This is a genomic window from Mucilaginibacter sp. P1_A3, from assembly GCF_056406855.1.
The window spans coordinates 1-57,671 of the sequence record NZ_JBFTZJ010000011.1 but is presented as its reverse complement, the minus strand read 5'-3'; the positions used below and the strand labels follow the sequence as shown (position 1 = coordinate 57,671).

Here is a 57,671-nt window from a genome sequence, read left to right as displayed (position 1 = left end):
TATTTACTATTGGGCATAGCCATATTTGTCATCGTTATCGCCTGGATCAATTATATCAACCTGGCAACGGCCCGCGGCATTGGCAGGGCCAAAGAGGTGGGTGTACGTAAAACTTTAGGTTCGGCAAAGGCGCAATTGGTGATGCAATTTATGCTGGAGGCTATGCTGCTCAACGGGCTGGCTATAGTTGCCGCCATTTTGCTTATTGTTATCTGCCTTCCGGTTTTTGCCAATATATCGGGCTTGCAAATGGGTTTTGTTTTGTTTAACGAGCCTGCTTTTTGGGTGGCGGTTTTGAGCATATTCCTCCTCGGTTCGTTCTTCTCCGGCTTCTATCCGGCTATTGTGTTATCTGGTTTCAGGCCGGTAGAGGTGATGAAAGGGAAAATATCGGCATCTCCCAAAGGTATTATTTTGCGTAAAAGCATGGTAGTATTCCAGTTTGCCGCATCCATATTTTTGTTGATCGGCTCGCTCACCGTTTTCAAACAGTTGCAATTTATGCAGAGCCAGAAGCTGGGCTTAAAGATTGACCAGACATTGGTCATTAAAGCGCCATTGGTTAAAGTAGATTCCTTTTACCGCAGCATGAGCGCCTTTAAGCAGGAGGGCCTGGCACAATCAACGGTTAAAAATATAACCGTCTCTACATCTATCCCCGGCGAACCCGTATTTTGGAACGCGGGCGGTATTAAACTGGTAGGGGCCGATCAAACCAAGGGTAAGCAATACCGCATCATCGGCACCGATTATGATTATCTTAACGGCTATGATATTAAATTGCTGGCCGGCAGAAAGTTCTCTAAAGATTATGGTGATGAGCCGCATAGCGTGGTCCTCAATAAAAAGGCTACCGAACAAATGGGTTTTAATAAGCCAGATGAAGCCATAGGTAAACGCATTGATTTTTGGGGACAGGTTTACACCATAGTTGGCGTGGCCGATAACTTTCACCAGCAATCTTTGAGGGATACCTATGATGCGCTGATATTCAGATGTATCCCGGATGTAAGGGGATACGTATCGGTAAAAATAAGTTCCAGTAATATTACCCAAACCGTTGCCGGGCTAAAGCAAACCTGGTCGGCTTTTTTTCCCGGCGATCAGTTCGATTACTTCTTTTTAGATCAGTATTTTAACGAGCAATACAAGGCCGACCAGCGCTTTGGGCAGGTGTTTGGTGTATTTACCGGCATCGCCATTTTTGTGGCCTGCCTTGGCTTATTTGGGCTGGTATCCTATACCATAGTGCAGCGCACCAAGGAGATTGGTATCCGCAAGGTATTGGGAGCTACGGTAAACAATATATTAACCCTGCTTTATAGAGATTTTGCCTTACTGGTTATAGTATCATTTGTAGTATCAGCGCCACTTGCCTGGTATGCCATATCCAAATGGTTACAAACGTATGCCTTCCGGGTTGATATTAATCCCTTGCTGTTTGGCATTCCGTTTTTGGTAGTGATGGTTATTGCCTTTGCCACAGTTTCATTTCTAAGCATAAAGGCCGCGCTGATGAACCCGGTGAAAAGTTTAAAGACAGAGTAAATTAGTCAAAGGGGTTTTCTGCGGATGGGTATGTCGGCTGTATGTCTTGTTTTTGGTGTTATATCTCCATTGCCTATTTATTTTGTTATTTTGTGGCATGCCAGTTTTAACAGCTCCTGATAAATCCGTTTTGCGAACCTATCCATTGCTGCAAAGTGATGGTGAGTCGGCATCAATGATTGAGGTGCGGGCGGCCGAAACCGGTTGTGGCGAGTTTAAACTCGATCCGGCATTTTTAATCCCTCACCGTAAAGATTATTACCTGTTTGTGCTGGTAAAGAAAGGCAATAATCGTCATTGGGTCGATTTTATGCCCTACACCATAAAGCCCGATACTTTTTACTTTACAGTACCGCAGCAGGTGCATCTTAAAGAACACTCGGGCCCCATGGAAGGCCTTTTTGCCAGCTTTACCGAGGAGTTTTTGCAACTGGAGGAGAACCGCATGCTAAAACAGCTGCCCATTATCCAGAACCCTGCCGGTGCGCATGAGCTTTTACTCAGCCAGCAGGACATGGTCTTTGTTGAAGATGTAATGACAAAAATGCTGGCTGAATTTAATACCGATGGCAGCTGGCGCAACCACATGCTTACATCGTGGTTGCGGGTATTGGTAATATACCTCAGCAGGTTGTATGCCGAGCAGTTTAGTGAAACCTGCTTTACCCTAAACTATTGCCTGCTTAAAAACTTCCAGACGCTTATTGGCGAACATTATGCCACCCAGCATGATGTTACAGCCTACGCCGAAAAACTCAACATAACACCCGGTCACCTTACCGAAGTTATTAAACAGCAAAGCGGCAAAACCGCCATTACCCATATTCATGAGCGCCTTATTGTGGAGGCCAAACGCAGGCTATTGCATACCGATCTGTCGGTTAAGCAAATTGCAGATGAACTTGGTTTTGAGGATGCCGCGTACTTTAACCGCTTTTTTAAACGCCTTACAGATACCACGCCGATAAACTACAGGCAGCAAATCCGGGAAATGTACAGTTAATGCCCTGCTATGTGCAGTGGTATTAAAATGGCGCCGCCGTAGCTTTGCTTTATGAATAAACAAACAGTTTTAATAACCGGTGCCAATAAAGGCATTGGCTTCGAGACCGCCCGCCAGCTGGCCAGGGCAGGTTACCATATATTTCTAGGCGCACGCGATAAAACCAATGGAGATAAAGCCGTTGAACAGCTAAAAGCAGAAGGGTTTGCAGATGTGGAATTGTTGCTGATTGATGTTGCAGACGAACAATCGGTTCAGCAAGCGCATACCAACCTTGCCAAACGAATTGACCATTTAGATGTGCTGATCAATAATGCAGGCATCCCCGGCGCTTTTCCGCAGCCGGCAACAACCGTGAGCGACGATACCATGAAACAGGTTTTTGAAGTAAATTTCTTTGGCGTGATACGCACCGTAAGGAATTTTATCGACCTGCTTAAAAAAGCCGAAAACCCAAGGATAGTAAATGTAACCTCAGATTTGGGTTCGCTCACTTACCATAACGATCCGGACTGGGAGTATTATCACTTTAAATCGGCAGCTTATGGTCCGTCAAAAACGGCTTTAAATGCCTACACCGTTGCACTGGCATTTGAATTGAAAGACCAGGTGAAAGTGAACATGGTTAACCCCGGCTACACCAATACCGAATTTAACGGTAACCAGGGCCCAAAACCGGTAGAAGATGGCGCAGCACCAATTGTGGAATATGCTATGATTGATAAGGATGGCCCAACAGGCAAATATATCAGTGATAACGGCGAAACGCCCTGGTAGGTTTTTGGGAGCAAGGAGCAAGGACTTTTGGACAAAAGACTAGAAGATAAAAGAGTAAGGACTTTTGGACAAAAGATTAAAAGCTGTGTTATTGTGGGGTTTGAAATAAGGGGCTTTAAAGGTGAAATGACGTTGGAAAAGTTTGTCAATCCTGAGGAACGAAGGATCTATTTGCAGACTGTGCAGGGCAAAGAAGCATGGCGAATAATAGATCCTTCACTCCATTGATGACAAGAAGTTTTTTGCGAACATGTCATGGGTAGGTAGGTTCGACGCAATCTCCAAACTACGCGGGTGGAGAGGCATGGCGCATACTCAGCATGGGGACCACAAAGGGTGGACGCTTGCGGTAGCGGGGCGTGGTATTTCTACAAACAGGTAACACCTAAAGGTGCAGGTATTTATTTTTTTTTGCCTCTGGCAGGTGTTTTCACTGCACAAGCCTGAGGTCTGGATATCGCATCTAATAACCGATTACAACTGTAACAATTTTACAGGATAAGAACAGCTGTTATGGCCTTTTGGAAAACGAAATCATCAACCAATGGTGAAAATATCAATCACAAATTGAGTGAATAATATTTTAGATTAATTTTTTTTCTTTTTGAGAGAATAAATTATATAGTTTTGCGCGCGTTCTTCGGGCCGAATAGGCCTGCAGGGCAACACTATCTATTCGTACAAAAATCTCAACTATGAAAAAAACACTTCCATTTTTATCCTTACTTGCGGTTATGGCTATTGCAGGCTGTAGTAAAAAAAACAGCGTAACGCCGGTAACCAGCCACCAGGTTACCTTCAGTACAAATGCAAGCGGCTACAAAACCGTGATAAGCCTTCAGGCAAAAGGAACTGCTGCCGAGGATGCTAAAGTATTAACATCGGCAACCAATACCGGTACCAGTTTTGCTTATAACACCACCATCACCACCGGCGATCATTTGCTTATCAGCATCACCCCCGATGGCGCTAAAGATGTGTATCATTATCAAATTGACGATAATGCTGCAAAAGCCGATGGCGGCGACGTAAGCGTGGCAGCAGGCACATCATTAGTGCTACATTACCCTAAAAACTAATTTACTGTATTTTACCGCCCTTCAATAAAAAAGGGAGGTAATAAAATAAGTTAACAAGGCCGCCTTTGGGTGGCCTTGTTTGTTTTTGGGATAGCCTATCATCACAACTTTATTGCGAAGAACAAGGCAATCGCAGGCTTTACAAGTCGGCTTTTCACCGTTCGCGATTGCCGCGCTGTGCTCGCAATAGCATAGTGGAGAAGCAGTATTTTGCAACTAAAAAGCCCCGGCTAATGCCAGGGCTTTTTGGTATAAATTAAGATTGATGATCTGGGATTAGATTTTGCCTAATTCCTGAACAAGGTCGATCAGTTTGTTTGAATAACCCCATTCGTTATCGTACCATGATACTACTTTTACAAAGTGATCATTCAGGCCGATACCTGCTTTTGCATCAAAAATTGATGTGCGTGCGTCGCCTTTAAAGTCTTCAGATACTACGTCATCTTCAGTGTAGCCAAGAATGCCTTTTAGTTCACCTTCAGAAGCTGCTTTCATAGCTGCTTTGATGGCATCATATGAAGCACCTTTTTTCAAACGTACAGTTAAATCAACAACAGATACGTCGGCAACAGGAACACGTAAAGACATACCAGTTAATTTACCTTTTAACTGAGGTAAAACTAAACCAACTGCTTTAGCAGCACCTGTTGATGAAGGGATGATGTTTTGGTAAGCGCCACGGCCACCTCTCCAGTCTTTTGCAGACGGGCTATCAACAGTTTTTTGAGTAGCTGTAACAGCGTGTACAGTAGTCATTAAACCTTCTTCGATACCAAAGTTGTCATCCAATACCTTAGCGATAGGGGCTAAACAGTTGGTAGTACATGAAGCGTTTGAAACGATAGTTTGATCTGCTTTTAATTCTTTATGGTTAACGCCCATTACAAAAGTAGGGGTATCATCTTTAGCTGGCGCGCTCATTACTACTTTTTTAGCACCGGCATCAATATGTTTTTGAGCAGATTCCTGAGTTAAGAATAAGCCAGTTGATTCGATGATCACTTCGGCACCTACTTCGCCCCATTTAAGGTTAGCAGGGTCCTTTTCAGCAGTAACACGGATGGTTTTACCGTTTACAACCAAATGTCCGCCTTCAACAGCAATAGTGCCTTTGAATGCTCCGTGAGTTGAATCATATTTCAACATGTAAGCCATGTAATCTGGCTCAACCAGGTCATTAATACCAACAACTTCAATATCGGATCTTTCAATTGCGGCCCTGAATGCCAGACGGCCAATACGGCCGAAACCGTTAATTCCTATTTTCATGATTTTTTTAATTTTTATTAGAATAGTAGGTTAATAAATTATTTATGGGTTCTTTTATAATGTTTGCAATTTGAAGGTTAGCCTCGGCAGCGCTCTCATATAAAAGTTCCTGAAAATTGGCAGCAACCGTGCCCACAAAATGGATGGAGGCTTCTGGATGTTGCTTACTCAAAGGTACTAAATATGTGGAAATTAGCGTGCTAAATCCTTTTTTTATGACACCCTGTAGATGGTTGTCCAATTTGTTCTCGATGTAAAATTCGGTAAATGAGCTGAGGAATAATGCCGGTTGTTTTTGACGATAAACCTTCTCTAAAAGCGTTTTTCTATCGGCATCATATTTATGGATGAATTTTTTGCGGATGTTTGGCGGTAGGGTTTGGTTCATGAAACCTTTAATAAGCTGCCGGCCCAGCCAGTTACCGCTTCCTTCATCGGCCAGTATATAACCAAGGCCATAATTATTCGGTGCAACTTTTTTACCATCGTACCAGCCGGCGTTTGAGCCGCTGCCGCAAATGCTCACAATGCCCGGCGAGTTTTTGCAACAGGCGATGGCCGCGGCGGTAATATCATGCTCAACAGTTACCTTACCAAACTTGAAAAATGCTGACAGGGCGTTATGGATCACCTGCTTGCGTTCATTAGATGAGGCACCAGCGCCAAAAAAATAGATGCGTTTTATTTGTTCGGCGTGGTGTATAAGGTTGATGTTTTTGTTGAGGAGCTGCAGTATGTGCTTTTCGTCGTTAAAATAGGGATTGATGCCATTGGTTTTAAAGGAAGCAATAGTTCTTCCTTTATCGGCCAGGCGCCAATGTGCAAAATACGATCCGCTATATACTACTGCAATCATTAATTATATCGATAATATATCTGCCATAAGTAAAAGATCTGGTTCCAGTTTAAACTCATGATGGTTAAGTGCTTCCTCTAAAGTGGTGAGCACAATGTTATTGGCTTGCAAACCTACCATTTTTTGTGATTCTCCCGCTATCAAAGCGTTAACTGCTGCAAAACCTAAACGGCTACCCAAAATACGGTCAAAACTGGATGGGCTGCCGCCTCTTTGCAAGTGGCCTAATATAGTTACTTTAATGTCGTAGTTTTTAACTTCTTTTTGCACCGCTTTGGCTACGTCATAAACGCCGCCGTTTTTATCACCTTCGGCCACAATAACAATGCTTGATGATTTTTTATTCATATGCCCTTCCTTCAGGTTTTGAATAAGATCTTCAATGGCGGTTTGTTTTTCGGGCAGTAAAATGGCTTCGGCACCGCATGAAATTCCGGCACGCAGGGCAATAGCACCCGAGTCGCGACCCATCACTTCAATAAAAAACAGGCGGTCATGCGCATCGGCTGTATCGCGTATTTTGTCAATAGCTTGTATAACCGTATTGGTAGCGGTATCAAAACCCAGGGTATAAGTTGAGCCGCAAAGGTCGTTATCAATAGTGCCGGGAACGCCCATTACCGCTATATCGGGATATTTTCTTGAAAAACGCAGGGCACCGGTAAAGGTACCATCGCCACCAATTACCACCAGGGCATCAATGCCGTGCTCTTTTAAATGCTTGTAAGCAGTGGCCATACCTTCATCTTCTTTAAAAGGCAAACAGCGGGCTGTTTTTAAAATAGTACCTCCTAAATTCAATATATTACTTACCGAGCGTTTGTTCATGTCGTACATGTCGTTCTCAATAAGTCCTTTATAACCTTGTCTTACACCTACAACCTCAAGGCCGTTGTATATAGCTGTTCTAACCACCGCACGGATACATGGGTTCATTCCAGGGGCATCACCACCAGAAGTTAAAACAGCGATTTTTGAAATTTTATGCATTTTTACACCACTAAATTTGTGCTACGAAGATACAGTGTGTAAATTACACCATTAAATTTATTTGTTTTTTTTTAGATTAGAAATTAAGGACCTATATTTAAACCATTAACTTAAATCTCAACAACTATTTTGGAAGTAATGCTACCTAAGTTTGATTCCGTATTCTCTATAGATTGCGTAATTTTTGGTTTTGAAGCCGGCGAACTTAAGATTTTATTGATAGAGCGAAACGAAGAACCATATAAAGACTGGTTTGCGCTACCTGGCTATATAGTTGAGCAGGATGAGAGTATAGATGACGCGGCAGAACGTATCTTATATGAACTTACCGGCCTGCGCGATTTGCACATGCAGCAGTTTCATACTTTTGGCGAAGTGAACAGGCACCCGCAGGGACGCGTGATTACGGTGGCTTATTATGCGCTTATCCGTATTAACGGGCAAAAAGAGCTGCGCCCGGTAACCCAATTTGCAAAGAAAGCTATCTGGCACCCGGTTAATGATTTGCCCAAGCTGGCCTTTGATCACAGCGAGATTTTCAATACTGGTTTTAACAAGATCCGCAGGAGATTGCACTATCAGCCGATTGCCTTTGAATTGCTGCCAGAAAAATTTACGCTAACCCAACTGCAATCGCTTTACGAGGCCGTGCTTAATAAAAAACTGGATAAAAGAAATTTCCGCAAAAAGATGCTCAGCTACGGCTTTTTAAAAGAGTTGGACGAAAAGCAAAAAGGTGTATCATACCGCGCTGCTAAACTATACAAGTTTGATAAACGCAAATACGGAAAAATTTTCCAGGGCGAAATGAATTTGGGATAGGAGGAGAGTTAAGAATCAAGAATCAAGATAGCTGCACTTTGCAGGGTTAATATAAAACGGGCTGGAATTATTTCCGGCCCGCTTCTTTTTCTTTGCTTTTGGCGTCTTGTTTAATATAAAAGGGTTGGAAGTTTTACCTCCAACCCTTTTTCTTGACTCTTGATTCTTGACTCTCGCAGCTACAAAGAGCTTGGCGATAACTCTAAATGGTATTTTACCAGGTTATCTATAGGCGAGCGGATGATGTTACCTACAACCATTCCGTTTTCGGTAACTACTTCTTCCAGTACGTTACGGAAATTGTAACCAACCGAGCCTATGCAGTTAAAGGTATATTTCTGATAGTCAGGGTAATGTGTAACCAGGTTGCGGAAGAAATCCTCAAACGAGGTGCGTACCAGGTTGCGTGAGTATTCTATATGCACGTTGTTATCATAAACAAACTTGCTGAAACTGGCGCAAAAGCGGTTTGCACGTGGCTGGGTATAAACCTGCTCGTTGATATCATCGGGCGTAAGTTTAAAGGTTTCCCAAAACAGGTTACGTACTGGCTCGGGCATATAACCGCGTAAATAATCAACCAGTAATTTTTTGCCGATGTAGCAGCCGCTGCCTTCATCGCCAAGGATGTAAGCACCCGAATCGATGTTTTGAACAACATCCTTACCATCGTAGAGACAGGTATTTGTACCGGTGCCCAATATAGCTGCAAAGCCTTCGGTGTTACCCAAAAGGGCACGTGCCGCCGCCAACAGGTCATGGCCAATATACACCTTTGATTTGGTGAAAACCGCTTCCATAGCTTCTTTCACAATGTTACGCATATCGGGCGTTGAACAACCCGCGCCATAGTAATTAACTTCGGTTATTTCATCTTTTTCAAGATCGGTAGGCAAACTTTCGTTTAACGATTGTATGATGTACGCGGTGCTCGAAAAATAGGGATTGTAGCCCTCAGTGTTAAAATACACTTTTTTACCCTCTTCAGTAACCAGACACCAGTTTGTTTTAGTTGAGCCACCGTCAGCAATTATGATCATAAATTAAGTTTTTAAAAAAAAATTCGGTTAAAAGTAGGATTAACTTATTGTAAAAAAAACACTTTGTAATCTAAAAGATAAAAATTGCCATTTTCACCTCAAGAACAGTTTCTTTTTACACAAAATCTAACTTTAATGGCATAACGTATCATTATTAATAACGCTTTATTATAAAATTAGGGTATTATAATAAATGTAAAACTAACATATAATTAAGGATCAGGCCATTGAAGCAAGCTTTTCTGCAATTGTACGTAATGTTAAATAATTTAACAACACCTATTAACAATACTTGAATATAATTATGCTAAACCAATTTAGTTTACATAAAGGAAAGCGAATTTTTTGGCGAAATATGAACTGATTTAATAGCCGGAAAATTACTCTTCAACCAGCTCACCATAAATTCCGAGCCGGGTTCTTCACTGGCGATGTGCCCCAACACAATCAGCGATAAATTATCCCCCTTCGCACGGGCATCGCGCACATATTCTGCAGTTTCCCATTCCTGTATTTCTCCCACTATTAATACATCAGGCTTTATCTTACTGGCCTCGCCTATCTGCCTTTTACCACCTGCCGCTCCGGGTAAAAATAATACCTTTTGGCAGCTTTGCGCCGGATCGCCGATGTATCTTAACATACCAATAGATAGTTTTGTTTTAAGGTACGCAATCAATGAACTTAAGGTAGTAGCAGGCAGTACAAGTACGTTGCCCAACTCGGGTTTAAGATAAGCACCCCAGTTTAACTGCTTCAGCACTCCTGCTCCAACACCATCAGGCTTTAGGCTGTGGATATAATCGTGGTTTCGCCATACGGCTATGTTATGTTCTTTAAGTAGTTGAGTTTTGTATTGGTATACATCGTCATTAGCCAGCCATTGAGTTTCATCGGCATGGTTATAAAAAGTAGGCTCATGGGCAATAATGAAATTGGCGTTTAAAGCTATGGCCTGTTTAATAACCTCAATGGTGGCAAACATGGTTGTAATGATCCCGGTAACTTTAATGTCCCTGCTGCCGCTTTTAAGTGTATCAACAGTTGAGGGGAAAGGTGCGCCTGCAATTTGACCAATAAATTTATCGATGATCTGCCCTACAGTAACATCATCATTTACCTCAAAGAAACTGGCAGCGTTCCCTGCAAAGGGCATGGTTAAAAAAGCGGTAGCTGCCGTCACTTTGCTTAGGTTGAAAATAAATTTGCGCCTGTTATGGTTCTCAGTTAAGGGAAAAAGATCTTTTGTAGGGTTCATAATGGTTGATTGGGTGGATCAAATATAAAGAATAGGGGGGAATTGGTTTCTGATCACAGAAGATTGTTTAAAATTCATAGTTTAGGGTTGCAAGCACTTTAAACATTACCTTAAATAAAACAGATGCCACTCACCTTTGCTCATCCCGCTATAATTTTGCCTTTAAGATATCTTCCGAAACGATGGGTTTCGTTAACGGGCCTCGTCATAGGCAGCATGGTGCCCGATTTTGAATACTTTATGCGAATGAGGGTGAAAAGCATTTACAGTCATACCTTGTTCGGATTATTTTGGTTCGATCTCCCCTTGGGGCTTATCTCAGTGCTTATTTACCGGTTAATTATTAAAGATAAACTTATAGATCATCTCCCCGAAACATTTAACAGACGATTTTCGGCTTATAGGGGCGGCGCTGCTTCAGAACTATCATTTGCTGTTATCGCGATCGTGTGTTTATCGGTCATCATCGGTGCTGCGTCGCACTTAATTTGGGATGGCTTTACCCATCCCCATGGATATTTTGTAGTCGCTATGCCGGCACTGTCAGCCATCGTTCATTTGGGTAGTCAGCAGGTGTATGTTTATAAATTGATGCAGCATAGCAGCACCCTCATTGGGTTGGCTGTTATTGTTGCAGGGATATTACTTATGCCTGAAAGAAGTAGCACAAAAACTGCTCACATAACAAAATATTGGTTAACTATTGTCTTGGTAAGCATATTAACCACTGTAGCCAGGTTGATAACGGGACTTACCTTTCATGACTATGGAAGCTTAATAGTTAGCGCAATTGCAGGGGGAGTAATAGGTTTGGTTATCGCTTCTTTTACTATTGTAAACTATAAAACAATGAATTAACTTGAATGATATATTTATAATGACTGTGTCCTTTTTACACATAGGGGTTGCAGTATTTAGTAAAGTGCCCTATATTTGCCCCCTCATAAGGTAAGTGGTTCACACTTATTAATTGTGATAAGGTTTAGGTTTAAAGCCCCAAGCAGCGAGTGCGAGGGGCTTTTATTTTGAACCTGATTTTTTGATTGGCGGGCTGGCATGGCGGTTTTTTTATTGACTTTTTATTGTAGCCGGGTAATTGAAATAAAAAACTTATTCACTACCTGGAGAAATTCATAACCATTTGTCAATAATTTCGTATTAGTTACAAATCACAAATTGATATGAATTTTATAATTGCGTTTGGGGCAATTTTGCTCTCGCTTGGTATTTTTTTGATAGTAGCAATACTATTCTTCAGTCTCTTAAAATACATTAAAAAGAAGTATTACCCTAACTGGAAATTTCCCGACTATATAAGTGTTGGATATGCCGAATATCTGTACAAAAAGTATATAAAAAGGGAGCGTCTGTAATCATTAAAAAAAAATTGATTGATATTTAACCATAATTTTGCATCTTTGCACCGCGAAAAATACGATGGTTTCCTTCATAGTGCTATTGTTTAAAACGCAGATGGTCCCATAGCTCAGCTGGATAGAGCAACAGATTTCTAATCTGTAGGTCTTAGGTTCGAATCCTAATGGGATCACAAGCATTACCAAAAACAGCCTTTACGATACCGTGGAGGCTGTTTTTTGTTTCACAAATTGCTTCACATGCTGCCTTTTGGCCGGTTTCAGGGCCTTTGTTTCAAATCTTTATCACAACCTTTCACAAGCTTTATCAATACTAATGATTTTTACCAGGGCGTTACTTATAAGGTATAGCCTCAGGCGGCTTCTATTGCCTATGTAACTACCGGAGGTATAACTTATCCGTTTATAAAAAAACACTTAAATCCACGTAGTTTATTTAACAATACCAACAATGACTGGTATATTTATCGATATTCGGAAGTTTACTTTTGTTAACAGAGGCTTTAAACGAGGAGGGTAAGACGGGCGAAGTATTACCCTATATTACACAGGTCTGCACCCGTGCATTTGGCGGAAGTTCAGCCCCTGCTATTGCCGCGGATCACTCCGGGTTGAGAAGCGCTGTTATGTACGAAAGGCGGGTAGAGCTCGTTTTTGAAAATAAGAGGTGGACCGATCTGGTTAGTACCGGGTAGGCAAAGCAAGTGCTGAATGCCCAGGGTGTAAAAATTAAAGCAGATCAACAAGCTTATTATTATCCGTCACCAACTTCTGTTATGGCTGGCTTTCTTGCGTCTTTTTATAACGTTATGGATACCAGGTTTTTGTTTCTTGTTCCGCAGTCAGAAATTGTGGTCAATCCTGCGGTTAGGCAAAAACTGGTTATTAAAAAATATTATTTTACTATTTTAAAAAGCGATCCTATCTTCATGCAATTATTACCATCTGTGCAAAGATCAGGGCTGCTTTGGAAAAGGTACGGTCTGCAAAATATCAGATCGGCAATGCCGGCTGATATTTGATCTGAATACATACTTATTATACACCTAATGATGATAAAAAAAATCGCTTGTATGCCTAAAACGGCTGTTCTGTTTTTGTTGCTTCTGTTTTTATTTGCTCATGACGTTTTGTTAGCTGCCGATAAGGGCGCTTCAATAGTCGGCTTGGAAGTTGAGTATACCAGCACACCGATTGGTATTGACGTTAAAACGCCCCGGTTTAGCTGGCAAATGTTGGCGCCTGAGGGATCCCGGGAGTATAGTCAAACGGCCTACCAGGTAACGGTCAAAGATGCCACGGGCAAGTTAGTTTGGAACAGCAATAAAGTAAAAAGCGGCATAGCTTTAGGAATTGTTTACACAGGAAGCCCGCTTAAAGGTACCACGAGGTATACATGGACAGTAAGAGCCTGGGACCAGACAGGCAGGGTATCTTCAGGTACTTCATGGTTCGAAACCGGGCTCATGGATACTGGCATGTCTGGCTGGAATGGTGCTCAATGGATAGGAGGAGGGGATGGTGATTTGGTGCTTTATGCGCATTACCTGCCTTTATTTGACCTCAAATATAAGCTGAGCATCAATCCTGGCAGCAAGAGAGCGAGTGTGATTTTCGCTGCTAACGATCCCCGCCTGATGGATAGCAATAAAAATATCTTTCAGATAGCGAACAAGAAAAATGAAGCTTACTTTAAAGTAGAATTGGATATTTCTGCACTTGAAAATGGTGGCAATGCACAAATCAATATTTACCGGGCTGGCTATTCCAATGGGGATATCGCTGGTAAGGTAATTAAAAGTTTTCCTGTCAAGCCTGATGTGATCGGCAAGGGCAATCAAAACAAGGCGCATCAATTTCTGGTTCATAATGAATATGGTACCCTAACGTTGTCTGTAGACAACGATAAATCATTCTTTATACCAGAAGAGGTGAAAAATGAACCTGCTCCCGGAGGGTTTCCCACAGGAAATCGTGGTGCCTTTGTAACCTTAAATCCCCTGGGCCCCGGCCATGATGTAATCTCCTATGGCATGCTTGGTGATATTGGTTTTTCTGCTGATGCCGGGCAAAAAGCCTCTTTCTCTGATCTTGCGGTATCTAACATTCGCATGCCGGGGAATATTTTATTTAAAGAAGATCTTGGCAACTCCGGATATAAGGGGATATTTAAATCTGATGCCAGCGATCCAGGATCGGGTTTAACCGTTAAAGACGGAGCATACCAGATTAACGGTGGAAGTAATGGCGCTTTTATAGTTGCGGATCCGAGCCATAACGCCATGCCTATGTTGAGGGCCAAATTTGATGCAGCGAACAAAAGCATAGCCAGTGCACGGCTTTATGTTACTGCAAGAGGCATTTATGAGATTTACCTGAACGGTAAACGGGTGGGCGATGATTATTATAACCCCGGCCTTACGCAATACAATAAAACCCATCTTTATCAAACTTATGATGTAACCGGTATGGTTAGCAATGGACCTAATGCCATAGGCGCTATGCTGGGTGAGGGCTGGTGGAGCGGCATGCTCAGTTATGGCGCTATCTGGAACCATTTTGGCGATCGGCAATCGTTATTGGCAAAACTGGTCATTACTTATGCTGATGGTTCAAAGGACGTAATCACTACGCAGGACAAAAACTGGAAATATTACAATAAAGGGCCAATCATATATAGTAGCCTCGATATGGGAGAAGTAGATGACGCCACACGGGAACAAGCAGTGAAAGATTGGAGTACGGCGAATTATGATGATCGAAACTGGCAGAAAGCAGTAGAAATTGCTTTGAAGGGAACCACCTATTCGGGAGATTCCCAGGATTTTGCGGGTAACCGGCAAACGCTTGATTTTGATCATGTTTCACTGATAGGACAGATCGGTAATTCTGCCGGTATTTATAAAATACTAACGGCAAAAAGCATGAAGGAAATTCGTACGGGAGTATACGTGTATGATATGGGGCAGAATTTTGTAGGCGTGCCTAAGATAAGTATCAAAAATGGAAGAGCCGGGGAGAAAGTCACTTTGAGATATGCTGAAATATCATACCCTGACTTAAAGGAGTCAGGTAAAAACGTAGGTATGATTATGACGGAGAACTATCGTGCCGCTTTAAGCCAGGATATTTACATCATGAAAGATGGCGACCAGGTTATCCAGCCACATTTTACCTCGCACGGATACCAATATATTGAAATTACAGGTGTTAAGGAACCCCTGGCGCTGAATGCCGTTCAGGGCTTAGCCATCAGTTCGATAAAAAAACTGACTGCTGATTATGCTACTTCCAATCCGAAGGTGAACCAGTTATGGTCAAACCTGACCTGGTCAAACATAGATAACTTTCTGACTATCCCCACCGATTGCCCCCAAAGAAATGAGCGTATGGGTTGGTCGGGTGACATTAGTATTTTTTCGCCAACGGCCACCTATGTTTCCAACGCAGATCAGTTTTTACGGCGGCATATGATAGCTATGCGTGACCTGCAGACGGATAAGGGACGGTTCACGGATATCGCTCCGGTAGGTGGGGGTTTTGGCGGGATTATCTGGGGCAGCGCGGGCATCACGGTGGCCTGGGAAGCTTATCAGCAATATAATGATATATCATTACTGGCCGAACATTATGATGCCATGTGCAGGTATATGGCTTATATAGAGTCGACCATTGACCAGAAAACTGGCTTGAGCTCGGATGGGGTATTGGGCGACTGGCTTGGCCCGCAATATCTTCAGCTTGGCACAGCATTCCCGGTTACTGCTTATCATGTATATGACCTGGGTATCATGGCAAAGGTTGCGGGTATCTTAGGCAAAAAGGAAGATGCGCAAAAATTCAGGGAAAGATATAATGAACGCAAGGATTTCTTTAACCGGACCTTTGTAAACACCGATAAAAAAGCCGTTGGATTGGTAGGGGGAGGATTATTTGGTGGCCCGGCGAAACGGGAATTTAAGGTTTCAGATACACAAACGGCTTACGCCGTAGGCCTGGCGCTTGGAACATTCGCTGATGAAAACATATCTTATATGGTGAAAAACCTGGCTGCTGCTGTTGAACGCGAAAACAAAGACGACCAGGGCATTGTACGGTCGCCATATTCACTGATGACGGGATTTGTGGGTACAGCGGGTATCAGCAAGGCCTTGTCTGATCATGGATATAGCGGGTTGGCATACAAGATGTTGCAGAATGACCATTATCCGTCATGGCTTTACGCTATTGACCAGGGTGCCACAACCATTTGGGAAAGGTTAAATGGCTATACCGTTGAGCAAGGTTTTGGGGGCAATAACAGTATGAATTCGTTTAATCATTATTCGTTTGGAGCGATAGGGCAGTGGATGATGGCTTATTCCATTGGGATACAACGTGATGAGCCTGGATTTAAAAAGTTTATACTGCAACCCGAACCAGACCTAAGTGGCCAAATGACCTGGGCCAAGGGCTATTATGATTCTCCTTACGGTCGCATTAACAGCAGCTGGAAAGTAGACGGTAAAGTGTTAGTTTATAAGGCAACGGTACCGGCGAATACATCGGCCACTTTATATCTTCCTGCTGTTAATGTAAAATCTGTATCTGAAAGTGGTAAACCAGTTTCGGGTATAAAGGGTATCAGCTTTGTAAGGTTTGAAGGAAATAAAGCGATATATAAATTGGGGCCTGGAAGCTATGATTTCAAATCGAAGCTATAGGGCTTTTCAGATCAGGGGATTCGAGGTCAGAAGTATCTATTTGTCGTTGTATGGGGGATAGGAAAATCAGTAAAAAGCCATTTGATTAAAGGCAGGTTTAAATAACTGCCTTTAATACTGCTTTTGCATTTAATCACTTTTTACCCATGAACAGAGAACCCAATCTGCGCACGTTGATTAGTACGATGAAGCCAACGCTTAATAGTGGCGACTACGATGAAAAAGACAATTGCAATTATCATTAACCTATTTATCGCCGTGCTGTTTATTGTTTTACCACAAGCTAAAATTACCTGAGCGAGGTCAGGAAAGGGTAAGGTCATGCTGAAGGTATTCAAAGACCGGGCAGGTTATATGTGATCCGAAAGCTTGCATATATACGTCAGCTTTCAACCATTCAAAATGTATGCTTTCAAAATCTGAGGGGCAGTTGGAATGGAGGGATTGCGTGCAATTACAGGAATTCTTGATATAACATTTTATTATTAAGCTGAATGACTATATTCGGTTCCCAAATTATTCAATGCGAGTAGCACATTATAAATACAGCGCCGGGCAGATATTTTTCGATTTAATCATACTACCGCTTATCATAGTTGCATTTTATATGCTTTTTATAGCGCGCTTTCCCGATCACAAACCCTGGCTTGTTTTTAGTTTCCTTTCGTTAATAATTATTGTAAGGTTCATTTATATTATGACTGCGTATTTGATCCCTTATTTAAAAGATGAAACAGTTCTGGAATTGGATAATGATAAGCTGCAACTTTTTCTAAAAGGGAAATTGCTGCTTCAAGTTCCCAGGGATGTTGCCTATTGGAAAGATATAGCCGAAATTAACTTTACCTCTCCGGATAAGGGGGCGCCTGTTATAAGTTTTATAATGAAGGACAAAAACACTTTCGGTTTTCGCACCAGGTATATTGCTGCAGATGCAAGCGATATTTATGGCACGATAATGTGGTATTTCCGAAATCAACAAAATGCGCCTTCCGGGCAGGCGATTACTAATGGTGAATGATGTGGCTTTTGCCTTTTTCTTACATTTTCAGTTGAGCTTGCAGGCAAAGTATCATTAAATAAAAAAGCTTCAAATCTTTCAATTTGAAGCTTTTCTTTGTGGTGTCATTTGGATTAGAACCAAATACGTACTATTACTTCACGCCGGCTCCCGCTTGCACAATTGACGGCACATTGGCAGCAGGATCAAGAATAGCGCTATAAGAATAATCCGGAACCCAATCTGAAATGGCGGATGTGATGTTGTTGAGACCGCAATTTAAATAGATATTGGTGGTAACGCCGCTGAAATAACCTACAGGATCACCATCAAGATTTGTTGTAAGCGGTTTGTTACATCCTGAAAAATATTCATTATCTGTTCTTACAGTGGCGCCATATCTCGCACCTATTGAATAGCCTCCGTTATTTAGATGGTAATTGTTAAACATGTGTATGTTGCCAAAAATCAATGAAGGCTCTCTTTCGCTTACATTATACCAAAAGTTATGATGCATAGTTACATGTAACAGATCTTTATTAGCAGCGACTGCGTCAGCTGTTAAAGCTCCTATAAGAACAGACAAGTTGGTATCGTGAAATTTACACCAGGATATGGTTATCAAATCAGCACCTTCGGTAACAACTATATCCTTACCCCAATAATCCCAGCCATGACTACGATCAGTTGAAAAATCACAATGATCTATCCATATATGGTGAGACCTGAACTTTACACAAACGGAGGATTCAGTTACGTAATTTTTCAGGATTAAGTTCTGTAAAATAACGTTGTTTACAGTAAACAGATATAAATTCACACCTTCTAATGTGCCCCCTGATTCGCCAATAATAGATGTATTGGAGCCGACGTAAACAGGGTCATATCCTGCACCTTTAATGATGCCACTAACGTAAACGGTTTTTGGAGTTGGACCTGCAACAGCCGCTCTAAAGTCTGCCAAGTTTGTTACGGTTACAGCTGGGCCGATAATACCACCTGTAGTTGGTCTGTGAACGTTGGCATATCCCAGTACCTTGGAAGTTATTTCAGTTGTAGGAGTACCAACTGCATTACCTGGTTGCGTTACTGGTCCTTTTGCTATGCCTGCTATGATATAAGCGTATTTTCTGCCATTGGTAAGTGGGTTGGTGTTGTCGGATGTAGAAAAGTATATATCTGTTCCCCAATGACTAAAACTCCCTCTTCCAATTTGACGGATGTCCTCGTGAAAAGTATGGGCCGGGCCTAATTCAACATCGTTTTCAAAAACCCTGAGCGTAGATCCGGTTGGTTGCTGATTGGAATCTCCTGAGAATGGGATTGGTCCTGCTTTATAGCTATTTAAGGTGTCCAACCTTATAGTAGATTCATCGATGGGGTAAATTGCTAATGCAGCTAAAGAGCTGGTAGCGTTTCCCGTTGCGTTTAATACAGGGGCTGAGATGTTGGGTTCTTGCTTTTTACTACAAGTACCCATAATGACAGCTACACCTACTACTAAGCACAATAAAATCACTTTTTTTATTGTTTTTTTCATTTCCATATTTTTTTTAAAGAATGTTGTTATCAAAGGAACTCCCACTTAAAAAAATTACTGTGTAAAAAACACAGTTGTAAATGTAAAACACAGTTGTGAATGTGAAAACACAGTTGTGAATGGTTTCAAAAGTACAAATAGTTCAAAAACAACATGTATGAAACTGCTAAAGCTCTTTTTATTGTGAACTTTGGTTGTAAAACAGGTGTAAAACCTACACACTTCATGGCGCAAAATTGGACAATTTGACCTCTCTGATCCATTTTCAAATTTTTTTATCCACATAGTTTGACACATTTTTGGTGCGGCGAAGAGCTCAGTAAGCAAAAAAACGGCGAGGTATGTGCAAACTAAATAGGGGCAATCCACCAGGTGCATATGAAAATTGGAAAGCAGCCAGGGCATTAGGCCGCAGCGACGCAATAAATGCTATGCTGGCTAAATATGATAAATAAAAGCTCTTCTGTAAACTGTGACTGATTTTGAAACCAAATTGTTGATATTATCGTTTAAAAGATTAGTTGAATACCCGCAGCCTGCTCCTATCGATTGATATCACGTATTCATCGATACTATCATGTTTTATTTTATCAGGACTTGTATGTTAGTTTTATATAATATAGATATACTGATGGCTCTAATTATATTGGCGATAATAATTTTTTGCAGTTGTGTGGTATGTTTAATTGCAGTTCGGTTTCTTCCCGGTGCCGATGACCGCGATTGATGCTATTCTGATTCCTGCCCGCTTCCTTTTTTTAACTGAGCTTCGGCCGGTGGGTTATTCCATCTATTTCCCTGTTGTAAATAAAGATATTTTAATTGCATTCCTGGAGTTGCCTAAAAGCTATTGATGCAAAGGGGCAAGTTATAAGGGTTTTGCATCTATGCATAATCGTTTCTGTGTTGATATTTCCAAACAAGTATTCATTGTAGGTAATTTTAGTAATTAGGTTTTGTTTGTAAATAAAATTAGGTAAGACTAATTATTTTTATTTGTTATATATTTGCAAATAAACAAGCCTTATAAATAAAATGAAAGTACTATACCTGCTATTGATGTTATGTATACCAGCCGCACTTAAAGCCCAAAATGGGGTGTTAAAAGGCAGGTTGGTAACCGGAAGCGAACCCCTTGCTTATGCAAGCATTGTATTAACCGGCACAACAATAGGTACAACCTCTGATGAAAAAGGCTATTACAACCTTAAAAATATTTCTCCCGGCAACTATGAAGTTTCTTTTTCGGCAATAGGATACCTTCCCGAAAGACTTAAAATAGCCATCCATACCGGCCAAGCCACAGTTTTGCACGTCAATCTGAAAGAAAATAGCTCTAAACTAAATGAGGTAGTTATAACAGGGGTATCACGGGCTACAGAACTGCGCCGCAACCCGGTGCCAATTGCGGTAATGACCAAAAAGGAAATGAACGAAAACGTTAATAATAACATTATTGACGCTATAGTAAAAGGTGTGCCCGGTGTAAACGCGGTTACTACCGGGCCAAATATTTCCAAGCCATTTATAAGGGGACTGGGCTATAACAGGGTATTAACCTTGTATGATGGCATCAGGCAGGAGGGGCAGCAATGGGGAGATGAACACGGCATCGAAATAGATCAGTACGGAATTGGCCGCGCTGAAGTGATCAAGGGGCCAGCAAGTTTAACCTATGGCTCTGATGCTATAGCCGGAGTGATCAATCTGATACCCGCAATACCCGCCGGGGCCGATAGCGTATTAAAAGGAGATTACGTTACAGATTATCATACCAATAATGGCATGATTGGCGTATCGCTGGGTTTAGCCTATAAAAAAGTAGACTGGAAATATGCATTAAGGGCCACGGCTAAAATGGCTCATGATTACCGCGATAAAATTGATGGACTGGTATACAATACCGGTTTCAGGGAATATAATTTATCGGCGATGGCAAGGGTTGATAAAAAATGGGGTTATTGGCAAATAGCCGCTACGCTGTATGATAACCGGCAGGAGATACCCGATGGTAGCCGCGATTCGCTCAGCAGGCAATTTACCAAACAGGTAAATGAAATTGCTTATGACGATATTAAAAACAGACCTATAGTAAGCCCTGATGAATTAAGCTCCTATTCCATTGCGCCGCTTCATCAGCGTATTCAGCATTATCGCGTTTATACGCATAACCAGGTAAAATTAGGCAACGGCAGCCTTGATGCTTCGTTGGGTTTGCAGCAAAGCATCCGCAGGGAATATAACCACCCTACCTTAGCGCAGCAGGCAGGTTTATATGTAGTGCTAAACACCCTTAATTATGATCTGAAATACAATTTGCCGGCCATTGGCGGTATTGAAAGTACTATTGGTGTTAATGGTATGTACCAGGCCAACCGCAGTAAAGCAGCTACAGATTTTCCCATTCCCGATTATAATTTATTTGATGCCGGTACATTCCTGTTCGCCAGGAATAGCTTTGGCAAGCTTGATGTATCCGGTGGTATCAGGTATGATAACCGCCACATCCGGTGGAAAGATTTTTATGTTGGCCCTAACCCGCAAAACGGGTTTGAACAGCAGGTTAAATTACCCGATACCGCAGGCGCGCATTTACAATTCCCGGCATTTAAACATGTTTACAAAGGTTTTTCGGGCAGCCTGGGATTAACCTACAACATCAGCGAGCGGTTGCTGGTAAAAGCAAATATAGCCAGGGGGTACCGCGCACCAAATATTACCGAGATAGGCTCAAACGGGCTTGATCCGGGTGCGCATATTGTTTACCTGGGCAACCGTGGCTTTAACCCCGAGTTTAGTCTGCAGGAAGATATCGGCATTATTTCCTATTTAAAAGATGTTGACCTCATAGCGGAGTTTTTTAACAATCACATTGATCATTACATCTACCAGGCAAAACTCACCGATGCCGATGGTAAGCCGGTGGTTATTGTTGCGGGCAACAGCACTTATGAGTATCAGCAATCAAAAGCACGGCTTTACGGCGCGGAATTTACCGCTAACCTGCACCTGCGTAGTGTTAAGTGGCTGGCGTTTAATAACAGCCTGGCTTATGTTACCGGGATTAACCAAAATGAGCAGTTGATCAGTAAATCAAACGGTGCGGCAAAATACCTGCCTTTTATCCCGCCGCTGCACATACGATCTGAGTTAAAGGTTACTTTACAGAAAGCGTACGGTGTTTTTTCAAAGATCTGGTTTAAAACAGAAGCTGACGCCTATATGGCTCAAAACCGTTTTTATGCTTTGGATAATACAGAAACAGCCACACCTGGTTATACCCTTATTAATATTGGTGCCGGCACAACCATCAAGGGGAAATCAGAAAAAACTTTCTGCGAGCTTTATGTCCAGGTTGATAATTTGTTTGATACGGCCTATCAATCCAACCTGAACAGGCTAAAGTATTTTGAGTACTATACAAGTTCGCCCAATGGGTGCCTGGGCATTTACAACATCGGGCGCAATATGAGCTTTAAAGTAATATTCCCTTTTTAAGTGGCCTTAAAAATGGGAGAGAGCAATTCTTAAAAATTTCGGGATTTAATTTAACTGGGCTATAATTTACAATAACTGTATCTTTATAGTGATAAGGGTCAATTAATTACCAAAATGAAAAATTCCGATATCACAGATCCGCTATTTCGCGAGGCCGTAGAAGCTATTGACCGGGGCGATGTAATGTTGTTGAAAGATCTTATAACCAAAAATCCACAATTGGTAAGTGACAGATTGAACTACCCCGAACCCGGGTATTTTAAGGATCCATACTTGCTTTGGTTTATTGCAGACAATCCTATCCGTAGTGGTAAATTACCTACTAATATTGTGGAGATTACCCAACTGCTCATTGGGTTTTTAAAAAAGGAAGCCAGCGATACCGTGCAAATGCAACTGGATTATACGCTTGGGCTGGTTGCAACCGGGCGAATACCCAAAGAGTGCGGAGTGCAAATTGAACTGATAGATTTGCTGATTGACGCGGGCGCAAAACCCGGCGGCGGTTTGGGCGCGCTGGCACACGGAAATTTTGAAGCAGCCGCGCACCTTGTTGCACGCGGAGGCAAACTTACCCTGGCCGTGGCAATTGGTCTTGATAGGATGAATGATGTGATGAAGATGACGGCAACCGCAGGTAAAGAAGAATTGTTGCTGGCATTGGCCGTGGCCGGTTTTTATGGCAAGCCCAAAATGATAGCCTATTTATTGAGCTTGGGGGCCGAACCCAACGGCTATCCTAAAAATAATGCAGGCTTTCATACACATGCCACCCCCTTACACCAGGCAGTATCTTCGGGCTCGCTGGATGCTGTAAAACTACTTGTTGAAGCAGGCGCACGCCTTGACGTAAAGGATTTGATTTATGACGGTACACCACTTGACTGGGCAGAACACATGCAAACGGGCGAAAACCTGGATGAGGAGGCAAAACAGGATTTTAAATTAATTGCCGATTACCTGAAAGAGAAGTAAGCATCAGGATACAAAGCATCCTCCCAACATCGTGCTTGCTTAATATGAAGATTGCTTTATTGGCCAATAAAACTAAAGTATTGGATGCGAATTATTGTCCGCTAATCCCATATTCCTCAATTAGCTTCAGCGCTTTTTCATGATCCTCTAAAGCTACTACAACTTTTGCAGCTACAGATCCTCCGGCTTCTACCAGCCATGGCGCAATACTGCTCATGAACTCATCTTGTACAAAAGCCTGGATGCCTTCCTGTTCAAGCATGCCCTGTATCATACCGGCATCAACTGGCGAACCTGCAAATACTATTACTGGGTCCTGGTTATTATTGGTTTTCATTTTTAGATTGGTTTATCAAATGTTAAGGTTTATTAGCATAGGTTAATAACTTTTATTAGCCTGTAATATTGTTAAATTTCTCCCCGTATCCACTTTTACTATTACCTTTATGGCACTTGATAAGCTATATTTATGCCGTTCCCGATAAAAAAAGTTGTGTTAAAAACGCTCAAAATATTTGGCGTTACCTTGGTGAGTTTGTTAGCCTTAATGTTTTTGCTACCCTATCTTTTCCCGCAAACCATCACCAATAAAATAAAGCAATGGGCGGATGGCAGTATCAATGGTAAGCTGAATTTTTCGGGAACCAGTCTTTCATTCTTTAAAAAATTCCCGGCGCTCACCCTTACGCTGAATGATTTTTCGCTCAACGGCAGCGCGCCTTTTCAAAATGATACGCTGGTAGGCGCTCAGGAGGTTTCACTGGCTATTGATCTATCGTCGGTTTTTAAAAGCAAAATCAATATCAACCGCATTTATTTAAGCAGGGCAACCATCAATATCCAGGTAGATAGTGCCGGTCGTGCCAATTACAATGTATATAAAGCAAAAAACGCGCAGCCTGCACAGGCGGCAGATACTGCGAGCGCTTCGTTAGGTATTGAGCAAATATTAATTGAGAAAAGTCATTTGGTTTACAATGACAGATCAATGCCCATGCTGCTTGATGCCCGCGACTTTAACTACAAAGGCAGCGGCGACCTTACCAAAGATGTTTTTGACCTTTATACCCATACCGAGATCGGCTCTGTTGATTTTACTTACGCAGGGCAACCCTACATCTACCATAAAAAAGTAAATGCCGACCTGGTTACCAGCATCAATACCAAATCACTGGCGTTTGTATTTCAAAAAAACAACCTGTTAATTAACCAGTTGCCGGTTGATTTTAAAGGTCGGTTTGAGTTTTTGAAAGATGGTTATGATATGGATTTCAGGATCAGGAGCGATCAAAGCGACCTGAGTGATATTTTTACCGCCCTGCCTGCCCAATACGCCAAATGGACGGATGATACCGAACTAAACGGTACCGGTAAAATAACCATGTCGCTCACGGGTAAATACATCGCCTCAAAAAAACAGATGCCCGATCTGGATTTCAGTATGAAGATCAGGGATGGTTATATCGCCAATAAAAATACGCCCGAACCGGTGAAAAATCTTTTTCTTAACATGAACGCTAAGTTGCCGGGTTGTAATCCTGATAGCCTTAACCTCAATATCGATTCGGTATATTTCAATATCGGGAAGGATTATTTTGGCTCGGTGATCAAGGTGAAAGGTATCAAATCGCCAACTGTTTTTGCCAAGATCAATACCGAGATCGATCTGGAGAAATGGAATAAGGCCTTTGGTGTTAAAGCATTTGATGTAAAGGGCAGGTATTCGCTGCACATGATAGCCGAGGGTAAATATGCCACCGGGATAAGAAAAACCGGCATACGGCATCACATAGATACGGTGATAACCAGTATTCCTAAATTTACGCTGCATTCGGGTTTCAGGAATGGATATTTTAAATACGCCAAACTGCCCGAAGCCATGAAAAACGTGAGCTTTAACCTTGATGCCAGTTGCCCCGACAATAACCCGGCGCATGCCACCATGGCTATGACCAACCTTAACATTAATGCTTTAAATAACTACATTAAAGGTTATTTAAAAATGAGCAATACCGCAGGCGCCATGATTGATGCCAACTTGAAAGCCAAATTTAATTTAAGCGATATCAAACAGTTTTACCCGCTTGATAGTATTGACCTGCGCGGCAATCTGGATGCAGATGTACAAACCAGGGGCAGGTATATCCCGGCGCAAAGGATTTTCCCGGTTACCAATGCGCAGATAGATTTGCACGGCGGCTATATCCAAACCAAATACTACCCGCATCCATTGCAAAATATAGAGGTAAGTACGGCTATCAGCAATAATACGGGCTCGTTAAAAGGATTGAAGGTGAACATTAAACCGGTTTCATTCACGTTTGAGGGGCAGCCGTTTATGCTTAAAGCCAACCTGAAGAATTTTGATGACCTGGATTACAGTATCAAATCGCGCGGATCATTGGATATAGGTAAGGTTTACAAAGTGTTTGCCATAAACGGCTACAATGTTAAGGGATTGATCACTACCAATCTATCATTAAAAGGTAAACAAAGTGATGCTACAGCGGGCAGGTATGATCAGTTGGCTAACTCTGGCACAATGAGGGTTAAGGATATTGCGCTTACTTCAGATCTGTTCCCTAAACCGTTCCTTATCAAAACCGGCCTGTTCAGCTTTAACCAGGACAAAATGAAGTTTGATCAGTTTACGGCTAACTATGGTAAATCGGTTATTGTGCTTGATGGCGCGCTATCAAACGTGATAGATTATGCGCTTAAACCAAACTCGCCGTTACAGGGTGAATTTAAACTAACTAGCGGACTTATTATTGCTGATGATTTTATGGCCTTTGCGGGTGGTCCTTCAACGCCCAAAGCCGCAAAACCGGGCGTGATTATGGTACCCGCCAACCTCGATTTGAATTTTACTGCCGATGTAAAAAAAGTAAAATACAATGGTCTTGATATTAATGATGCCAAAGGGCAGATGAGTATCAGCAAGGGGCAGATTGTTTTAAAACAAACCGGCTTTACTTTAATAGGCGCGCCGGTAGTAATGGATGCTACCTATGGCAGCATAAGCCCGCAAAAGGCTTATTTCGATTATCATATTGATGCTAAAGAGTTTGATATAAAACGGGCATACCGCGAGGTGAAACTATTTCATGATATGGCCACATCTGCAGCGAATGCAGAAGGGATTGTATCATTGGATTATAAGCTAAGCGGTAAACTCAACAGCGATATGAAACCTGTGTATCCATCACTAAAGGGTGGGGGCGTACTGTCTGTTAAAAAGGTAAAAGTAAAAGGCTTTAAACTGTTTAGCGCGGTAGGTAAACAAACCGGACGCGATAGTTTGGGCGGTAAAAACGATGTGAGTAAAGTGGATATTAAATCCACCATTGCCAATAACATCATTACTATTGAACGTACCAAAATGCGGATGGCCGGTTTCCGCCCGAGGTTTGAGGGACAGGTAAGTTTTGACGGCAAGCTGAATCTGCAATTCCGCCTTGGCCTGCCGCCGCTTGGTATTTTCGGGATCCCGATGACTATTACCGGTACACAGGATAAACCAATTGTACACCTGGGTAAAGGGAAAAAAGAGGATGAGCTGAAGGAAACGGAGGAGTAGATTTTAGATGTGCAGATTTTAGATTTCAGATGTGCAGATGATGGCTGCAGGTATAAAACAAGCACGTCATTGCGAGGTACGAAGCAATCTCCCCGACGACAGGGCGAGTATGCAGGCTTAACTTTTCTATCCGCTCTGTGTAGCTTTGAGATTGCTTCGCACCTCGCAATGACGTATTTGCTAAAACCCCTTTTTGTCATCCTGAGGAACGAAGGATCTATTCTTCACCATGCTTCTTCGCCTTGTACAGTTTGCGAATAGATCCTTCGTTCCTCAGGATGACAAACCTTTTTAACGTCATTTCCCTTCAGTGTCTTCCGGATTTTATCACTCGTATGACGATTCGTTTATTAGCATCCTGGCTTTTTGCTTTACGCATTCTGCCTTCAGCTTCCAAAGCTTACATTCCGGCTATAATCCGTTTACGGTGTTCTTTGCCCCATTTGTACAGTTCAAGAATTACGTTGTCCAGCGAATGGCCATATTCGGTAATTGAATATTCAACCACTACCGGTACCGAATCATAAACAGTGCGCTTTATTAACTGGTTCATTTCCAGTTCGCGCAATTCTTTTGATAGCATCCTGTCTGTTATTTTCGGGATCTCTTTTGCCATCTCCCCAAATCTTTTGTTACCGAACGTTAATGAGATCAAAATTGGCAGTTTCCATTTGCCGTTTAATACTTCTATCGCATCGGTTACAGGCAATAACATACTGGTGCACTTGCCCCGAGTTTTAACTTCTCCCATTTCCATTTTCCTTCTGTTCAAGAGGTAACTATACTAAAGGATAGCGCTATCCTTTAGTATAGTACTTACTATTGTATAGCAAATGTAAATACCTTTGAGTTGTAAATGAAATATAAAATATCATGAAAAAAATTCTGAACATCGTTACCAGCGTTAAGGGAAACGAATCTTTTAGCGTCAAATTATCAGCTGCCATATTAGAGAAATTATCATCGGTTTATCCAGACAGTGAAGTACATACCCGTGATTTAGCCAAAACTCCTTTGCCGCATTTGGAAGAGACGCAATTTGCCGCCTTTCAAACACCGGGAGAAATGCGCACGGATGAGCATAATGAAGCCGTCAAACAGTCGGATGAGGCTATAAAAGAGTTGATGGAGGCTGATGTTATTGTGATTGGCGTGCCTTTATACAATTTTGGTATTCCATCAACCTTAAAGGCCTGGATTGATCATATTGCAAGGGCCGGTGTTACCTTTAGTTATGCAACGGGTGCGCCCAAAGGATTGGTCATCAATAAAAAGGTTTACCTGGCTATTTCATCAGGTGGTGTGTATTCAGAGGGGCCAATGAAAAGCTATGATTTTACAGAATCTTATTTAAGGGCAGTTTTGGGTTTTATAGGCATGACAGATGTTTCTGTTTTTAGAGTAGAGGGGATATTTGTGCCGGCGCTTGCGGCCACAGCAATGCCAAAAGCTTTGGAAAGTGTTACGGCGCACGCTTTTTAAAGTAATAGATTGGAAACCCGCTGTGCTATGTCAGAGACATTGAACAGCGGGTTCTTTACTCTTTAAAAGATTCATTGGTTTGCAATGCCCATTTTTCGAGCTTATTAACCACGTCATCTAATTTAAATGGCTTGCTTATATAATCGTCCATACCCGCATCCATACAAATCTTCAAGTCGGTTTGGAGCGCGTTTGCGGTCATCGCTATAATAAAGGGGCGTGTTGGGAAACGTTTTTTTATTATTTGCGTGGCTTCTAACCCATCCATTTTGGGCATTTGTACATCCATCAAAATAATGTCGAATGTTTTTTTATTAACTAAATCCAGGGCTTCCAATCCATCTCCTGCCAAATCTGCTTCATATCCTAATTTACTTAAAACCTTCAGGATCAATTTTTGGTTCATCGGGTTATCCTCGGCAACCAAAATATTCAATGGGTATTTTTGTGAAAAATTATCTGGTAGTTTATGTTTGGTAGCATCAACATGCAACTGGTCGGGAATAGTTGATGTTATATGCTTGCCAAGTTCTTTTACAATATGCTTATATAAATTATTTTGTTTGGCAGGTTTGGTTAATATGGAACAAAATAAACCGGGATTATCTTTATGGAAAATGTAGCTTATGGAGCTCAAAAGCATAATAGGTAATTCGGGATATTTGCCGCGTATTAAGATTGCCAGTTCAATGCCATCCATAAGCGGCATTTGCATATCGGTAATAACCAGCTTAAAATCATTATGCTGCAGTAATAGGTTAAGCGCCTGCTCGCCAGAGTTGGCTACTACCGGGCTTAACTTCCACTGCTCCAGCTGGCCTTTTAAAATTCTGCAGTTGGTATCATTATCATCAACAATCAAAATTTTACTATTTTCAAAACCCTCCATATTATGGTTTACGTGGGATTTATCTGGCTGTAAACTTTTTTGGGAATGAATAGAAAACTGGAAAGTACTTCCTTTGCCAATTTCGCTTTCCACACTAATTTTTCCGCCCATTAACTTTACCAGTTGTTCACTTATCACCAGGCCCAGGCCGGTACCACCGTATTGACGGGTTGTTGAAGAATCAACCTGCGAAAACGCTTTAAACAGCCTGTGCAACTTATCGGCAGAAATGCCAATGCCGGTATCTTTTATCTCAAAACCCAATTCAATATGGTTATTTTCTAAAATGCTGATTAAGTGTACCGCTACATAGATTTCTCCCTTCTTGGTAAACTTAATGGCATTACTTATTAAATTGATCAGGATCTGGCGAAGCCTTAAGCTATCGCCAATGATTTGTGCCGGCACATCATAGTCTATTTGGTAAACCAGGTCGAGTTTTAAGTGAGCCGCTTTTAAAGCAAAAACATCAAAAACTTCTTCAATACAGGTGCGTAAACTGAAATCCTTTTCCTCCAGCTCCATATTGCCCGATTCTATTTTAGAAAAATCTAAAATATCATTGATCACCGCCAACAGGTCCTCGCCACAGGTTTGGATAGACTCGGTAAAGGTTCGCTGTTCTTCATCTAAAGAAGTTTCGCCGAGTAAAGAGGCCATCCCAATTACTCCGTTCATTGGCGTGCGGATTTCATGGCTCATGGTAGCCAAAAAGATGCTTTTGGCCCGGTTTGCCTCTTCGGCTTCCCGAACAGAGTTTTTTTCAACCTCTATTGCCCGGGCTAATTGCTCGGTACGTTCTTTAACCTGGCGCTCAAGTTCGTTTTTTTGTTTCCTGATTGCGCGCGTGCGAATGAAGTAGAATGAGGGGCCGCTACAAACAAAAATTAAAACTACGATCAACTTAAACCACCAGGTAAGCCAAAAAGGGGGTTTTATATAAATGGTGATAGATGTGCCTTTGTCATTCCATTTGCCATCGTTATTTGATGCCTTAACCCTGAAAGTATATTTACCGGCATCCAGGTTGGTGTAAGTGGCCGTTCGTTTATTGCTGATATAGTTCCAGTCTTTATCAAAGTTTTCCAGCTTATAAGCGTATTGGTTTTTTTCGGGAATGGTATAATTAAGGGCAGCAAATTCAAATGTAAATACGGAGTGTTTGTAAGATAGATTGATAGCGCTGGTTTCGCTGATATCTTTTGGGAGGATTGAGTTTTTATGTCCCGAGGTTACAGGTCTGTTAAAAATCTGGAAACCTGTAATATAAACCGGGGGAATAAAGTCATTATCTTTTAAACTATCGGGATAAAAGGTGCTGAATCCGTTTACGCCGCCAAAAAACATTTGCCCATCTTTAGTTTGAAAGCAGGAGTGCCCTTTAAATTCATTTCCCTGCAACCCATCAGAAATGCCATAGCACCTGATTGCCTTTGTTTTGGGGTTAAAGCGGGCAAGGCCTTTGTTGGTGCTTAACCAAAAATTACCCTTATGATCTTTCAAAATGGTGTAGATCACATTATTGGGTAAGCCATCTTTTTCCGTGTATGCTGTAAATGTTTGGTTACGCCTGTTAAAATAGTTTAGTCCTCCGCCATTTGTGCCCACCCATATATCGCCGTTTCCGGCCTCGGCAATAGATTCTATGGTGTTGCTTGATAGGCTGTGCTTGTTTTCCTCATCGTGCCTGTAATGAGTAAAACGGCCACTTTTAGGGTCAAGCATATCCAGACCGCTATCCGTACCTGCCCATATATTGCCCTGTTTATCCTGAAATACGGTAGTGATAATGTTTCCCCCTATGCTGTTATTATCCAAGGGGTTATTCTGGTAGCGCGTAAATTTATCGGTTTTTACATTGTAATAATTGAGGCCCCCCTTCCAGGTACCTATCCAAATATTGCCCTCCTTATCCTTATACATATTATTGATATCAGAAAGGGAAAGGCTATGAGGATTGTTTGCCTGGGGCATGTGATGCTTAAATACACCCTTTTTTTTATCAAATAAATCAAACCCGCCGTTATGATAACCAAGCGCGATAAGGTTCTTATCAATCGGTACAATTGCAAGGATATAATTATTACTGATGGTATTGGTATTGTTATCGTTGTGCAGATAGTGAGTAAAGGTTTTTTTCTTTTTGTTGAATAGGTTAAGGCCGCCACCGTCGGTACCAATCCAAATGTTTTCGTCAGTTTCGTCGCCAGAGATGGATAGCACATTGTTATTGCTTAGACTATTAGGATTGTTTGGGACTTGACTATAGGTAGTGAATTTATCACCAAACCTGGGCGAAAAATTAACCCCGCCAGAGTAAGTGCCTATCCAGGTATTCCCGGTATCATCTTTATATAAACAATAAACGGAATTACTGCTGAGGCTGGAATGATCGTTTGCATCAAATTTGTAACAAACAAACTTATTGGCAGGGTAATCAAAAACACTTATCCCGCCATTTTCTGTGCCTATCCACAGCTTTCCATCTCCGCTTTCCATTATCGAAAGAATATCATTATGGCAAACGCTATTACTGTTTAACGGGTTGTTTTTGAAATTTATAAAAGAATTGTCTTTACTGTTATACAATGCCACCCCGCCGCCAAGCGTGCCAATCCAAATATTTCCTTTGCTATCTTTATATACAGTTTTTATCCAACTGGAGCTAATACTTTTATCGTTTGCAGGATCATGCGCGTAGCGGATAAATTGACCGTTTTGAGGGTTAAAATGATACAAGCCATCATCGGTCCCTATCCACAGCCAGCCATTATTGTCCTGGGTAACCTGGTATATAAAATCGTTAATTAAACCGTTGGCATTTTTACCTGTATGTGTGTATTTCTTAAATGAACCATTTGCTGCATTAAATAAATAGAGGCCCTTACTGGTGCCCAGCCAGATCCTGTTTTTATTATCCAGGAAAACAGATCTGACAGAATACGTTAAATGATTATTGGAGTAATGGATAAAAGTATTTGTTGCCCGGTCAAATCTGTCAAGCCCGCTATCGGTTCCAATCCATAAATTACCGGCACCATCTTCCATAAGTGCTAATACATAATTATCAATAATGCTGGCTTTATTATTCTGGTCGTGCTTATAATGCGTAAACTTATAGCCATCATACCTATTCAGGCCGTCTTCGGTTCCAAACCACATAAAGCCCCGGCTATCTTTAATAATGGCACACACATGGCTTTGGGAAAGCCCTTCATTTGTACTAAGCCATTTAAATTTTGGATTTTGAGTTTGCGAATAAGACAGGCCAGGGTAAAGCAGGTATAAACACGAAATGAAAAGAAATATTTGCCTCATTTTATCGTGTCAATGCTTTAATGGTAAATATATTGTTAATCTATAGTTAAAATATGCGCCGCCTGTTATAATATTTCTGCAGCCGGTATAGCTTTTGTTTTAAACTACTAAGTACTTGTGGTGATACGTAAATAATGGAGAAATTGTTTCCCATGTATTACTTTTTAGTTAAGAAAATTGGTTCGTGATTGTTCCCCGTTTTTAGAATCAGGCCTTTGAACCAATAAACAGGTTTGTTGCTTGCTCTCCATAACGAGAACACTATTTATCTCTGCAATTCAATAATCAGGTAAGTTTAATTCCGGCATAAATTACCCTATCTCTGCTTTCGGAGTTCCATGCAAAGTTAACCGGCGTGTTTTTTTTGCCAATGCTCCCTAATTTTCCCCAGTAGGCCGTGGGGTATTATGGTGGGCACCATCTAAAGGGCCGCTTACAACTACAACCACGTGGCCATGGCTTTGCGATGGATTGTTATCATGGCCTTTTAAGCCACCAATCACGAGCCATCCGTCGTCGGCTTTGTTTTTTGCATCTATACCATCACTTAAGCTCACCCATTCACCGGTTTTTATTTCATCAACTATCTCATCTGCCAGGCCGCTCAATTCAATATCGAATGCAGTGCTTACAGCTTTAGCAAAGCCGCTGCAATTGTTGCTGTTTGCGTTAAAAACAGCTTCGCATCTCTGGATTATTTTTTGTGCTAATTGATTCATAAGGAAGATTTTAGGTTAATGTTTCAATAAAAATACATAGTTTTTTTTGAAATATTATAGTTAGCCGGGGCGATTTACAGCTATATCATAATACATTGAATTTAATCCATCTATAGTAAATGGTCTTACTTAGATGTTTTTGTTAAAAAAAGTATATAGAGTGCCGGTAAATAAATAATAAAGTTAAACCATAATATTATTTTAGCCCAATATTATCACTCATGAAAAAACTTATCCTAAGCCTGTTTTTAGCTATAACCTGCCTTATAGCGTCGGCACAATCATTTGAAGGCAAAATTACTTATAGCAACATCATTAAAAGTAAATTGCCCAATGTAAGCGATGAGCAGTTTACCACCATGTTGGGAAGCATTCAAAACTATTATGTAAAGGGCGGCGATTACCGGTCTGATTTGAATGGGACCGTACTACAGTGGCAGCTGTATATTAACGCGGATAATAAGCTTTATAACAAAATGAGCAACTCCGAAGCTATTCTTTGGAATGACGGCGCCGTTAACGCCGACGAGGTCATCAGCACCGAACTGCACAAAGCTGTTGTTGATATCCTGGGCTATAAATGCGACGAATTGGTACTTACCTGCAAAAGCGGCATTCAGAAATACTATTTCACATCCAAAGTACCAGTTGATAGTAAATTGTTTATCAACCACAAATTTGGTAACTGGTATACCATCCTGTCAAAAACAAACGCCATGCCATTAAAAATGACTATCGACAACGCCCAGTTTTACATAGAAAGTACCGCAACCGAAATCAAGCCCGGTAAATTAGATGCAACCTTATTTGTTTTGCCTGCTGGTGTAGCTTTACAAAAAAGTCCTTATTAATACAACTAAGCACAAGCGATAGTTGCACTATCGCTATTCCGGCACAGGGTGGCAGTTTATTTTTGAAAATCAAAAGCGGGATAGTGACGACAGAAAAACTGCTGAGCGTGTTTTGGCTGCGGGGGGAGAGGCGCGCTCTGTATAGCCCAATTGCTGACCCGCAATTTCATTCTTAATCCAGCGTTATACATTCAATCGGGGATTTACAAATTAACCGCATACGCAATTTTAAACCATTGTATATTCTTGTTAAATTTGTATCCTTATAAAATACTACTCCCCGAAAGGTTAAATGGCACAAACCCGTAATAATTTTCACTTTGAAGATTTGCTGAACAAGCATCATTTAAAAAAAACAGCTCCAAGATTAAGGGTGCTGTCCATGATGTCGTCGCGCAGCGCGGCCACTTCCCAGCCCGATCTGGAAAGTGTGATGAATGATATAGACAGGGTTACCCTGTACCGTATCCTCAACGCCTTTGAGGAAAAGGGGATCATTCACAAAGTATTTGATTTAAACGGTACAGCCAATTATGCCCTCTGCTCATCCAATTGCAGCGAGGAGCATCATCACGACGAGCACCTGCACTTTAATTGTACCGAATGCAAAAATGTGTATTGCCTGGATGATCTGCACCTGCCGGCCATCAACCTCCCACCCGGGTTTGAGCCCCAATGTTTTACATTATCCGCAATGGGCTTATGCCCCAAATGCAGTAAAAAGGCTATAAAAAAATGATCCTGAATAAAAAGCTTCTACATATCATAGCCGCTAACTGCTGCTTTGTATCCCTGATTTTTTGTCTTTGCTCTTTCACATCCGGCAGGGATACTATTCCGGTTAGTTCAGCCTTCCGGTTTAAAACGGTTATCATAGATGCCGGTCATGGCGGTAAAGACCCCGGCGCGCGTGGTTCCTATTCTGTTGAAAAAAACGTAACGCTGGCAATCGCCAAAAAACTTAAAATAGCTATAGATACAGGTATCAAAGGACTAAACACCATCATGACCCGTACCGATGATACATTTATTCCGCTTAACCAGCGATCGGCCATAGCCAACCAGAATCATGGTAACCTGTTCATTTCTATCCACTGCAATTCATCGCCGGAGGGTAACGCGGCTTCGTCACATAAACGCAAGGGGGTGCTGCTGCTGGTTTATGGTTTTCACAGGCTGAAAGAGCAGGAGGAGGCCGTAAGAGAAAACTCGTCAATATTTATTGAGAAGGACTATAAGCAAAATTACGAGAGCTATGATGAAAGCGACCCTTCAAACGCCATTATCCTAAACGCCTATATTCAAAAATACCGCAAGCAAAGTATCCTGTTTGGCGACCTGGTGAACTCCGAATTTACGGATACCAATGGCCGCTCAAGCGAGGGGGTAAAAGAGCAGGGCGTATTGGTACTGGCCCACAGCGCTATGCCCGCCGTACTTGTTGAAACCGGTTTTATCAACAACCCCGAGGAGGAAGATTACCTGAACTCCCCCGATGGGCAGAACGAAATTGTGCAGTCCATAATTACCGCCATAAATAATTACCGCAAGGCTATAGGCAGCTTGTAATTTTCGGGGATAATATCATACCGTCGCTATAATCAGTTATATTCGGCTTTATAAATCTATACTGATGATAAAGCTGCTTAACTCCTGTAAGTTCCTGGTAAAAACTTTAGTCCTGGTATTGTTCATCAGCAGTGCATCGGCACAAATTAAAGAACAGGGTATAATTCCACAACCTTACAAAGTTGAAAAGAGCAATGTTATGTTTGCTTTCTCCCCGGCAACAGGAATAGCTGTTGGTGATGGTATCAATGTCAACAATCTTAATTTTTTTAATCAGTATTTCCGTTCCCTTTCAGGGTATACACTGTCGGTAAATAATAAACGGGCAATTCCTTCTATCAATTTGGATATCGACTCTTTAGCCATCACTGCAAAAGAAGGTTACCGGCTAACCGTCACTCAAAAAAAGATAAAAATAATTGGTCATGATGAGGCCGGTGTATTTTATGGGCTGCAGTCGCTTGTTCAATTGCTGAAACCATCCAACGGTAAAATAACCGTACAGGGTTGCACCATTGAAGATCATCCGCGCTTTGCCTACCGTGGCATGCACCTGGATGTAAGCCGCCATTTTTTTGATGTGGAAACCATTAAAAAATGGATAGATATGCTGGCGATATATAAGATCAACACCTTTCACTGGCACCTTACCGACGACCAGGGCTGGCGTATAGAAATAAAGAAATACCCATTGCTGCAAAGCATCTCGGCCTATCGCGATGAAACCATTATTGGGCATAAAAGAGATAGCCCGCACCAGTTTGATGGCAAACGTTATGGCGGTTACTATACACAGGACGAAGTTAAAGCGGTTGTAAAATACGCTATGGAAAGGCATATCAGCATCATCCCCGAAATTGAAATGCCGGGGCATGCTTTGGCTGCACTGGCGGCTTACCCGCAGTTGGGCTGTACCGGTGGTCCGTATAAAACGGCTACCTACTGGGGCATATTTGATGATGTGTATTGTGCCGGTAATGATGAAACTTTTACATTTTTGCAAAACGTGCTGGATGAAGTGCTGCCACTATTTCCATCAAAATATATTCATATAGGTGGCGATGAATGCCCAAAAACAAAATGGCAAACCTGCCCCAAATGCCAAAAACGAATTAAGGATGAGCATTTAAAAGATGAGCACCAGCTGCAAAGCTATTTTATTGGCCGCATGGAGAGATACCTGAACAGTAAAGGCCGGCAGATAATTGGCTGGGATGAGATACTGGAAGGTGGCTTAACCCCCGGCGCAACCGTAATGAGCTGGACAGGCGAGGAGGGTGGCATAGCTGCAGCCAAACAACACCACGACGCTATCATGACCCCCGAGAAATATGTGTACCTGGATTATTATCAGTCTCTTTACGCTGCCGAGCCAATTGCAGGCGGGGGCTACACGCCGCTAAGCAAGGTTTATAATTATGAACCAATAACCAAAGAGTTATCTGGCGATGAAGCCACCTACATTAAAGGGGTACAAGCCAATGCATGGAGTGAGTACATGACCAGCCCGGCACAGGCCGAGCGGCAACTATTCCCCCGGATGCTGGCTCTGGCCGAGGTGGGGTGGTCTGCAAAGGAGAATAAGGATTATGATGGATTTTTGAAGCGGTTAAGGTATCAGCACCCAATGCTGCAAAGGCTCAACATCAATGCCGCCAACACCTTTGACGAAATAACCGGCGATATAGGCACAAAAGCAAACCATCAAACATCGCTTAGTCTTAATACAACCCTGCCGGGCGGTAAAATATTTTACACAACCGATGGGTCGGCACCGGGGCTTAAAAGTAAATTATATAGTAAACTCTTAACCATCACCTCATCGGGCAACATCAAAGCCGCTTTGTTTAGTAATGGTAAACAAACAGGGCGCACATACATGCAAAGTTTTAACATGCACAAAGCGGTTGGCAAAACAGTAACGCTGGTAAATCAGCCTAAAGGCACCTATAACACCGGCGATATCTCTGGCCTGGTAAACGGCGTGTTTGGGGATAAGCTTTATAACGATGGCCAATGGTACGGTTTTAACGGCGATGATCTGGATGCGGTAGTCGACCTTGGTTCGGTACAAAAAGTATCACAACTGGGTATCCATATTTTAAAATATCACTGGCAAAAAATGTGGGAGCCTTCGCTGCTCACTTTTGAAGTATCTGAAGATGGTAAAACCTATACCGAAGTTTATCGCCAAACGGAATTTACCGCCAATGGCATTAATGCGGTGAGGGCCAACATAAAACCATTGCAAGCCCGGTATATCAGGGTAAAGGGCACCAATAAGGGCATTATTCCGCCGGGCGAGTACATTGCCGGGGCAAAGGCCTGGCTGTTGGTGGATGAGATAAGTATCAAATAAAATTAGTATCAAGTAGTTAGTATCAAGTATAAAGACAGCTGCGTAAAATCTCTTAGTCCGATAGTCTTTTGTCTGAAAGTCAAAATCTTGATACTTGATACTCGCTACTTGATACTAAATTTTCATATTTTTATAACCAAACACTAATGTGTGCGTTATGTTGAGGTAACAAAGTTTAACAATTGTTATTTTAACCTTATAGCACTGCAAGTATAACTCAATGAGCAAAGTATTTACAATAACCGAAGGCTTGGAGAATATGGGGGCTTTGCGAACGGGCGGGCAAGGCTCTGTTTATAAAGGCAGGCGTTACGGCCCCATCATCACGGCGGTAAAGTTATTGCCGACCCCTATTCATACCGAAAGTACCGACGATAAGAATTTTAGAAACTTCCAGAACGAGGTTGAAAAACTAAAAAAGGTAAACGAAGAGCCTAACCCCAATGTGGTTAAGATCTTAAACTCCGGCATTACCGAGAGTGGCTCGTTCCCTTTCATCGAGATGGAGTACATTGATGGACCCGATCTGGAAGATCTGCTGAAGCCACCGCACGAGCCCATCTTTACCATTAAAGAGATCATTAAACTGGCCGATCAGCTGGCTAACGCCCTTTCACACTGCCACAAGGTTTCGGTAAAGCATGGCGATATTAAAAGTAATAACGTAAAGTTCAACGTTCATACAGGCAACTATGTGCTGCTGGATTTTGGCCTTTCGGCAATGTCTGATGATCAGCGGCGTACCAGTATTCGCCATGCCGGCGCCATAGAGTTTATGGCTCCCGAGCAGAATGAAGGGCTGATGTATTTCCAGACTGATGTGTACAGCTATGGCATTATTCTGTATGAACTGATTGGAGGGCAGGTGCCTTTCCCATTGCGTGATAACGGCGAAACCGCCCGCAATGCCGTAATGCTGGCGCACATGGATAACCAGGTGCCCGATGTAATGGAGCTGCGTAAAAAGAATTTACCGGCCAGCTGGAATGATCAAAAGAAGGAACATGAAATGCTGGTGCCGGCCTGGCTGCTTAAAATTGTTTCTAAATGTTTGGAAAAAGAGCCAGAACACAGGTTTCCGAGCGGTATTGAATTGCAGGATGCCCTGGTACATAGCAGTATTTCAGCGGTAAACAGCAACCAGGTTGATGATTCATGGAACGCATCGGTATTGCTCAAGGAGAACGAACGCCTGCAGGGCTTACTGCTTTACTACCAGGAGGCCGAAAGCGCAAAGGGGGGGGATGTTATACCCAATAGTTCAGAGTCGTCGGTTGCTGTTGGCAAGCACGCGGTGCGGATCTCCAGACCGGTATTTATCAGTTTAATTGTATTATTGGTAGCACTTACCGGGTTTTCGTCTGTTATGGCTATTAAACACCGGCGGGGTATCTACAATACTTTTTTTAAATCATCACAGCCGCCAAGAGATACTTTAAGCCACTTTGTTAAGCCGGCACAGGTTGATAAAGCGAAACCGGATAGCAACGTAAATCAACCCGTTAATAATGATAATGCATCAAGCATTCCGCCCGAGGTTGATTCAATTGCAGATTCAATACTGAGGGGAGTGAGGCATAAACCTAAAAGCGATCCGCAATTTTATCGCGATAGTGTAAAGGCCGCTGATACAACAAAATTGAGTTTTTAGTTAATGATAGTTAATCTCTAAAGATCCTCGGAATGGAATCAAAATCTACATTTTGGCAAAAAATAGGTTTGCAGGACTGGTTTCTGCCAAATGGAAAAGCTGCCGCTGTTGCTGCAGTAAATAATAAATCACTTACACCCGATGATGTTTACATGTACATTATCGAAAAATTCAGGGAATCAATCGGCCAGCTTTCTTTTGCCGATCGCGTGGTGTTTTACCATGAATATATCATCAGTTTTAACGAGGAAGACTACCAGGAGTTTATCAATAACCGCTCGGGCTTGTTTGGTATTATAGTTCACGAGTCGGTAAAGAAGTTTTATGAGCTCCTGCGCGAACACCAGGAGGTTGGTAAAAAGGTAGAGCCATCCAGCTCAAAATGGGTGTTCAGGCTGGTATCACATCCAGATTATGCCAAGGGCGATAAAGGCTTTATTGGTAAACTGTTGCCGGGCAGCAATAAAAAGGAAGAGAACCTGCGGGTTACTTTTATCCCCCGCCATACGGGTGTTGCCCAAACTTTAGATATCAGTAATGATATCCTGAAAGGCTTCACTTATTACAGCGAAGGATATTATGAACTGCCTTACTCCAACGAGCTGCATTATGATGAAAAGGATGTAGTGAAACCCGGTCAGCAGGTTTTGGCCCGACTGGATACCATTATGCCCGATAAACAGTTTGTGGGCCGTAAGGTAGAGTTCCTGATGAAGAATGAGGATATAGTAGTATCTGGTAATGAGGAAACCCGCGAAGAAGCAGCGGTATTTAAGATCCCGAGCGATTGGGTAAATACCCCGCACCTGCGTATCCGCATGAATAAAGCCGACGGCAAGCTGTATTTATCCTCATTTGGCGAGCTCACCATGATCAACGAACAGGAGGTTACCCGCAGTGATGTAAACTCACCACAATGGGTAGAGTTGCCTTTTAATTCAAAAATATTGCTGAATGGTATCATCGGCATCAACATATTTAAACCCGAGGCATAATGTCACAAATATTATCAATAGGCATATTGGCAATATGCGTTTTATTATTGCTGGCCCATTTTATTGACATTAAACAATCCAGTAGAAACCATGACAAATAATTTTTTCGGGATAACGGATACGGGCAGGCAGCGGGATAATAACGAGGATGCCTTTATTGCTCAAAAAACCGGTGATGGTGACTTTATCATTGCTTGTGTTATTGATGGTGTGGGTGGTTATGTAGGCGGCGAAGTAGCTGCAGAAATGGCACGGGAGTGTATCATCAAAGATCTATCGTTCATAGCAGGCAACATTCCTCCATTACTGGTAAACACTTTTATTAATGCCAACCGGCAGATCTATGACCGTAAATTGCAGCAAAAAGAGCTTGCAAACATGGCTTGTGTACTTACGCTGGCAGTTATTGATTTAGAGAATAACCAGTTTTATTATGCCCATGTTGGCGATACCCGTTTGTATTTGCTGCGCGATAACTCGCTTATTAAAATATCAAAAGACCATTCCTTTGTAGGTTTTCTGGAAGACTCAGGCCGGTTGAGCGAAGAGGCGGCAATGGATCATCCAAAACGTAACGAGATTAACAAAGCGCTTGGTTTCGACCCAAACATAGCCAAGGATGCCGATTTTGTAGAAACCGGTCACTCACCATTTTTACCCGGTGATACGCTGCTGATATGCAGTGACGGCCTTACCGATATGGTGGATAAAAACCTGATAAAAGGTATTTTAACCGGAAGCGGATCATTGGAAGACAAGGGCGCAAAACTAATTAATGCTGCTAATAGCAAAGGAGGCAAGGATAATGTGACTGTTGTGCTTGTGCACAATGATAAGGCTCCGCGCCAGCAAAATGCCACGCGTCCGGCAGCTGCGGCAGCAACAAGGGTTGCCGAAGAAATTATAGACCCCATACATCAACCTAAATTACCAGATCCCCCGCCAATATTGCGGGTAAAGCAAAAAAGTAACCGGGGTACGGTGATCGTGCTTGCTATTTTGTTCCTGGTGTTTTTATGCGGATTTGTGTGGGAGTACTGGGTAAACCAGCAGTTAAAGCATGATGACGTTAAGCCAACTGTAGCCGTAAAAGCAGTGAAGCCCAAAAGCGCCGGAGAGATCAAGCTGCAGGATACCCTCAATAAATTAAAAGGCAATACACTTATATTATCTGAGGCCGATTTTAAGGAGCCTATTATCTTAAGCGACTCCATTTACATAGCAAAGGATAGTTTGTACATAAAAGCAAAAGGTAAAATTGTGTTCAGGAAGGATTCTGCTTACAACGGGCCGGGTATAGTGCTATCGGCCAAAAGCAAGTATGTGGTGTTGGATAGTGTGGCCTTTGATGGCTTCCGGGTGGCGGTTGCAACCCATAATGATGCCCTGGTGTTAAAATATGTACAGTTTAATAACTGCGCTTTGCCCGTGCAAACCTCCTATGTTTTCCCCGATAAAAAATATGTTTCGGGCAGGTTGTTTGGCGGTATGTTCAAAATAGATTCACTACCCAAAGTCATCAAAAAATAATGGATAAGGGTACACCCGCGGCTCCAGGCAGGCGAATGGAGCGACTGTTTTTATTACTTACCGGCATTGTGCTGCTTGTTTTGTTTGGTAAACTGTATGCCGTTTTGCAACAGAAGTTTGTTGATGTAGATAAACGACTGCATGATGGTACCATTGTAAACCTCAATGCGCCAAACCCCGCCAGAAATGTAGCCGCGCTATTAAAAAAAGGGTATTATTTTGACGACCCCAGGGATGTTGATTACATCCAATCAACTATTGCGGGTAAGGCAAATGCAGCCACAGCTTTTGATAACGCCGGTGAGCTTAACAAACGGAGGTACTACGTTAATGCCGATGAGGCGATGGAGCGAGGAGGCGAATCGTTCAGGCAAAGGGTTATGGATTCGCGCGAGTTGCTGGGTTACACAGGTGATGATTCTATCCGGTTTACTCAGGAAAAAAATCATCCGCCAGAGGTTCCCGCACAAAATGATCTGGGCCTGGGAGAGTATAGCATCAGCGGTACTATTAAACATAAAGACGGGTTGGTTGCCGGGGTTTTGGTTAGGCTGAATATGATATTGCCTAAGGATAGCATCTACTCTGACGAGGAAACCGCCGCTAAAAATACAACAACCGAAAATACCGTTGCTTCAAAAAAAATATATGTTTTAAATGGCGATAAAAAACGGCAGCTGCAATCACTAACCGCTTTTGCCCGTACCGATGCTTACGGTAAATACGCGTTTAAAAACCTGCCTACCGATAAAGCCTTTGAACTGTTACCCCTGCAACCAGGCTTTGAGTTTGGCCGCTCGCAAGGGGTGGTTGAGTTGAATGACGATAAAACCATTAACTTTTCACAGTCGGCGCATAGTATAAAGCTGCTTTCAACCCGCGATTTTAATATCCTGAAAAAAGAAGGAGCATTCATTGTTCGTACTATTGATGATTTTAATACCTGGTACTGGATAATAGCAGCCAGCTTTTTTGCCGGTTTCATCCTCATCCATATCTTGCTCAGTGCCCGTTATCCGCAGGCCGATCAATTGATTTTGCCATTGGTAATGATGCTCACCGGCATCTCGTTCCTTACATTACTAAGTTTGCAGGACCCTTTACGGGATAGGTTTTTAGCCAAAGATACCCTGATGTATTTAGGCATAGGCGTTGGCGGTGTATGCCTGATGATGTTTATCAATCTTCGCCGCCTTACTGCCGATTCTATGTTATACAGGCTGCTGGTTTTTAAAAATACCCGCAGCGCGGCAAACGGCTGGCCCTGGGCTATCGTGGCGATGGGCATTTTGTTCAGCACTATTTTATTTGGTACCGGCCCCGAGGGGAGCGGAGTGAAAGTTAACCTTTTGGGATTTCAGCCCAGCGAGATCGTTAAATATTTGATCGTTATTTTCCTGGCGGGATTTTTTGCGGCAAACGAAAAATTCATCAGCCAGTACGCCAGCTGGGGTAAACGCTGGTCGTTTTTTTCATTTGCTTTAACAGCTACGGTGATAACCCTGCTGCTGTTTTTAGTTTTGGGCGATTTGGGCCCGGCAATGGTAATCTGCTTTACGTTTATTATCCTGTTCTCCTTCTCCCGCGGCGATTTTCTGTCGATGGCCGGTTTTGTGGTTTTGTTTGTATTGATCACCTGGTTTTTTGATAATGTTTGGCTAAGTGCCGGTATTACTTTTGGTATACTGGGTTTAGTAGGGTTTTTAAAACCGCGATTCCTGAGCGAGTCGGCTATTATGGCGCTTATTGTGGTGAGCGCGTTTTTAACTATTGATAAAATTCCGGGGCTGGATAAGATCATTCCCGGCCCGGTTGAAAGGTTGGTTGAGCGTAAAGCCATTTGGCAGGACCCATGGAACAACGAAGTGTATGGCGGCGACCAGGTAGCCAACGGCCTATGGGCTATGGCCGGTGGCGGCTTAACCGGCGAAGGTGTGGGCCAGGGTTTCGCTAAAACCATACCCGAAGCGCATACCGATATGATATTGCCATCTATTGGCGAGGAGTTTGGCTGGGCCGGTATGGCAGCCGTATTTATATTGTTTTTGCTGTACCTGCACCGTTCTATTATTATTGGGCGGCAAACTGGTACGCCGCTGCTCTTTTATCTCAGCGCGGGCATAGGCGTATGTACCTTTGTGCAGTTTTTGCTCATCGCGGGTGGATCAATCGGCGCTTTGCCATTATCGGGGGTATCTCTGCCTTTTGAAAGTTATGGTGGTTCATCACTGGTAATTAATTTATTGGCTACCGGTTTTTTACTCTCCGTATCTATGGTAAAAGGCACACAGGTACAAATGAGCTTTATCACCAAACAACAGGATAAAAACCTGGTGCCTGCTTTGGCAGCTGCATTGGCTGCGGTGGTTTTGTTAACGGTGAATGTATCGCGCTACAGTGCCGACAATAAAAAGTGGGTAGTAAAACCCGCGCTGGTTGCTGATAAAAGCGGCCTGCGGATGTTTAGCTATAACCCACGTATAGCTATCCTGATGAACAAGCTGCAGGCTGGTTCCCTATTGGATAGAAATGGGTTGATACTGGCTACCAGCAGGCCTGAACTGATTGAAAAGCAAAAAGCAAAATTGGCAACATCGGGTATAAAAAATTATGACCTCGACTCGGCCAAACATAAAAGACTGGAAAGATTTTATCCTTTTGAAGAACAAATGTTTTTTTGGACTGGGGATGTAAATACCGGTGTATTTAACGGAAGTACCAATGGCTATTTTGCCGAGTATGAGCATGCCGCCGAGCTGCGCGGCTTTAAAATGCCTATCACCAGTTACAATGTAAAAGCATCCCGTTTCCAGGAAGATAGGTTTTTGCCCCGTGGTGTAAAGGAAATGACGGTGGCCAAAAAAGATTATAGCGCATTGGCGCCGCTGCTACTGACAGATATTAACGGGCCTGAAGTAGCCGCGTTTAAAAACCGCAACCGCGATGTAAAGCTTACCATGGATGCCGATCTGCAAACCAGCATTCAACAATCTATAGCAACAGATACTTCCCTGTATGATAATCGCGTATCTGTGGTGGTAATGGAAGCCAGTACCGGCGATGTACTGGTATCGGCACAATACCCGCTGCCGCCCGTACATAACTGGGATCAGTTAACGATGTCGCAGACCGATCAGAATAAATTATCCAACTGGATGACCACTACCGATTTGGGCTTTACCTACGCCTCGCAGCCTGGCTCAACGGCAAAGGTATTAACGGCCATGTCGGCATTTAACAAGCTTGGAATGGCTGCCGCTGAGGTTACCTATCATGTGAGCACTGCGGAGCGAATCCGTACCAAAGGTATTGAGCCGGATGAAACAGGGGTAATTACCATGGAGCGTGCGATAGCGAAATCAAACAACGTGTATTTTATTAAGCTGGCCAACCAACAGCATTTAGAGGAATATATGGTTAACCTTTACATGAAAACAGGAATGTTCCTGCGTGGTGTAGGTGGTTACTATTATAATAAACCGGCAGATAATGATGCGCAAGAAGAAAAATGGCGTAACCTGTGGCGTAAAACCGAATTTAATACCAAGCCCCGGTATGATCCTAACAATATCCATAAAACCAGGGCTAAGGGTATTTCGGGTATGGCATGGGGTCAGGGCGAGCTGATAGCTACCCCGGCATCTGTGGCCCGGCTGGTATCGGGCGTGGCTAATAATGGTGTGCTGTTGGCCAATCGTTTTGTACTGAACATTGGCAAAACCAAAATGCCGGTAAAAGAGGGTATCAAACTGGCCGACAAGCCAGATTACGCCGCTATGTTGAAGCAGTACATGATAGCCCAAAGCGCGCCTAAAGTACCTATATTGGGTATAGCGGTTGCCGGTAAAAGTGGTACGCCTGAGCGTATTGTAAAAAATAAAAGCGTGAACGACGGCTGGTACGTGTTTTTTGCACCCGAGGCAAACGGAAAGGGTAATATGGTTGTTTGTATCCGTGTAGAATCAACCAAAGGGTCATCAGATGCCGTGCATTTGGCTGGTAAGCATGTAATACCATTCCTGCTCAAAAAAGGTTATATGAAAAGCATAACCCCAGTAAGTGTAGAAACACCAGAAGAAGTGAATCAATAAAAAATATAGAACATGGCATTTAATTTTTTTAGTAAAAGCGGCGGCGAAAAGCGCTCTGTGGATGTAAAAAGCCTGCGCGATGCCTTATTGCGTTTTATAAAGGAAGCCCTGCAAAAGGTAGAAGGCGGCGAAGGAAGACATATTAAAGAGCTGCTGCTGTACGTTGCCCCCATTGCAGAAGAAAAGCATCTATATGAAGGTGCGGTTTACGTGCACGAAAAAGAAGTTTTCCGCAATGAGGTTCAAAGAATAGCAGATGATTACGCTATTGATCTGCCGGAAGACTGGACGATAGAAGTTTTATTCACCGATCAATTTCCGGCCGAAGCTTCTAAAATTCCCGGACTCGATGCTGCTTTCCTGATGCATACCCGCAGGCAGGTTGCCCATAATGCTTCATCGGCAATAGCCTATATCCGGATATTGAATGGCGAGGCCGAACAGGAAGAATATATTGTTAAGGCGACGGATGGTAAGATCAATATTGGCCGGGATAAAAAAGCGGTTACGGATAATGGATCGTACCGGTTAAATAAGATCATATTCCCGGCTGTAAGTGATGACGAAAGCAACAAATTCATCAGCCGCCAGCATGCGCATATCGAATGGAACAAAGATGCCGAGTGCTTTATGATTTTTGCGGATGAAGGAGGCGTACCTCCGCGTAATAAAACCAAGATCCATATTGCCGCTGATGATAAGTTGATAAAACTAAACTCTACCCAGATAGGTCATCCCATGAACGAAGGCGACCAGGTGATATTAGGAGAATCGGCAGTATTTTTATTTAGCGTTAAAGCCGAAGGATAGTAAGGGAGTTTTATTGAAATGATCAGGAAGATATTTTTATTGGTTTTAATAGTTGGCATAAGTGCTTTAGCGCACGCGCAAACTGCCGATGAGGTTTACAATACTTACATTGATTTTAACGAAGCCAGGCTGAACGCGGATGCAGACAGAGCAATGACCCTTGCCGATAAAATTCTGCCGGATACAGCCAAACTAACACAAAAGGTACGCACCAGTTTTTATAATTTCCTGGCTAAATTGTATGAGGAAGATAATCAAAGTATAAAGGCCATTAAGTACTATCAATTGGTTATAGCCGCCCAGCCGAATTATTATATAGCGCACCGCGCATTGGGTTACCTGTATCTTAAAGATATGCAGGGCAAACAAACGGTGGTTGATATCGCCTACATTACCAAAGCAAAAAACGCCCTGCCCCACCTTGAAAAAGCCCAGGCCTGCGAGCCGGATGATAATACACTCACGATTATTAAGGTGCTTTACAAAAATTTACATGATGAAAAGGCCATCGATACGCTGCCCGCACGTATGGAGTCGCTAAAAAAGAATTGCATCGATCTGTTAAGTGATCAGTAGGCTGCGGATGTGCGGATGTGCAGATTTCAGATGTGCAGATTTCAGATGATCTTTTCGTCCCCTCAGGGTCTCCTTGAAAAGGGACCCAGAGGGCGCTTGTTGGGTATAAATGCAATCCTAACTACAGGGCTCCTCAGGGTCCTCTGCGAGAGACCCTGAGGGGACTGAAAGAAAATTGTCATTTCGATAGAGCAAGAGGAGGAATAAGCGATGGGGCGAAAGAGAAATCTTATGCGATTTGCTAACGGACTTTGTATGTCGTATAAGATTTCTCCTCGTACCTCGTTCGAAATGACAACGTTTTTTTAACGCGATTTTCTATAATCTAAACAATCTGTAACTCTCATCTGCATATCCGCAGCTTACTTTTGCCTGAAACTATCGCCTATAAACTCCAGGGCGTCGGTGATGCCGGTTCGCCAGTAGGTCCAGGTGTGGGCGCCATCGCGGATGCGGAACTCATGAGGGACTTTCTTTTCCATCAATGCAATGTGCAGCAGTGAATTTCCTTTGCTTAAAGCGTCGTCGTCACCGCAATCTATCCAGTAACGTACATCTTTCAAATCATCGGTAGTTTTGCTTTGTACCAAGCCCAATATGGAATTTGCTTTCCAGGTATCATTCAAGCGTTCGGTACCTTTAAGGTTCGGACCGAATATTTTGCTGTATACTTCTGTCCAGCGGGCATCGGGTATGGCAGCAAAATCTTCATCGCTGCGTACTGCGGCGCTAAAGGCTGCCGCTGCCGAGAACATATCCGGGTGTTTTATGCTGTAAATAAGTGTACCGTAGCCACCCATGGACAGCCCCGCAACGGCACGGTATTTTTTGCTTGTTTTAATGCGGTACTCCTTTTCAACAGTTGGGATAAACTCTTTGAAAAAGAAATCTTCATAGTTTTGTTTGCCATCGTAGGAGTTGATATAAAATGTAGCCTTTGCATCCGGCATCACAATAATCATCGGCGGTATTTTACCTTCGGCAATTGCTTTATCAGCATAGCGGTTAACCTCGCCAAACTGTAACCAGCCGGTTTGGTCGTCACCATAGCCGTGCAGGAGGTATACTACCGGGTAGTTGCGGTTTGATGATTCGTAATCAGCAGGCAGGTAAATGGCATATTTTACATTATGCCCTAAAATATCGCTTTTAACATTTTGCTCTTCAATTACTTTACCAACCGGAATGTGCTGCGCAAACGCGGTTGACGCGGATAGAAAAAGGCAGATTAAGATAAGTTTTTTCATTTGTAAATATTTTAGTTAGGAGCCGTATTTATTGCATTAGTAGTTATCACCAGCATATTTAAAATTTGCAAATCTGCACATCTAACCTCAGTCGGCGTCCCTTACCCAGGGTTCTTCGCCAACAAAAGCTATGTTTAAATGGGGAACATCAATTTTAAATTTCCAGGTGATGTTTTCGTGTTTGTCGTTTTTAATATCGCTGCAGGTAAAAAAGTAATAAACCTTAAACTCGCATTTAAATGCCCCGTTTAAATTATCAGCATTAAAGCTTGCCTGAACTATATCAAACTCCCGCACCTCCGGCGATCCACCTTCGTCATAAAAATAAGCAGCAAGGCTTTGACATAGGTTAGTATGATTTTGTTTATCCGCAAACACCTGATTCAAAAACTGTTCAACGGAAATTTCACCACCCGATAACTTCCCGAGAATATCCGCAGAAAACGATAATTTAAAATCTTGTGCCATATCCAGGTATCAAGTAGTTAGTATCAAAATCATTAATCAATGTACAGCTATGCAATGATAATAATCCGCACATCTGTAATCTGCAATCTGCACATTTGAAATCTGCACATCTGCAATCGCAGCCTACTTCTGCCTAAAGCTATCACCCATAAAAATAAGCGCGTTGGTGATGCCGGTGCGCCAATAGGTCCAGTTATGGGCGCCGTCGCGGATACGAAATTCGTGCGGCACTTTCTTTTCGGTAAGGGCGATATGTAACAGGCAGTTTCCTTTGGTTAAAAAATCATCGTCGCCGCAATCTATCCAGTAGCGTACTTTGCTTAGGTCTTCCGCCGTTTTGTTTTGCACCAGGTCTAAAACTGAATTAGCTTCCCATGCCTTGTTTATCCGGTCTTTTCCCTTTAATCCGCGACCGTACAATTGACCAAAAACTTTTTCATAATTCTCATCAGCCTGGCCGATCATCTGATCACCAGGTAATACGGCCGCGCTTAAAGCCGCCGCAGCCGAAAACAACTGAGGGTATTTAATAGCATATATCAGGGTGCCATAACCACCCATTGAAAGGCCGGCAACGCCACGGTATTGTTTTTCGGTTTTTATGCGATAGGCTTGTTCAATATGTGGCATAAACTCTTTAATGAAAAAGTCCTCGTATTTTTCCTTACCATCATAAGAGTTAATGTACCAGCTCGAATCGGCATTAGGCATCACGATGATCATCGGCGGGATGGTTCCATCGGCAATGGCTTTATCGGCATAACGGTTTATCTCTCCAAACTGCAGCCAGCCGGTATTATCGTCAGTATAGCCATGTAAAAGATATACAACCGGGTAAGTACGGTTAGCGGTTTCATAATCGGCAGGTAAGTAAATGGTGAACTTTACATTACGTTTAAGAATTTTACTTTTAACCGTTTGTTCCTCAATTACCTTGCCTTGTTGCGCATAAGTGCTGCTTACGCTTAAAAGGAAGCAAAATAGCAAGCAATTTTTTAAGATGTTTTTCATGTATTTGGTTTGGTTTTTGGCTGATGGTTAAAAAGTTAAAGGTTTGCCCTGTTCGGGATAAATCAGGTTTAATTGCAATTTATTTTGTGCCCTGAGCTGTGCTTTTATTTTAGTCATGTTTTTAACCGGTGGTTTTAAGTGGGTGACAACTATATTTAATCCCTTTAATTCCTCTTTACCGGTTAAGGCGGCCAGCTTATTCATTTCCACCATAAGCCAGTTGGGTGTAAGATGGCCAAACAGTGTTTTATCGGGCTGCTCATTAGGGAAAGATACTTCTATCAAAATAGCTTTTAACTGTTTGTTTTTAACAAGGGGAGTAATGGCCTGCCAAAGATTTTGCAGGTTGTTGCTTTTTTCTATTTCGTCGGGACCGGTATCGCCCAGATATAAAACATAAGCATTGTTACTGTGTACCAAACAGGCGGTGCTGGTAAGGTTTGAGTGGCTAAGCGGGAATGCCTGCACCTTCATATTAGTATTCTCTATGGCGGTTTCGTTACCGGGGTTAAGCACCTGGTAATGGAATTTTTTTAACGCCGGTGTTTCGCCCTGATCGGCAAAGTTGGCCCAGCTTGCCCAGGTAAAATAATGTGTTTTTAGGGTTTCGAGTGTGCTTTGTAAGCCGTAGATATTTTTGGTACTGTCATCTGGCGAATTAATGATCAATCCGGCGAGGTGATCGAGATGGGCATGCGATATAAAATATCCTTTGATGTATTGCCTCAATACGGTTTCTGACGGTGCGGTGAAAGCCTTGTTTTCAATGGCTTTTTTAATGCCGTAGTGCAGGGTGCCGGCATCTAAACAGATGTAATTATTGGTTCCATTGGCTGCCAGCATGTAGGCCGATAGGTTGCTTTCGTCGATACCACCCCAAACGCCCAGGGGCACCAGCCTAAAGGCAGCAGTACTTTTGACCTGCGCCATTGTGAAAAAAGGCAGTAAAAGAAATATGGCAATAATTAGTGAGGTATGCTTACGGTTCATTAACGGTAGTTTTTCAATTGCCATTATAAAACAATTGGTAAAGCACTAAATTAATGATATACCCATCAATTAAGCAAAATAAAATAAGTGTTTCAAAAATGATACCTGGTGGCCAGGCATCGCTCGCAAAAGAATTTTTTTATAGGGAGCCAAAACAGAAAAATTTTAAAAACGGGCCCACGCTTACGCCTGGTAGTAAGGGCTTGCTTACACTTTTTGCACCTGTAAACCGGGCGCAGGTTATTACTAACAATTTGCATTATTTTAAAGGGGTATCTTTATGATACAAATTTAAAATAAATTGCAAACAGTTAAAATGAGCACCTCAATTTTTAAAAAAAAGTAATTTACTCGACTTCGATTTTGGGGACTGCCACTTTGTTGTCTTCATTATCACCGCCCAGTAGATAACCCCATGGCTTAAGACTTTCTATCCTATCAAAAATAATTTTAAAAATAGCGATCACCGGAATGGAAAGAAACATGCCCGAAAGTCCCCAGACCATTTCGCCTACTATAATGCCAATGAATGAGATGAGTGCGTTAAGCCGCACTTTTGAACCTACAATTGTTGGCAGTAAAAAGTTAGCATCAACAGCATGGATAGATATTACACTCACTATAACCGTAATGGTCTTGCCAATATTACCGGTAGCAAAGGTGATAATAGCGCTAAGCAATAGAGCGGTAAAAATACCTATATAAGGTATAATGTTAAATAAACCTACGATAATGCCAAGTAATACGGCATATTTTATACCTATCCACCAAAAAATGGTAATAGCCACGCTGGCCACAATTGCCATTTCAAGCAGTAAGCCCAGTATGTATTGTCTTAAGATGCTTTGAATGTTCTCTACAATATCCATCACCACGTGCGAATTTTCGTCTCTGAAAACCCAGATGATAAAACGCAGCAGCAAGCGTCTGTAAAGCAATATGAAAAAGGTAAATATGAGGATAAATACATAAAATATCATGAGTGATGATATGGCCCCGAAGGTTGTACCCACCACATCGGTGCCCGATGCCATGATTTTTTTAGATGCATCGTTAACATACTTTAGTTGACTGCTGGCGTTTATGTGGATAGCTGATTGTATCCACTCCTGCAGATCATGCAGCGATTGGATAACCTGGTTTTTAAGCATTGGCCAGTCGTTGGCTAAGTTGGAGATCTGCGAGCCTACCAGGTACAATATGGAACCTACCAAAGCTACCATTAAAAGTATGGATACCAGGGACGACATACTGCGTGGCAAGCGTATTTTTTTCTCCAAAAAATTGGAAACCGGCAACAGTAAAATAGCAAATATGAACCCAAAGATGAGCGGATCAAGGATATCTTTACCCACAATGATGAGGTATCCGAGGGCTAAAAAACCAATTAAAGTAAGTGCAAGACGTTCGTAAAAAGGGGCTATAAGTTTCTTTGCCGGCATGTGGTAGAGGTTATATTCTGTTTTTTGATATGGGTAACGGATATCCAAATCAGATGTTTGAAGATACAAAAATATTGATCAACAAAATTTATCCTTTTATTTTGTAATTAAGGGTATAAATCTGTGCAAGCCCGGCAAAGGTAACACGGGATAAGTCTGCAACAGGCAAGTTTGAGACATTGCAAGCGAGAATGTCCTGTGGGATGCCGATCCGTCAGCCGACGGACGGCACGACGTTCGTTTTTGAATTTCGAACTTCTCTCTGGCTAATGGAAAAGGGAAAAGCCATTGTATAGACGCGATTTTCCTGCATCTATACAATGGCTTTGTTTAAAATATCTATTTAAAATCAGTAGCTATCCAGCTGGCTAAATTGCCTTCTTTATTAATTTCAATCAGCTTCTCTACATCATCATCTTTTTTGTGCGATTCTTCGATGTTGTATTTGGCTATCATGGCTCGTAATGCTACAAGGTTGGCTGTGCTTTTATCAAAGTCGGTTTTATGCTGTATGGCAAATTTGGCATATTGCGAGGTGTAGGTAAATAACAGCTCGGGGTTTTGATCTGTCAGGTCATTAACTGCTTTGTTGATGGTTATGGAAACGTTATGAGCTCCCTGCACCCAGGCCAGGATAAACAAGCGGGCTACCCGTCTTTTATCTCTTTTGTCTTTCCAGCCGGTTTGCTGTAGCCAATCGGCCGTGGTTATTACCTGTGGTTCGTACATGGCAAAGTCGGCATCGGTTTGTAGAACATAGTTCATGGGCACATCAAATTTTTGTGCCCTTGTAGTTAAGCTAAAAGCAGTTAGTGCTACTAAAAGTATTAAAGTCGTCTTCATTTTTGTTTTTACGGGATTAATTAAACCAATGAAATTTCAAACGCAGAATTTCATGGATGTTTACTAATAAGGAAAAACCGTTCAATTAGTTTTTGTAAAGGCATCCAAAATATCCATTAATACAACGGCCTCATCAATAGAGCAGGGGTTGGGGCCTTCATTTTTAAAGTAAGCCACAATCTTTTCTATCATCGGCTGCTGTATATGCTGCGGATGCTGAAACGTTATAGTTTCATCCTCTGTGTCGGTTTTCCAGTTTATATAATTGCCAAAGAAGGGGAAGGTGATCTTCCCTTTTGTGCCGATGATTTCGCAGGTATCGGTGGCCACATTTTCGGCAACGTTAAAACACCAGGAGCCGTTAACCACTACTTTGTTTTTAAATAAAATTTCTCCGCAAACATGGTCGTCTGCCGGAGTGGAGGCTGATTGATTGAGCGAGAAGCCATGATATTTCTCCGGCTCGCCAAAATAAAACAACATCAGATCGAGCTGATGCGGGGCAAGGTCATGAAAATACCCGCCGCCAGAAAACTCCGGAAGCACCCGCCAGTTGGTTTCAACATCGGCAATGAGTTTAGGCTTGCGGCTTTGCCACATCCTGATCTGTACGGTACGCACATCGCCAATTTTTTGCTCATCCAACAGCTTCTTTACAGCCAAAAACATGGGTACTGCCCGGCGGTAATGAGCCACCGTTAGTTTTGAGTTGCCCTGCCTCACTGCCTCCGCCATGGCACGCGCCTCGGCGGCATTACGGGTAACCGGTTTTTCTACATATACATTAAAGCCTTTTTGCAAAGCATTTAAAGCATAATCCAGGTGCGATGATGGGGGAGTGGCAATGTAAATGGCATTTATATCCGCATCGCTCATCATTGCATCCGCGTCATTATACCATTTGCTCACCCCGTGCCTGCTGGCGTAGTCGGCAGCCTTCGCGGCATCACGGCGCATTACGGCAATAAGGTCGCTGTCCGCAATTTTTTTAAATGCCGGTCCGCTTTTTTTTTCAGTTACATCGCCGCAACCAATAATGCCCCAATTGATAGTAGCCATATATAGAAGCTCCCTCTAAATCTCCCCCTAAAGGGGGAGACTTTTAAAATTAAAATTTAATAAATTCAATATCGTATCGCAACTGCATTTCTGCTCCCCCTTTAGGGGGCCAGGGGGGCTAAACCAATATCGCCTCTATCTGCGCCAGTTCATCAGCAGAAAAAGCAATATTATCCAAAGCCTTTAATGAATCGGCCAGTTGCTCGGCGCGGCTTGCACCAATCAGTACCGATGTAACCCTGGTATCTTTTAATAACCAGGCTAATGCCATTTGGGCAAGTGTTTGGCCGCGTTGCAGTGCAAGGTCGTTAAGGCGTTTTATTTGGCTTAGTCTTTCTTCGGTTATTTGATTTACCTGTAAAAATCCGGTTGCCTTTGCAGCTCTGGAATCTTCGGGGATACCATGCAGGTATTTGTTGGTTAGTAAGCCCTGTGCCAATGGCGAGAATGGGATACAGCCAACACCTTCGTTACCCAGTACATCCATTAAACCACCTTCAACCCAGCGCTCAAACATGGAGTATTTGGGCTGATGGATAAGGCATGGCGTACCTAAGTCTTTTAATATTTTGATAGCTTTTGCAGCTGTTTCGGCAGGATAGTTGGAGATGCCAGCATACAGTGCTTTTCCCTGGCGAACGATGAGGTCAAGTGTTGCCATGGTTTCTTCAAGCGGTGTTTCGGGATCCGGGCGGTGGTGATAAAAAATATCCACATAATCCAGCTCCATACGTTTTAAGCTTTGATCTAAACTGGCAACCAGGTATTTTTTTGAACCCCAATCGCCGTAAGGGCCATCCCACATGGTGTAGCCGGCTTTACTGCTGATGATCATTTCATCACGGTAACCACGGAAATCTTCTTTCAAAATACGACCAAAATTTTCTTCGGCTGAGCCCGGAGGCGGACCGTAATTGTTTGCCAGATCGAAATGGGTAATGCCGCTATCAAAAGCGAGATGTAAAATTTTACGGTAGTTTTCGGTAACATCAACATGCCCGAAATTGTGCCATAAACCCAGCGAAATGGCCGGTAATTTGATACCGCTGTTACCACAACGGCGATATTGCATTTTTTGATACCTATCTGCAGATGGAACGTATGTCATATATAAAAGGTAAGAATAGTTTGGTTTTTAATGTTCGTAAAAATAGAATTTTATATAGATAACCGAAGTAAATATTTTGTGATGATTGCTGGTTTTATGGCATAGCTTCCACATTATTAGTCAGCATTTGCTGTTTGGCCCAATCTCTTAATAAGGATAAAAAGGGGAGCAATTCCCTGCCGGTTTCGGTAAGTTCATATTCAACTTTGGGTGGTACTTCCACGTAAACTTTGCGGGTGAGCAAGCCATCGTCTTCCAGTTCTCTTAATGCCTGGGTAAGCATTTTTGGGGTAACGCCGGTAACTGTTTTACGCAATTCGCCATATCGCAGGATGCCAGTTCGTAATCGCCATAAAATGCGACCTTTATATTTACCGCCTATACGTTGAAAGGCGTAGTCTATTCCACATTTGGGCAGCTGTCTTTTCATTTTTTTATCTGTTAGTCAAAAATAATATAGCTGATTTACAGGTTGGTAACTTTTAAGTGACCGGGTTACTTTTTTGTGCCTACTTGATAAAGGTACAGCACAAATATAACTTTGATACATGAAAACCAACCTGATAATCATATTTTGTGTAATGAGTAGCCTGCTGGTATCGGCTCAAAAAAAGGAAACCAAATTAACCGGGACTTATGCATTGGTTGCTGTAGATAACATTCTTGCCGATGGCAGCCGGGTTCATTTATATGGGGATGCCCCGCAAGGCTTACTGATATTTGATGGGCAAGGCCATTATGCATTACAGATCTTTAGCCAGGGGCGACAAAAGTTTGTTGCCAATGATAAAAGTAAAGGCACAGATGAGGAGAATAGTGCTGCGGTAAAAGGCAGCAATGCCCATTTTGGCACTTATGCCGTTGATGAGGCTAATGGAACTATCACCTTTAATATTCAACATGCCTCATTCCCTAACTGGGAGGGGACACTACAGAAGCGACCGTTTACTCTTATTGATAATATTTTTAAGTATACTGTGCCTGCGCCAACTACAGGAGGCGCTGTAACGGGGGAGGTGGTATGGAGGAAGGTTGAATAGTCTGAATCAGAATTTACAGGATTTGAGAATTAACAGAATTTCCCACGCGTCATTGCTGTAAGGGTTTAGTAATTCGGTAACAGAATCAGGTATTTTTATTTGTTGTTTAGGGTGACCATATCGATAGGTTTTTTACCATTGATGCCCTGATGTGGTCGTTCCCAGTTATAATAAACAAGATATTTGAGGAGTTCATCTTCCAGCTCTTCAAAGCTGTCGAAATCGGTATCTTCAATAAGGTCTTCTTTAAGGGTCCTCCAAAAGCGTTCCACCTTGCCGTTGGTTTGCGGTGCCGTTGGTTTGCGG

At 42.4% G+C, this 57,671-nt stretch carries 45 protein-coding genes and 1 tRNA gene (1 of these 46 running past the window's edge); 26 read left to right on the top strand and 20 right to left on the bottom strand.

Annotated elements, in window-relative coordinates; translation table 11 throughout:
- From AC1D0K_RS22930 to AC1D0K_RS22915, 4 genes are all read left to right on the top strand, one after another.
- Nucleotides 1-1,548: the 3' portion of an ABC transporter permease gene (locus tag AC1D0K_RS22930; RefSeq protein ID WP_477396683.1), read on the top strand. Its footprint begins 870 nt before the window's first position; 1,548 of the gene's 2,418 nt are visible here — the last part of the coding sequence; the start codon falls outside the window, past its left edge; it ends in the stop codon at nucleotides 1,546-1,548.
- A gap of 97 nt (nucleotides 1,549-1,645) precedes the next feature.
- On the top strand, nucleotides 1,646-2,551 hold the full coding sequence (locus AC1D0K_RS22925) for a helix-turn-helix domain-containing protein (protein ID WP_477441420.1): 906 nt from the start codon (nucleotides 1,646-1,648) through the stop codon (nucleotides 2,549-2,551).
- A 51-nt stretch (nucleotides 2,552-2,602) separates the two neighbouring features.
- Nucleotides 2,603-3,328 (top strand): SDR family oxidoreductase, encoded by a 726-nt coding sequence (locus AC1D0K_RS22920; protein WP_295714016.1) that lies wholly within the window; start codon nucleotides 2,603-2,605, stop codon nucleotides 3,326-3,328.
- A gap of 695 nt (nucleotides 3,329-4,023) precedes the next feature.
- Nucleotides 4,024-4,407 carry a hypothetical protein gene (locus tag AC1D0K_RS22915; protein ID WP_477396688.1) on the top strand — a complete coding sequence of 128 codons (384 nt, stop codon included), beginning with the start codon at nucleotides 4,024-4,026 and terminating at the stop codon, nucleotides 4,405-4,407.
- A gap of 276 nt (nucleotides 4,408-4,683) precedes the next feature.
- On the opposite strand, the gene gap is transcribed toward AC1D0K_RS22915, so the two are convergent.
- The 3 genes from gap to pfkA are packed head-to-tail and all read right to left on the bottom strand — an operon-like array spanning nucleotide 4,684 to nucleotide 7,525.
- Nucleotides 4,684-5,679 (bottom strand): type I glyceraldehyde-3-phosphate dehydrogenase, encoded by a 996-nt coding sequence (gene gap, locus AC1D0K_RS22910; protein WP_295714012.1) that lies wholly within the window; start codon nucleotides 5,677-5,679, stop codon nucleotides 4,684-4,686.
- A gap of 7 nt (nucleotides 5,680-5,686) precedes the next feature.
- Nucleotides 5,687-6,535, bottom strand: coding sequence for a hypothetical protein (locus AC1D0K_RS22905; RefSeq protein ID WP_295714010.1), 849 nt, complete (start codon nucleotides 6,533-6,535; stop codon nucleotides 5,687-5,689).
- Between the two features lie 3 nt (nucleotides 6,536-6,538).
- Nucleotides 6,539-7,525, bottom strand: coding sequence for a 6-phosphofructokinase (pfkA, locus tag AC1D0K_RS22900; RefSeq protein WP_477396692.1), 987 nt, complete (start codon nucleotides 7,523-7,525; stop codon nucleotides 6,539-6,541).
- Between the two features lie 129 nt (nucleotides 7,526-7,654).
- Here pfkA and AC1D0K_RS22895 point away from each other — a divergent pair, with 129 nt between their 5' ends.
- On the top strand, nucleotides 7,655-8,347 hold the full coding sequence (locus AC1D0K_RS22895; protein WP_477396694.1) for an NUDIX hydrolase: 693 nt from the start codon (nucleotides 7,655-7,657) through the stop codon (nucleotides 8,345-8,347).
- Between the two features lie 179 nt (nucleotides 8,348-8,526).
- On the opposite strand, the gene AC1D0K_RS22890 is transcribed toward AC1D0K_RS22895, so the two are convergent.
- Together AC1D0K_RS22890 and AC1D0K_RS22885 are read right to left on the bottom strand one after the other, a co-directional pair.
- Complete coding sequence (locus AC1D0K_RS22890) at nucleotides 8,527-9,387, bottom strand: N-acetylglucosamine kinase (RefSeq protein ID WP_295714004.1); 861 nt, start codon at nucleotides 9,385-9,387, stop codon at nucleotides 8,527-8,529.
- A 322-nt stretch (nucleotides 9,388-9,709) separates the two neighbouring features.
- Complete coding sequence (locus tag AC1D0K_RS22885) at nucleotides 9,710-10,645, bottom strand: Nif3-like dinuclear metal center hexameric protein (RefSeq protein ID WP_477398942.1); 936 nt, start codon at nucleotides 10,643-10,645, stop codon at nucleotides 9,710-9,712.
- Between the two features lie 123 nt (nucleotides 10,646-10,768).
- Between AC1D0K_RS22885 and AC1D0K_RS22880 the strand changes: the two genes are divergently transcribed.
- The 6 genes from AC1D0K_RS22880 (at nucleotide 10,769) to AC1D0K_RS22855 (ending at nucleotide 17,745) form a co-directional block, all read left to right on the top strand.
- Nucleotides 10,769-11,503 (top strand): DUF4184 family protein, encoded by a 735-nt coding sequence (locus tag AC1D0K_RS22880; protein WP_477398944.1) that lies wholly within the window; start codon nucleotides 10,769-10,771, stop codon nucleotides 11,501-11,503.
- Between the two features lie 617 nt (nucleotides 11,504-12,120).
- A tRNA-Arg gene (locus AC1D0K_RS22875) sits at nucleotides 12,121-12,194 on the top strand.
- A 315-nt stretch (nucleotides 12,195-12,509) separates the two neighbouring features.
- Entirely contained in the window at nucleotides 12,510-12,716 is a 207-nt protein-coding gene (locus tag AC1D0K_RS22870; protein WP_477398946.1) for a RagB/SusD family nutrient uptake outer membrane protein, read from the top strand.
- A 9-nt stretch (nucleotides 12,717-12,725) separates the two neighbouring features.
- A complete protein-coding gene (locus tag AC1D0K_RS22865) occupies nucleotides 12,726-13,043 on the top strand; it encodes a hypothetical protein (protein ID WP_477398948.1) in 318 nt (105 codons plus the stop codon).
- A gap of 51 nt (nucleotides 13,044-13,094) precedes the next feature.
- On the top strand, nucleotides 13,095-16,724 hold the full coding sequence (locus AC1D0K_RS22860; RefSeq protein ID WP_477398950.1) for a family 78 glycoside hydrolase catalytic domain: 3,630 nt from the start codon (nucleotides 13,095-13,097) through the stop codon (nucleotides 16,722-16,724).
- A 697-nt stretch (nucleotides 16,725-17,421) separates the two neighbouring features.
- Nucleotides 17,422-17,745 carry a hypothetical protein gene (locus tag AC1D0K_RS22855; protein WP_477398952.1) on the top strand — a complete coding sequence of 108 codons (324 nt, stop codon included), beginning with the start codon at nucleotides 17,422-17,424 and terminating at the stop codon, nucleotides 17,743-17,745.
- Between the two features lie 133 nt (nucleotides 17,746-17,878).
- Here the strand turns inward: AC1D0K_RS22855 and AC1D0K_RS22850 are convergent, their stop codons facing one another.
- A complete protein-coding gene (locus AC1D0K_RS22850; protein ID WP_477436391.1) occupies nucleotides 17,879-19,264 on the bottom strand; it encodes a pectate lyase family protein in 1,386 nt (461 codons plus the stop codon).
- A 1,035-nt stretch (nucleotides 19,265-20,299) separates the two neighbouring features.
- On the opposite strand from AC1D0K_RS22850, the gene AC1D0K_RS22845 reads away from it, so the two are divergent.
- On the top strand, nucleotides 20,300-22,762 hold the full coding sequence (locus tag AC1D0K_RS22845; RefSeq protein WP_477398063.1) for a TonB-dependent receptor: 2,463 nt from the start codon (nucleotides 20,300-20,302) through the stop codon (nucleotides 22,760-22,762).
- 114 nt (nucleotides 22,763-22,876) lie between these two features.
- Entirely contained in the window at nucleotides 22,877-23,737 is an 861-nt protein-coding gene (locus AC1D0K_RS22840; protein WP_477398061.1) for an ankyrin repeat domain-containing protein, read from the top strand.
- A gap of 91 nt (nucleotides 23,738-23,828) precedes the next feature.
- Here AC1D0K_RS22840 and AC1D0K_RS22835 read toward each other — a convergent pair whose 3' ends face one another.
- Complete coding sequence (locus tag AC1D0K_RS22835; RefSeq protein ID WP_295713238.1) at nucleotides 23,829-24,074, bottom strand: putative signal transducing protein; 246 nt, start codon at nucleotides 24,072-24,074, stop codon at nucleotides 23,829-23,831.
- A 132-nt stretch (nucleotides 24,075-24,206) separates the two neighbouring features.
- Between AC1D0K_RS22835 and AC1D0K_RS22830 the strand changes: the two genes are divergently transcribed.
- Nucleotides 24,207-27,317, top strand: coding sequence for an AsmA family protein (locus AC1D0K_RS22830; protein WP_477463107.1), 3,111 nt, complete (start codon nucleotides 24,207-24,209; stop codon nucleotides 27,315-27,317).
- 400 nt (nucleotides 27,318-27,717) lie between these two features.
- Here AC1D0K_RS22830 and AC1D0K_RS22825 read toward each other — a convergent pair whose 3' ends face one another.
- Nucleotides 27,718-28,074 (bottom strand): winged helix-turn-helix transcriptional regulator, encoded by a 357-nt coding sequence (locus AC1D0K_RS22825; protein WP_477398057.1) that lies wholly within the window; start codon nucleotides 28,072-28,074, stop codon nucleotides 27,718-27,720.
- Nucleotides 28,075-28,190: 116 nt separating this feature from the next.
- On the opposite strand from AC1D0K_RS22825, the gene AC1D0K_RS22820 reads away from it, so the two are divergent.
- Complete coding sequence (locus AC1D0K_RS22820) at nucleotides 28,191-28,799, top strand: FMN-dependent NADH-azoreductase (RefSeq protein WP_477398055.1); 609 nt, start codon at nucleotides 28,191-28,193, stop codon at nucleotides 28,797-28,799.
- A gap of 55 nt (nucleotides 28,800-28,854) precedes the next feature.
- Here the strand turns inward: AC1D0K_RS22820 and AC1D0K_RS22815 are convergent, their stop codons facing one another.
- Together AC1D0K_RS22815 and AC1D0K_RS22810 are read right to left on the bottom strand one after the other, a co-directional pair.
- The gene (locus tag AC1D0K_RS22815) at nucleotides 28,855-33,006 is read right to left on the bottom strand and encodes a two-component regulator propeller domain-containing protein (protein ID WP_477398053.1); all 4,152 of its coding nucleotides are present in this window, start codon (nucleotides 33,004-33,006) and stop codon (nucleotides 28,855-28,857) included.
- A 377-nt stretch (nucleotides 33,007-33,383) separates the two neighbouring features.
- Nucleotides 33,384-33,725, bottom strand: a complete 342-nt coding sequence (locus tag AC1D0K_RS22810) for a hypothetical protein (protein ID WP_477398051.1) — start codon at nucleotides 33,723-33,725, stop codon at nucleotides 33,384-33,386.
- Nucleotides 33,726-33,946: 221 nt separating this feature from the next.
- Here AC1D0K_RS22810 and AC1D0K_RS22805 point away from each other — a divergent pair, with 221 nt between their 5' ends.
- The 10 genes from AC1D0K_RS22805 (at nucleotide 33,947) to AC1D0K_RS22760 (ending at nucleotide 48,157) form a co-directional block, all read left to right on the top strand.
- Nucleotides 33,947-34,576, top strand: a complete 630-nt coding sequence (locus tag AC1D0K_RS22805; RefSeq protein ID WP_477396884.1) for a hypothetical protein — start codon at nucleotides 33,947-33,949, stop codon at nucleotides 34,574-34,576.
- 292 nt (nucleotides 34,577-34,868) lie between these two features.
- On the top strand, nucleotides 34,869-35,315 hold the full coding sequence (locus AC1D0K_RS22800; RefSeq protein WP_477396886.1) for a Fur family transcriptional regulator: 447 nt from the start codon (nucleotides 34,869-34,871) through the stop codon (nucleotides 35,313-35,315).
- Nucleotides 35,312-36,145, top strand: a complete 834-nt coding sequence (locus tag AC1D0K_RS22795; protein WP_477396888.1) for an N-acetylmuramoyl-L-alanine amidase family protein — start codon at nucleotides 35,312-35,314, stop codon at nucleotides 36,143-36,145. The genes AC1D0K_RS22800 and AC1D0K_RS22795 overlap by 4 nt, the downstream gene beginning before the upstream one ends.
- 64 nt (nucleotides 36,146-36,209) lie before the next feature.
- Nucleotides 36,210-38,504, top strand: a complete 2,295-nt coding sequence (locus tag AC1D0K_RS22790) for a glycoside hydrolase family 20 protein (RefSeq protein ID WP_477441411.1) — start codon at nucleotides 36,210-36,212, stop codon at nucleotides 38,502-38,504.
- 220 nt (nucleotides 38,505-38,724) lie between these two features.
- The gene (locus tag AC1D0K_RS22785) at nucleotides 38,725-40,155 is read left to right on the top strand and encodes a serine/threonine protein kinase (RefSeq protein ID WP_477396892.1); all 1,431 of its coding nucleotides are present in this window, start codon (nucleotides 38,725-38,727) and stop codon (nucleotides 40,153-40,155) included.
- Between the two features lie 32 nt (nucleotides 40,156-40,187).
- Entirely contained in the window at nucleotides 40,188-41,150 is a 963-nt protein-coding gene (locus AC1D0K_RS22780) for a hypothetical protein (RefSeq protein ID WP_295719105.1), read from the top strand.
- A 90-nt stretch (nucleotides 41,151-41,240) separates the two neighbouring features.
- Complete coding sequence (locus AC1D0K_RS22775; protein ID WP_477463106.1) at nucleotides 41,241-42,680, top strand: PP2C family protein-serine/threonine phosphatase; 1,440 nt, start codon at nucleotides 41,241-41,243, stop codon at nucleotides 42,678-42,680.
- The gene (locus AC1D0K_RS22770) at nucleotides 42,680-46,771 is read left to right on the top strand and encodes an FtsW/RodA/SpoVE family cell cycle protein (RefSeq protein WP_477396897.1); all 4,092 of its coding nucleotides are present in this window, start codon (nucleotides 42,680-42,682) and stop codon (nucleotides 46,769-46,771) included. The genes AC1D0K_RS22775 and AC1D0K_RS22770 overlap by 1 nt, the downstream gene beginning before the upstream one ends.
- Nucleotides 46,772-46,783: 12 nt before the next feature.
- Nucleotides 46,784-47,581 (top strand): FHA domain-containing protein, encoded by a 798-nt coding sequence (locus AC1D0K_RS22765; protein WP_295719112.1) that lies wholly within the window; start codon nucleotides 46,784-46,786, stop codon nucleotides 47,579-47,581.
- Nucleotides 47,582-47,599: 18 nt separating this feature from the next.
- Complete coding sequence (locus tag AC1D0K_RS22760) at nucleotides 47,600-48,157, top strand: hypothetical protein (protein WP_477396899.1); 558 nt, start codon at nucleotides 47,600-47,602, stop codon at nucleotides 48,155-48,157.
- 362 nt (nucleotides 48,158-48,519) lie between these two features.
- Here AC1D0K_RS22760 and AC1D0K_RS22755 read toward each other — a convergent pair whose 3' ends face one another.
- The 9 genes from AC1D0K_RS22755 to AC1D0K_RS22715 form a co-directional block, all read right to left on the bottom strand.
- Complete coding sequence (locus AC1D0K_RS22755; RefSeq protein WP_477396901.1) at nucleotides 48,520-49,404, bottom strand: alpha/beta hydrolase; 885 nt, start codon at nucleotides 49,402-49,404, stop codon at nucleotides 48,520-48,522.
- Between the two features lie 87 nt (nucleotides 49,405-49,491).
- Nucleotides 49,492-49,872: a hypothetical protein gene (locus AC1D0K_RS22750; RefSeq protein WP_477396903.1), complete on the bottom strand. Its 381-nt coding sequence runs from the start codon at nucleotides 49,870-49,872 to the stop codon at nucleotides 49,492-49,494.
- 123 nt (nucleotides 49,873-49,995) lie between these two features.
- A complete protein-coding gene (locus AC1D0K_RS22745) occupies nucleotides 49,996-50,883 on the bottom strand; it encodes an alpha/beta hydrolase (RefSeq protein WP_477396905.1) in 888 nt (295 codons plus the stop codon).
- Between the two features lie 27 nt (nucleotides 50,884-50,910).
- Nucleotides 50,911-51,873, bottom strand: coding sequence for an MBL fold metallo-hydrolase (locus tag AC1D0K_RS22740; RefSeq protein WP_477396907.1), 963 nt, complete (start codon nucleotides 51,871-51,873; stop codon nucleotides 50,911-50,913).
- Between the two features lie 347 nt (nucleotides 51,874-52,220).
- Nucleotides 52,221-53,315: an AI-2E family transporter gene (locus tag AC1D0K_RS22735; RefSeq protein ID WP_477396909.1), complete on the bottom strand. Its 1,095-nt coding sequence runs from the start codon at nucleotides 53,313-53,315 to the stop codon at nucleotides 52,221-52,223.
- Between the two features lie 339 nt (nucleotides 53,316-53,654).
- Complete coding sequence (locus AC1D0K_RS22730; protein WP_477396911.1) at nucleotides 53,655-54,158, bottom strand: hypothetical protein; 504 nt, start codon at nucleotides 54,156-54,158, stop codon at nucleotides 53,655-53,657.
- Between the two features lie 81 nt (nucleotides 54,159-54,239).
- On the bottom strand, nucleotides 54,240-55,217 hold the full coding sequence (locus tag AC1D0K_RS22725) for a Gfo/Idh/MocA family protein (protein WP_477396913.1): 978 nt from the start codon (nucleotides 55,215-55,217) through the stop codon (nucleotides 54,240-54,242).
- 118 nt (nucleotides 55,218-55,335) lie between these two features.
- The gene (gene mgrA / locus AC1D0K_RS22720) at nucleotides 55,336-56,325 is read right to left on the bottom strand and encodes an L-glyceraldehyde 3-phosphate reductase (protein WP_477396915.1); all 990 of its coding nucleotides are present in this window, start codon (nucleotides 56,323-56,325) and stop codon (nucleotides 55,336-55,338) included.
- A 94-nt stretch (nucleotides 56,326-56,419) separates the two neighbouring features.
- Complete coding sequence (locus tag AC1D0K_RS22715) at nucleotides 56,420-56,755, bottom strand: winged helix-turn-helix transcriptional regulator (protein ID WP_477396917.1); 336 nt, start codon at nucleotides 56,753-56,755, stop codon at nucleotides 56,420-56,422.
- A 118-nt stretch (nucleotides 56,756-56,873) separates the two neighbouring features.
- Here AC1D0K_RS22715 and AC1D0K_RS22710 point away from each other — a divergent pair, with 118 nt between their 5' ends.
- Entirely contained in the window at nucleotides 56,874-57,365 is a 492-nt protein-coding gene (locus AC1D0K_RS22710) for a lipocalin-like domain-containing protein (RefSeq protein ID WP_477396919.1), read from the top strand.
- A 95-nt stretch (nucleotides 57,366-57,460) separates the two neighbouring features.
- Here the strand turns inward: AC1D0K_RS22710 and AC1D0K_RS22705 are convergent.
- A partial coding sequence (locus AC1D0K_RS22705) for an integrase core domain-containing protein (RefSeq protein ID WP_477463105.1) occupies nucleotides 57,461-57,671 on the bottom strand: 211 nt, incomplete at its 5' end.

Bases quoted from the DNA above. Each gene is read 5' to 3' on its own strand.
- AC1D0K_RS22925 (WP_477441420.1), top strand. From the start codon at position 1,646: ATGCCAGTTTTAACAGCTCCTGATAAATCCGTTTTGCGAACCTATCCA.
- AC1D0K_RS22920 (WP_295714016.1), top strand. From the start codon at position 2,603: ATGAATAAACAAACAGTTTTAATAACCGGTGCCAATAAAGGCATTGGC.
- AC1D0K_RS22915 (WP_477396688.1), top strand. From the start codon at position 4,024: ATGAAAAAAACACTTCCATTTTTATCCTTACTTGCGGTTATGGCTATT.
- gap (WP_295714012.1), bottom strand. From the start codon at position 5,679: ATGAAAATAGGAATTAACGGTTTCGGCCGTATTGGCCGTCTGGCATTC.
- AC1D0K_RS22905 (WP_295714010.1), bottom strand. From the start codon at position 6,535: ATGATTGCAGTAGTATATAGCGGATCGTATTTTGCACATTGGCGCCTG.
- pfkA (WP_477396692.1), bottom strand. From the start codon at position 7,525: ATGCATAAAATTTCAAAAATCGCTGTTTTAACTTCTGGTGGTGATGCC.
- AC1D0K_RS22890 (WP_295714004.1), bottom strand. From the start codon at position 9,387: ATGATCATAATTGCTGACGGTGGCTCAACTAAAACAAACTGGTGTCTG.
- AC1D0K_RS22885 (WP_477398942.1), bottom strand. From the start codon at position 10,645: ATGAACCCTACAAAAGATCTTTTTCCCTTAACTGAGAACCATAACAGG.
- AC1D0K_RS22880 (WP_477398944.1), top strand. From the start codon at position 10,769: ATGCCACTCACCTTTGCTCATCCCGCTATAATTTTGCCTTTAAGATAT.
- AC1D0K_RS22860 (WP_477398950.1), top strand. From the start codon at position 13,095: ATGCCTAAAACGGCTGTTCTGTTTTTGTTGCTTCTGTTTTTATTTGCT.
- AC1D0K_RS22855 (WP_477398952.1), top strand. From the start codon at position 17,422: ATGACTGCGTATTTGATCCCTTATTTAAAAGATGAAACAGTTCTGGAA.
- AC1D0K_RS22850 (WP_477436391.1), bottom strand. From the start codon at position 19,264: ATGAAAAAAACAATAAAAAAAGTGATTTTATTGTGCTTAGTAGTAGGT.
- AC1D0K_RS22845 (WP_477398063.1), top strand. From the start codon at position 20,300: ATGAAAGTACTATACCTGCTATTGATGTTATGTATACCAGCCGCACTT.
- AC1D0K_RS22840 (WP_477398061.1), top strand. From the start codon at position 22,877: ATGAAAAATTCCGATATCACAGATCCGCTATTTCGCGAGGCCGTAGAA.
- AC1D0K_RS22835 (WP_295713238.1), bottom strand. From the start codon at position 24,074: ATGAAAACCAATAATAACCAGGACCCAGTAATAGTATTTGCAGGTTCG.
- AC1D0K_RS22830 (WP_477463107.1), top strand. From the start codon at position 24,207: ATGCCGTTCCCGATAAAAAAAGTTGTGTTAAAAACGCTCAAAATATTT.
- AC1D0K_RS22825 (WP_477398057.1), bottom strand. From the start codon at position 28,074: ATGGAAATGGGAGAAGTTAAAACTCGGGGCAAGTGCACCAGTATGTTA.
- AC1D0K_RS22820 (WP_477398055.1), top strand. From the start codon at position 28,191: ATGAAAAAAATTCTGAACATCGTTACCAGCGTTAAGGGAAACGAATCT.
- AC1D0K_RS22815 (WP_477398053.1), bottom strand. From the start codon at position 33,006: ATGAGGCAAATATTTCTTTTCATTTCGTGTTTATACCTGCTTTACCCT.
- AC1D0K_RS22810 (WP_477398051.1), bottom strand. From the start codon at position 33,725: ATGAATCAATTAGCACAAAAAATAATCCAGAGATGCGAAGCTGTTTTT.
- AC1D0K_RS22805 (WP_477396884.1), top strand. From the start codon at position 33,947: ATGAAAAAACTTATCCTAAGCCTGTTTTTAGCTATAACCTGCCTTATA.
- AC1D0K_RS22800 (WP_477396886.1), top strand. From the start codon at position 34,869: ATGGCACAAACCCGTAATAATTTTCACTTTGAAGATTTGCTGAACAAG.
- AC1D0K_RS22795 (WP_477396888.1), top strand. From the start codon at position 35,312: ATGATCCTGAATAAAAAGCTTCTACATATCATAGCCGCTAACTGCTGC.
- AC1D0K_RS22790 (WP_477441411.1), top strand. From the start codon at position 36,210: ATGATAAAGCTGCTTAACTCCTGTAAGTTCCTGGTAAAAACTTTAGTC.
- AC1D0K_RS22785 (WP_477396892.1), top strand. From the start codon at position 38,725: ATGAGCAAAGTATTTACAATAACCGAAGGCTTGGAGAATATGGGGGCT.
- AC1D0K_RS22780 (WP_295719105.1), top strand. From the start codon at position 40,188: ATGGAATCAAAATCTACATTTTGGCAAAAAATAGGTTTGCAGGACTGG.
- AC1D0K_RS22775 (WP_477463106.1), top strand. From the start codon at position 41,241: ATGACAAATAATTTTTTCGGGATAACGGATACGGGCAGGCAGCGGGAT.
- AC1D0K_RS22770 (WP_477396897.1), top strand. From the start codon at position 42,680: ATGGATAAGGGTACACCCGCGGCTCCAGGCAGGCGAATGGAGCGACTG.
- AC1D0K_RS22765 (WP_295719112.1), top strand. From the start codon at position 46,784: ATGGCATTTAATTTTTTTAGTAAAAGCGGCGGCGAAAAGCGCTCTGTG.
- AC1D0K_RS22760 (WP_477396899.1), top strand. From the start codon at position 47,600: ATGATCAGGAAGATATTTTTATTGGTTTTAATAGTTGGCATAAGTGCT.
- AC1D0K_RS22755 (WP_477396901.1), bottom strand. From the start codon at position 49,404: ATGAAAAAACTTATCTTAATCTGCCTTTTTCTATCCGCGTCAACCGCG.
- AC1D0K_RS22750 (WP_477396903.1), bottom strand. From the start codon at position 49,872: ATGGCACAAGATTTTAAATTATCGTTTTCTGCGGATATTCTCGGGAAG.
- AC1D0K_RS22745 (WP_477396905.1), bottom strand. From the start codon at position 50,883: ATGAAAAACATCTTAAAAAATTGCTTGCTATTTTGCTTCCTTTTAAGC.
- AC1D0K_RS22740 (WP_477396907.1), bottom strand. From the start codon at position 51,873: ATGAACCGTAAGCATACCTCACTAATTATTGCCATATTTCTTTTACTG.
- AC1D0K_RS22735 (WP_477396909.1), bottom strand. From the start codon at position 53,315: ATGCCGGCAAAGAAACTTATAGCCCCTTTTTACGAACGTCTTGCACTT.
- AC1D0K_RS22730 (WP_477396911.1), bottom strand. From the start codon at position 54,158: ATGAAGACGACTTTAATACTTTTAGTAGCACTAACTGCTTTTAGCTTA.
- AC1D0K_RS22725 (WP_477396913.1), bottom strand. From the start codon at position 55,217: ATGGCTACTATCAATTGGGGCATTATTGGTTGCGGCGATGTAACTGAA.
- mgrA (WP_477396915.1), bottom strand. From the start codon at position 56,325: ATGACATACGTTCCATCTGCAGATAGGTATCAAAAAATGCAATATCGC.
- AC1D0K_RS22715 (WP_477396917.1), bottom strand. From the start codon at position 56,755: ATGAAAAGACAGCTGCCCAAATGTGGAATAGACTACGCCTTTCAACGT.
- AC1D0K_RS22710 (WP_477396919.1), top strand. From the start codon at position 56,874: ATGAAAACCAACCTGATAATCATATTTTGTGTAATGAGTAGCCTGCTG.